The sequence below is a fragment of the Pseudomonas sp. TWR3-1-1 genome (genome assembly GCF_049896545.1).
Classification (GTDB): domain Bacteria; phylum Pseudomonadota; class Gammaproteobacteria; order Pseudomonadales; family Pseudomonadaceae; genus Aquipseudomonas; species Aquipseudomonas weihenstephanensis.
Genome location: NZ_JAFCUO010000001.1, coordinates 792,714 through 847,261 on the forward strand (window position 1 = coordinate 792,714; position 54,548 = coordinate 847,261).

Sequence of the window (54,548 nt, forward strand, 5' to 3'; positions counted from 1 at the left end):
AAATTGCGTTTAAGCGAGGGCGGTGAGGCCGTATTCAAGCGCTGTTGCGAGGTGGTGGGGGCGGCCCAATCGGTGATGGAGCTCAGTGGCCAGTTTACGCAGGAGCCTGAAGGCTTGATCCGGGTCAGCGTGCCCAAGGCCATCGGGCGCTATGTGATTCACCCGCACATGGCAGATTTTTTGCGCCGTTATCCAAAAGTCGATGTGCAGATGATGTTGGAAGATCGCTACGTCGACCTGATTGATGACAACGTTGACCTGAGTATCCGCATCACTGACCAACCCGCGCCGGGGTTGGTGGGCCGTGAGCTGTTTGCGCTGGAGCACGTACTGTGTGCCACGCCCGCTTACCTGGCTGAACACGGCATACCGGCCCGCCCCGAAGACTTGCGTACGCACAGTTGCATTTACCTGGGGGAAACCCCGGCGGATGCGCGCTGGAAGTTCAAGCAGGGCAGCAAGTCAGTGACCGTCGGGGTGCACGGGCGGTATGCGGCGAATCACACCGGGGTACGGCTGGAGGCGATCTTGCAGCACATCGGGATTGGCAGCGTGCCGTATTTCACGGCGCGCCACGCATTGGATCAAGGGCTGATCGTGCAAGTGCTGCCGGAGTGGAGTTTTATTGCGTCCTACCATGGTGGCGTGTGGCTATTGCATGCGCCATCGCGTTATCTGCCGCCCAAGCTGCGGGTGTTTATTGATTTTCTAGTAGAGCGAATGGCGCAGGAGCCGACACTTGGCATGCCGCATAAGCAGGTGTAGCCACAGGTGCAGCATTGGGTGCTGTGTGCCAAAAAAAGGCCCGCCAGGTTAAACCGGGCGGGCCTTTGAATGTTCAGACACGCACTCAGTGCTGGGTGCTGTCTTCAGTCACGGGCATGACCATGAACTGCTTTTCCTGATTCCAGTCGAACGGTTCGCCGTTCAGTTCAGCTTCATGACGGCGCTCTTCCAGTGCCTGGTACATGTCCAGTTCTTCATCCGAGAGGAAATTGAAGCACGCGCCGCCGAAGTACCACAGCAGGTCACGGGGAACCAGATGGGCGATCTGCGGGTAGCGTTCGATCACCTGGCACATGATGTCCTGGCCCAAGTACTGGCTGTTGATCGGGTCAACCGGCAGCGAACTGCGCATGTCGTCAAAGCGTTCCAGGAATAACGCGTGGCTTTCCTCAGGGATCTGCTCAGCGTCACCGACAGCAACCAGGATGCTGCGCAGAATATCGAGCAACACGAGGTTGTGGTTCAGATCGTTGGTGGCCATTGCGGTGTCCTCTAAAGCAAAACGGGCGCGGGAGTATAAAGCCCCGCGCGCCCGCTGTCGTGCTATCGAATCTTTCCTTCGCTGTGAGTCAGCTCCTCTTTGGAGAAATCATCCACGTCAATCACCTTGCGACGTGCGGCTTCGGCCTCGCGCAAGGTCTGTGCCTCATCGGGTTGCAGCACGCCAGCTTTCACGCCTGCCTCAATCGCCGGTTCGCCGGCGGCGGGGTTGACCTGACCGCTTTTAAGGCCCTCATGCAATTTTTTGAACAGTGGATGGGCGGCGCTGAGCAGTTCGCTGGCGTGTTGCAGGGCGCCGACAGGATCGTCAGCCGATTGTGGGCGATAGCAACCTGCCAACACCGCTTCAAGGGTCGGGTCGCCCTTGGCGCGGCCCAATACAGCGGCGACTTCCGCGTCCAGCGCATCGGACGGCCCGGTGTGGCGACGTCCAAACGGGAACACGATGGCGCGCAACAAGAAGCCCATTGTGCGACTCGGGAAGTTTTGCAGCAGCTCATCCAGCGCGCGCTCGGCATGGCCCAGGCTTTCTTGCATGGCCCAGTTGAACAGCGGGTTGAGGTACTCGGGCGAGTCCATGTCGTGGTAGCGCTTGAGTGCGGCCGAAGCCAGATACAGGTTGCTGAGCACATCGCCCAGACGTGCGGACAAGCGCTCACGGCGTTTTAACTCACCGCCCAGCAGCATCATGCTCAAATCGGCCAGCATCGCAAAGGCTGCGGCCTGGCGATTAAGCGCGCGGAAGTAACCTTGGCTCAATGCATTGCCGGGGGCTTTTTCAAAGCGGCCAAAGCCCAGGTTCAACACGAAGGTGCTAGCGGCATTGCTCACCGCAAATCCGATGTGGTTGAGCAGCAGTCCATCAAATTCGTGCAACGCTTGCGCGTGATCTTCGCGCCCGGCCAGTGCCATTTCCTTCAGTACAAACGGATGGCAGCGGATTGCACCCTGGCCGAAGATCATCAGGTTGCGCGACAGAATGTTTGCGCCTTCGACAGTGATGAAGATCGGCGCTCCTTGCCAGCTGCGGCCCAAATAGTTATTGGGCCCCATGATGATGCCCTTGCCACCGTGAACGTCCATCGCATGGCTGATGCATTCGCGGCCGCGCTCGGTGAGGTGGTACTTGAGAATGGCCGACAGGACCGAGGGCTTTTCGCCCAGGTCCACTGCGTTGGCGGTCAGCATACGGGCGCTGTCCATCAGCCAGGCATTACCGCCAATCCGGGCCAGGGCTTCTTGAATGCCTTCGAAGGCGGCCAGGGGCACGTTGAATTGCTCACGCACTTGCGCATATTGCCCGGTCACCAGACTGGTGAACTTGGCGGCGCCAGTGCCGACCGCCGGGAGCGAAATCGAACGCCCGACCGACAGGCAGTTCATCAGCATCATCCAGCCCTTGCCAAGCATCTCCTGGCCGCCGATCAGGTAGTCCAACGGGATGAACACGTCTTTGCCGCTGTTCGGGCCATTCATGAAGGCTGCCCCCAGTGGCAAGTGACGGCGGCCTATGTCGACGCCCGGTGTGTCGGTGGGGATCAACGCCAGGCTGATGCCCAGGTCTTGTTCCTCGCCCAGCAGGTGGTCCGGGTCGTGGGCCTTGAACGCCAGCCCCAGCAGCGTGGCGACCGGGCCGAGCGTGATGTAGCGTTTTTCCCAATTCAGACGCAGGCCGATCACTTCTTCGCCTTGCCACTGACCTTTGCAAATGATCCCGGTGTCGGGCATGGCGCCCGCGTCAGAACCCGCGAGTGGGCCGGTGAGCGCAAAACAAGGGATGTCATCCCCCCGGGCCAGACGTGGCAGGTAATGGTTGCGTTGCGCGTCGGTGCCGTAATGCAACAACAGTTCAGCCGGGCCGAGTGAGTTGGGCACCATCACCGTGGAGGCCAGATCGCCGCTGCGGGTGGCAAGTTTCATCGCCACTTGCGAGTGTGCATAGGCCGAGAAACCTTTGCCGCCGAATTCTTTGGGGATGATCAGCGCAAAAAAACCGTGCTCTTTGATGTGTGCCCACGCCTGGGGGGGTAAGTCCATGCGCTGGCCGATGTCCCAATCACTGACCATTGCACACAGTGCTTCGGTCGGGCCGTCGATGAAGGCTTGTTCTTCTTCTGTGAGTTGGGCCTTGGGGTAGGCCAGCAACTGGTTCCAGTCGGGGCGGCCACTGAACAATTCGCCGTCCCACCACACGGTGCCCGCGTCGATGGCGTCGCGTTCGGTTTGCGACATGGGCGGCAGTGTTTTTTGAAACCAGTTAAAAAGCGGCGCGGTGAATACTTTGCGCCGCATATCAGGCAGCAGCAACAGGGCGGCGGGGACCGCCAGCAGGATCCAGAAAATACCCAACAGCCAGCCCGGAGCATGACTGAACAGGCCCATGGCGAGTAGATAGACCGCGACCAGGCCCATAGCGGGCAGCGGGGCAACGCGACGATGCGCCAGCCAGGCGACGCCAACGATTAAAACCACAATCCACAACAACAGCATATTCAATCCTCCGTGAAGCCAGGGGCGGGCACCTTTGTGAGCTTAGTCGCAAGTCGTGATCAAGGCGTTATGGATAGTGACCTCGCGTGGGAGGCGGAGTTCGTCTGGCAAGGTTAGACTCCCCCGGCGTCTATCAATCAGGAGTTGAGTCATGCTCAAAGTGTGGGGTCGCAAGAATTCGTCAAATGTCAGAAAAGTGCTGTGGTGTGCCGAGGAGTTGGCGCTGCCTTACAACCGGGAAGAGGCCGGAGGTGCTTTTGGTGTGGTCGATAGCCCTGAATATCGGGCGTTGAACCCGAATGGCCGGGTGCCAATGATCGAGGACGATGGCTTCGTGTTGTGGGAATCCAACACCATCGTGCGTTATTTGGCGGCCAGATATGGGTCAGACACCTCTTGGTATCAACGTGATGTTTGCGTGCGGGCGCAGGCCGACAAGTGGATGGACTGGACGACATCCTCATTCGCCGGGCCGTTTCGTGATCTGTTTTGGGGCATCTTACGAACCCCGGCCGAACAGCAGGATTGGGTGCTGATTAACGCCGCGAGTAAACACTGCGCCGAATTGTTATCGCTGGTCGACCAGGCGTTGTCACAAAAGCCTTACCTGTCCGGTGATGAAATCGGCATGGGGGATATACCGCTGGGATCGTTTATTTACGCCTGGTTTGAAATGCCCATCGAACGCCCGGGCATGCAGCACCTGGAGGCGTGGTACGAGCGTCTGAAGCTGCGCCCGGCCTATCGCAACGCGGTCATGACTGCGTTGACTTAATACCCACTATTAATACGGGCGACTGTACTTGTGCGTCGAGGCCAAGCACCATGCACCTTGCGTGTCGGACTTGTATGACAGACGGCTCGCCCTTATCTACACCTCCCATTCCCCCATCTTGGTGCGTAATCAGATATGAGTTCCGCTCTGTCCATACGGCAGCTAACCAAAACCTACGGCAACGGTTTCCAGGCCCTGAGTGGTATCGATCTGGATGTATCCGAAGGTGACTTTTTCGCGTTGCTCGGCCCGAACGGGGCAGGCAAATCCACCACCATTGGCATTCTCTCGACGCTGGTCAACAAGACGGGCGGCACGGTGAATGTGTTTGGTCATGATCTTGACCGTGAACCTGCTGCACTCAAGCGCTGTATTGGCGTGGTGCCGCAGGAGTTCAACTTTAACCAGTTTGAAAAAACCTTCGACATCGTCGTGACTCAGGCGGGGTATTACGGCATTCCGGCGAAAATCGCCAAGGAACGTGCCGAAAAGTACCTCACCCAGCTGGGGTTGTGGGACAAGCGCGACACACCTTCGCGTTCGTTGTCCGGCGGCATGAAGCGCCGTCTGATGATTGCCCGCGCCCTGGTGCATGAGCCGCGGCTGTTGATTCTCGATGAGCCGACAGCAGGCGTGGACATTGAACTGCGTCGCTCGATGTGGAGCTTTCTCACCGAGCTGAATGAGCAGGGCACCACCATCATCCTCACCACTCACTACCTGGAAGAGGCTGAGCAGTTGTGCCGCAACATCGGGATCATTGATCACGGCACCATCGTTGAAAACACCAGCATGCGCCAGTTGCTTGGCCAGTTACATGTCGAAACCTTCCTGCTGGATTTGAAAACCCCGTTGCAGGCTGCACCGCAGTTGATCGGCTACCCAAGTGCGTTGCTCGACAGCGCCACGCTGGAAGTCCAGGTGGACAAGGCGGTCGGCATCACGGGTTTGTTCACGCAATTGGCGGCACAGCACATTGAAGTGGTGAGCCTGCGCAATAAAACCAATCGCCTTGAGGAGTTGTTCGTGTCGCTGGTCGAAAAAAATCTGGCAAAGGTGGCGATATGAGCTCGGAGCTGCGCCCCAATCTGATTGCGTTAAACACCATTGTTTACCGTGAAGTGCGACGTTTCATGCGCATCTGGCCGCAAACCCTGCTGCCGCCAGCGATCACCATGGTTTTGTACTTCGTGATCTTCGGTAACCTGATTGGCCGACAAATCGGTGATATGGGTGGTTTCACCTACATGGAGTACATCGTGCCGGGCCTGATCATGATGTCGGTGATCACCAACGCCTACGGCAACGTGGTATCGAGCTTCTTTGGCGCCAAGTTCCAGCGCTCGATTGAAGAACTGATGGTGTCGCCGGTGTCGCCGCACATCATCCTCATCGGTTTTACCGTGGGCGGGATTTTGCGCGGGCTGATGGTGGGTGTGATTGTGACCTTGCTGTCGCTGTTCTTTACCGACCTGCAAGTGCACCACTTGGGACTGACGGTGGCCGTGGTGGTGCTGACGGCGACTATCTTTTCGCTGCTGGGGTTCGTCAACGCGGTATTTGCCCGTAACTTCGATGATATTTCGATCATCCCGACCTTCGTGCTGACGCCCTTGACCTACCTGGGCGGGGTGTTCTACTCCATCAGCTTGTTGCCGCCGTTCTGGCAGACGGTCTCGATGGCCAACCCGGTGCTGCACATGGTCAACGCCTTCCGCTACGGCATCCTGGGTGTCTCGGACATTAAAATCAGCGTGGCACTGACTTTCATGGTCATTGCGACCGTGGTGCTTTACCTGCTGTGCGCACGGTTGCTGGTCAGCGGTCGCGGCATGCGTCAGTAGCAAACACGACGGTAGGTGTTTTTTGCGCGAAACGACGCCCCTTCAGGGGCGTTTTTTTTGTCGGCGTTTCCATTGGCGGTTCACCCACCAGCGCCAATACAGCTGGGTCAGGCAATAAGCCAGCGCACCCAACACCACGCCACACACCACCGAACCCAGTAGAAAAGGCTGCCACACCGTAGACAGTTGCCCGCTGATCCACTCCCACGTCAGGTTCTCGGGCAGGGTGCGTGCAGGCACATTCATCAACCACGCCCCCAGTTTGTAGGTGCAATAAAAAACCGGCGGCATGGTAATCGGATTGGTCAGCCATACCAGGCCAACCGAAATGGGCATGTTGCTGCGCACGGTAATGGCCAGGAAGGCGGCCAGTAGCATCTGGAAAGGCATGGGGATAAACGCCGCAAAAATGCCCACTGCCATGGCGCGGGACACCGAGTGCCGATTCAGGTGCCACAGATTGGGGTCATGTAGCAGGGTGCCCATAAAGCGTAAGGATTTGTGTTCCCTGATGCTGGCTGGGTCTGGCATGTAACGTTTAAACAAACGCCGTGGCATGGGCCTCTCCCGGGAATGAATGGGGCAGTATGCCCAAATTCACTCTTCTGCCTATTCAGACTTTGTGACAATTATTTAAGCGCGTATTACCCGCATCGACTAATCCGAGGTAAAGGATCTCGGTGGGCTGGCTATGTATACAGGGATGTTAGGGCTGGCGTCGGGCTTGATGGCTTTGCGTTATTTACCGGTGTTGCCGCCGGCGGGGTGTCTGTTTCTTCTTTCGGCAGTGGGACTGGCGCTGTTATTTTTTCGTACCTATCCATTTGGATTGTTTTTGTTCGGGCTGGTATGGGCGTGCGTACAGGGGCAATCGGCGCTGAACGACCGTTTGTCGCCATCGCTCGATGGTCGCACCCTATGGGTTGAGGGGCGGGTGATTGGCCTGCCGCAACGCACAGGTACAGCGCAGCGGTTTGAATTACGGGACGCGACCTCACGTCATGCCGAGCTGCCACGCACCCTGCGTTTAAGCTGGCATGGCGGCCCGCCGCTCAACAGTGGTGAGCGTTGGCGTCTGGCGGTCAAGCTCAAAAAGCCCCACGGGTTGCTCAATCCGCAGGGCTTTGATTACGAGGCCTGGTTGCTGGCGCAGCGTATCGGGGGAACCGGTTCGGTCAAGGAGGGCCAGCGTTTGGCGCTCGCGGCCTATGCCTGGCGAGACGGTTTGCGCCAACGCTTGTTGCAGGTTGATGCCCACGGCCGAGCACCGTGGCTGGCAGCCCTGGTGATGGGGGACGGGTCCGGGTTAAGCCGTGATGACTGGGCGCTGCTGCAAGCCACGGGGACCGTGCATTTATTGGTGATTTCGGGTCAGCACATCGGGCTGTTTGGCGGGTTGCTCTATGGGCTTGTCGCGCTGCTGGCACGTTATGGCCTATGGCCGCGTACCTGGCCGTGGCTGCCGTGGGCATGCGGTCTGGCCTTTGCGGGTGCGCTCGGTTATGGCTTGCTAGCAGGGTTTGAAGTGCCGGTGCAGCGGGCCTGCGTCATGCTCGGGCTGGTTCTGCTATGGCGTTTGCGGTTTCGTCATGTGGGCATGTGGTTGCCGTTTTTGCTGGCCCTCAATGCGGTGTTGATAGCACAGCCTCTGGCGAGCCTGATGCCGGGGTTTTGGTTGTCATTCATGGCAGTGGCCGTGCTGATATTCACGTTCAGCGGGCGCTTGGGTGCGTGGCGGTGGTGGGCGGCCTGGACCCGGCCCCAAGGTTTGATCGCGCTGGGGCTGTTTCCCGTGATCTGGGCACTGGGTTTGCCGGTCAGCGTGACCGGGCCAGTGGCGAACCTGGTGGCGGTGCCGTGGATCAGCTTGCTGGTGCTGCCCTCGGCGTTATTGGGCACGTTGCTGTTACCTGTGCCTTGGCTCGGGGAAGCACTTTTGTGGCTGTCGGGCGGCTTATTGGATGCCCTGATTCGCGGGTTAGCGTTGTTGGCCGGTACTTTTTTGCCGTGGATGCCCGCACAAGTCACAACCGGTGTGTGGTGCTTGAGTGCTGTCGGGGTGCTGATTTTATTGCTCCCCGCAGGGCTTTTGCCCAGACCGTTGGGCTGGCCGCTGGTGCTGCTGGCGGTATTCGCACCCCAAGAGCGGATTCCCCATGGTCAGGTCGAGGTCTGGCAACTGGACGTCGGGCAGGGGTTGGCGATGGTGCTGCGTACACGCCATCACACCTTGCTCTATGACGCAGGGGCCAAGGTCAGGGAGGTGGATCAGGGTGAGCGCGTGGTGGTGCCGGTGCTGCGCGCGTTGGGTGTCAGTGAATTGGACGTGATGCTCATCAGTCACGCCGATTCGGATCATGCCGGTGGCGCGTTGGCCGTGCAGCGCGCCATGGCCATCAAAAAAGTGATCAGTGGTGACGTGCCCGGGCTGGCACTACAGTTACAGGCGCAGCCGTGTGTCAGTGGCGAATGGTGGGAGTGGGACGGTGTGAGTTTTTCACTCTGGCAATGGGCGGATGCGCAGACGGGTAATCAAAAATCCTGTGTGCTGCTTGTACAGGCCAGCGATGAGCGTCTGTTGCTGACGGGTGATATTGACGCGTTGGCCGAACGCGCCTTTTTGAAATCCCCTCTGGCGATGCCGGTGCACTGGCTGCAATCGCCGCATCATGGCAGTCGTTCATCGTCATCCAAGGTGTTTCTGAATGCGTTAAAACCTGAACATGTGCTCATATCGCGAGGTCACGGCAACAGCTTTGGTCATCCGCACCCGCAGGTACTGGCACGTTACAACGCCTTGGGCATGAACGTGCTGGACAGCGCAGAACAAGGGGCGGTGCGGTTCAGGTTGGGGACGAGGGGGATGGCCCGCAGCCTGCGTCAACCCAGCAGGTTTTGGCGTCAGGGCGGGTAACCGGGGTTTTGCCTGCGTCTGAGCGGGCGCCCAATCCTATGGTAGAGTGGCGCACTTTTTCGAGGGGATTGTTACTGTGTGGGAACTGGTCAAATCCGGCGGCTGGATGATGCTGCCGATCATTCTGAGCTCTGTTGCCGCGCTGGGCATAATTGTCGAGCGTCTTTGGACTTTACGCGCCAGCCGCGTAACCCCGCCCCACCTGCTGGGGCAGGTTTGGGTCTGGATCAAGGACAAGCAACTGGACAAAGAAAAACTCAAGCAATTGCGCGCCGATTCTCCGCTCGGTGAAATCCTTGCCGCAGGGCTTGCCAACTCAAAACATGGTCGCGAGATCATGAAAGAGTGCATCGAAGAGGCCGCGGCCCGCGTCATTCATGAGCTTGAACGCTACCTCAATGCACTGGGTACGATTGCCGCGATGGCCCCATTGCTCGGTTTGCTGGGCACGGTGCTGGGCATGATCGACATTTTCAGCTCGTTCATGGGGGCAGGCATGAGCACCAATGCAGCGATCCTCGCGGGCGGTATTTCCAAGGCGTTGATCACGACGGCCGCGGGCTTGATGGTGGGTATCCCGGCGGTGTTCTTCCATCGTTTTCTGCAACGACGCGTTGATGAGTTGGTGGTGGGCATGGAGCAAGAAGCCATCAAGCTGGTTGAAGTCGTTCAAGGCGACCGCGAAGTCGACATGGCCGGGAGCAAAGCGTGAAATTTCGCCGCAAGCCACGAGAAACAGTGGATATCAACCTCGCGTCATTGATTGATGTGGTGTTTATCCTGTTGCTGTTTTTTGTCGTGACCACCACTTTCACCCGCGAAACTCAACTGCGTGTTGATCTGCCGCAAGCGGTGAGCGGTGCCCCGAGTGACGATCAAAACGCCAAGCAGTTAGATGTCGCCATCAGCGCAGACGGTGTGTTTTCGGTGAACAACCAGATACTGCCGAAAAATGACCTGGCCACTCTGATGGAGGCCTTGCAGAAAGAGTCCGAGGGTGACACCACGCTGGCGCTGTCGATCAGTGCTGACGGCAAGGCCCGGCATCAAGATGTCATCACCGCGATGGATGCGGCGGGTAAATTGGGTTTCAGCCATTTACGCATGACCACCGTCGAGGCACAGGCAGCTCCCTGATGGCTATGTCCGATCGTTTGTTACGCGCCTGGTATGCCGGGCACCCGCTGCTGTCGCTGCTGCGGCCGCTTGAGTGTCTCTACCGTCGCGTGGTGGCGGGTAAGCGCGCGCGTTTTGTTGCAGGGCAGGGCGATATTTACCGAGCGCCGGTGCCGATTGTAGTGGTGGGCAATATCACGGTGGGCGGCACTGGCAAGACGCCGCTGATCCTGTGGCTGATTGAACACTGTCAGCGCCACGGGCTGCGGGTTGGAGTGGTCAGTCGCGGCTATGGGGCCAGGCCTGCGCATTTTCCCTGGCGTGTGACGGCTGAACAAAGTGCCGCGCAGGCCGGTGATGAACCTTTGCTGATCGTGCAGCGCAGCGGTGTTCCCTTGATGATCGATCCTGATCGTAGCCGTGCAGTCAAAGCCTTGCTGGCCAGTGAGTCGCTGGACTTGATCCTGTCGGATGATGGCTTGCAGCATTACCGCCTGGCGCGTGATCTTGAGCTGGTATTGATCGACAACGCCCGCGGTTTGGGTAACGGCCGTTGTTTGCCCGCAGGCCCCCTGCGCGAGCCGGCCGAGCGGCTGAACAGTGTCGATGCGGTGCTGTACAACGGTGCAATGACGGACCCGGCATCGGGATTTGCCTTTGCTTTGCAGCCCACCGCGCTGATCAACCTGCGCAGTGGCGAACGTCAGTCACTGGACTATTTCGCGCCGCAGCAAGCGTTGCATGCGGTTGCCGGTATCGGTAACCCGCAGCGTTTCTTCACTACCCTCGAAACGTTACACTGGCGGCCAATTGCCCACGCGTTTGCCGACCATGCGCCGTATAGCGCCGAGGTGCTGAATTTTACGCCGTCGTTGCCGTTGGTCATGACGGAAAAGGATGCGGTGAAATGCCGCGACTTTGCCGCGTCTGACTGGTGGTATCTGGCGGTAGACGCTGTACCTTCACAAGCCTTTGTGCGCTGGTTTGATCAGCAGCTACTGCGTCTTTTACCTGATCGTCTTTTGCCCTAACTCCTCTTATTCAGGGAAACCCTTATGGACACCAAACTGCTCGATATCCTTGCTTGCCCTGTTTGCAAAGGCCCGCTCAAGCTCAGTGCCGACAAGAGCGAACTGATCAGCAAGGGCGCTGGCCTGGCGTACCCGATTCGTGATGGCATCCCGGTCATGCTCGAAACAGAAGCCCGTACGCTGACTGACGAAGAGCGTCTGGATAAATGATCCCGGTGTTTACGGTCGTTATCCCCTCGCGGTTTGCTTCCACACGCTTGCCCGGCAAGCCCCTGCAAATGATTGCGGGCAAGCCGATGGTTCAGCACGTGTGGGAACAAGCGTGCAAAAGCAGTGCACAGCGCGTCGTGGTGGCTACGGACGATGCGCGGATTGTCGAGGCCTGTCAGGCGTTTGGGGCCGAGGTGTTGTTGACCCGCGTCGATCACGAATCAGGCACCGACCGCCTGGCCGAAGTGGCGACGCTTCTGGGGTTGGCTGACGATGCCATTGTGGTCAATGTCCAGGGCGATGAGCCTTTGATTCCGCCTCGGGTAATTGATCAGGTGGCGGTTAACCTGGCTGCCCACAGCGAAGCGAGCATGGCGACGCTGGCCGAGCCCATCGAAGACGTGGCCGCGTTGTTCAATCCCAATGTGGTCAAAGTGGTCAGCGACCTCAATGGGCTGGCGCTGACGTTCAGTCGAGCCTGCCTGCCGTGGGCGCGTGATGATTTTGCGCATGCCAGCGACCGCCTGCCAGAGGCCGTGCCTTATCGTCGGCACATCGGCATCTACGCCTACCGTGCGGGTTTCCTGCATGACTTTGTGAGTTGGGGCCCTTGCTGGCTTGAAAATACCGAGCGTCTTGAGCAGTTGCGCGCGCTGTGGCATGGCGTGCGTATTCATGTCGCCGACGTGCTCGAAGCACCGCCTGGCGGGGTAGACACCCCTGAAGACCTTGAGCGCGTTCGGCGTTTGTTGGAGGTTTGATGCGCGTCCTGTTTGTGTGCCTGGGCAATATTTGCCGCTCGCCGACGGCTGAGGGTGTCCTGCGCCATAAATTGCAGTTAGCCGGCCTTACATCGCAGGTTGATGTCGCTTCGGCAGGGACTGGCAACTGGCACGTAGGGCAGCCTCCTGACAAACGCACTCAGCGGGCGGCAAAGCTGCGCGGCTATGACTTGTCGGCGCAGCGCGCGCAGCACGTCAGCGCCGCTGACTTCAGCCGCTATGAGCTGATCTTTGCGATGGATAACAGCAACCTGCGTGATCTCCAGGCATTGCAGCCGGTCAGTGGCAAGGCTGAGCTGGATCTGTTCTTGCGACGTTATAAGGGTGTGAAACACGAAGTTCCCGACCCTTATTACGATGGCGAACAGGGCTTTGAAGAAGTGCTGGATCTGATTGAACGCGCGTGCGACTTGCTAGTGATCGAATTGAAAGGACGTTTATGAGTTTGCAGTTGCAGGTTGAAGCGTCACTCAAGCCGTTCAACAGCTTTGGTGTCGATGTGCGTGCCCGATTGTTTGCTCAGGCGCATAACGACGATGACGTGCGTGAAGCGTTGCGCTATTCGGCTGAGCACCAGTTGCCTTTACTGGTGATTGGTGGTGGCAGCAACCTGCTGTTGACCGGCGATGTGCAAGCGTTGGTATTGCGCATGGCCAGCCGTGGCCTTCGTGTGCTGGTAGATGACGGCGAGCGCGTGGTGGTTGAGGCCGAGGCGGGTGAGGTGTGGCATGACTTTGTGTTGTGGACGCTTGCGCAGGGCTTTGCCGGGCTTGAAAACCTGAGCCTGATCCCGGGCACCGTCGGCGCTGCGCCGATGCAGAACATTGGTGCCTACGGGGTTGAGATCAAAGATGTGTTTGCCGGGCTGACCGCGCTCGACCGTCAAAGCGGGGAGTTGCGTGATTTCACCCTGGCTGAGTGCGATTTTGGTTACCGCGACAGCCTGTTCAAACAACATCCGGGTCGATGGTTGATTCTGCGGGTCAGATTTGCCCTGAGTCGTGCTGCCAGTCTGCACTTGGAGTACGGCCCGGTACGCCAGCGCCTGATCGAACAAGGCGTTGATCTGCCGAGCGCCAGTGATGTCAGTCGAGCCATCAGCAGCATTCGCAGTGAAAAACTCCCCGACCCTGCGGTCTTGGGCAATGCGGGCAGCTTCTTCAAGAATCCGGTGGTTTCATCGGTGTTGGCGGCTGAACTCAAGCTGGCGCACCCCAACCTGATCGGCTATCCGCAAGCGGACGGTCAGGTGAAACTGGCGGCGGGTTGGCTGATCGAGGCGGCTGGCTGGAAAGGTTTTCGTGACGCGGATGCGGGCGTACACCGTTTGCAGTCGCTGGTGCTGGTCAACTACGGCGCGGCGACCGGTCTGCAATTGTTGGCACTGGCGCAGCGTATCCAGGCCGATATTGCGCAGCGCTTTGCCGTGCAGTTGGAGATGGAACCCAACGTGTATTAATCGGGCACTCGCGTTGCTCCATCATCCGTGGCCGTAAGGAATACCAATGAAGCATAAGCCTGCTTGGGCCTTGGCGTTGACCTGGGTGGCGCTGACGGGTTGCACCACCGCGCCGCCCAGGGATCAAGGCAATCTGTGCAATATCTATCGTCAGTACCCGCGCTGGTATGAAGACTCGTTAAGCATGCAGAGCCAGTTCGGCACGCCGCCGCAGGTGGCGATGGCAATCATGAAGCAGGAAAGCAGCTTTGTGGCGGATGCATTGCCGCCGCGCGCCTATTTGTTGTGGGTCATTCCGTGGGGGCGGGTCAGTCAGTCTTATGGCTATGCCCAGGCTCAGCCGCCAGCGTGGAGTGACTTCACAAAAAGCACGGGCAAGGGGGGTTCGCGTGACAACTTTGCGGATGCCATTCGATTTATTGGTTGGTATGCGGCGGGTACTCAGCAGCAGCTAGGTATCTCCAAGTGGGACGCCTATAACCAATATTTGGCCTATCACGAGGGGCGGGGCGGCTACAGCCGTGGTACCTATCGTGCCAAGCCTTGGCTGGTGCAGGTCGCACGCAAGGTTGAGCAGCAATCAAAGACGTACGGCGCGCAGCTTAATCAGTGCCGGGGTGAGTTGGAGAGCAATCGTCGTTCGTTCTGGTTCTTCTGATCGCAACGCCTTCAACGCATAAAAAAAGCCCCGCCAGTGCAAACTGGCGGGGCTTTTTAGTGGCCTTTGGAATTAGGCGAGGGGTTTAGGCTCGTGCTCTTCTTCCAGGGCTTTAGGGTTTTGCTCGACCACTTCCTCAACAGAACGCAAGTTCTCGTCGATGGCAGGTGTCGTGTGCTCTGCGACGGCTTCGGTGGCTTGCGCTTGAGCGGCAGCGGCGGCAGCGGCGGCCTCTTCACGCTTGCGACGACGCACTTCACGCGGATCGTTCGGGGCGCGACCATTGCTGGACGGGCCGCTGGCGACAGGTGCGGCGACGATGGCCACTTCAACCACTTCGGCTTTTACCAGCACTTCCACAGGCTCTGGTTGTGCGATCACAACCGGTTCTGCTGGCGTGGCGGGGGCCGGTGCGGCTTCAGCGGCGGCAGGCTCTGCAACGGGCTCGCGTACAGTGCGGGCTTCCTTGACAGGCTCAGGGCGCTTTTCGAAGGCAGGCTTCTCAACAACCGGGGTTTCTACCACTGGCGCTTCAACTACAGGCTCAGGTGCAGCAACAATCGGTGTTTCGATGGCTGGAGCAGGTTCTGCGGCTGCCTTGGGTTCAGGCTGGGCTTCTTGAACCGGAGCCACTTCAACTTCAGGCGCTTTAACGGCTTCGATTGGCGTGATGGCTTCAACCACAGGGGCTTGAACCACTGGCGTTTCGATCACTGGCGTCTCAACGACCGGTGCTGGCGCTTGCGGTGCTTCAACGACAGTCACAGCCTTGGTTTGAGCTTCTACGCCAACCACGGTTTCGGCCGGGGCTGCTTGCTCGGTGGCGGCGCTGGCCCGTTCAGCTTGCTGATGGGCTTGAGCTTCGGCCGGAGCGCTGATCACGGTGCTGGCAACAGCTTCTGTGACGGCCAGTCCGGCAGCCAGCTGCTCGGTGTTGGCAGGCACGTTTTGCGTGTTGGTCTCTTCGCTGCCTTCTTCGGTGCCGTCTTCGCTGCCTTCAATCACGTTGCCATTGGCATCGCGTTGACGCTCGCGACGGTTGCTGCGACGACGCTGACCGCGGGAGCGGCGACGTGGACGATCGCCTTCGGCGTTGTCCTGAGTCTCGTCCTGCAATTGCTCTTCGTTGTTCAGAGCGGTTTCGTCTTCAGCGGCGACGGCGGCTTGCTCGGCGCGTGGTGCGCGCTCTTCGCGAGGTGCGCGTGGTTGGCGTTCTTCACGAGGTGCACGGGCCGGGCGCTCTTGCTCGGTGGTTGCAGCGGGTGCGGCATCCAGCGGTTCACGCAGTTCGCGTACGCGTTCTTCACGCTCACCGCGAGGTTTGCGATCTTCGCGAGGTGCGCGTGGAGCACGCTCTTCGCGCGGTGGGCGCGGGGCACGTTCTTCGCGGGCAACGACTACCGGGGTTTCTTCGCGCGGTTCACGCACTTCGCGGGCTTCACGCGGGGCGCGCTCTTCACGAGGTGCACGTTCTTCGCGCGGCTTGCGTTCTTCGTCACGACGACCGTTGCGGTTACGGCTTTGCTGGCGACCGTTGCGACGTTCTTCGTTACGTTGCGGACGCTCGGTGGTGGCCGGTTTCTCGGTCACGGTTGGCGCGGCAGCCGCAGGCTCATCCTTGGAGGCGAACAGGCTGACCAGTGATTTCACCAGACCTTTGAACAGGCTGGGTTCGGCAATGGTAGCGGCGGGTGCAGGGGCGGCAGTCGCGGTGGCTGCGGCTTCGGTCGGAACCGGTGCCGAGGTGCGCGCCGGGGCTGTTTTGACCGCCGCTTCCTGGCGAACCAGGGTGCGGGTGGCAGCGGCCGGTTGCACTTCTTCCACTTCAGCAGCAGCGGCAGCAATTTCATAGCTGGACTGATTGGTGTGGGCTTCCGGGCTGTCATCGCGCAAACGCTGAACTTCGAAGTGCGGCGTTTCGAGGTGGTCGTTCGGCAGGATGATGATGCGGGCGCGAGTGCGCAGTTCGATCTTGGTGATCGAGTTGCGTTTTTCGTTGAGCAAGAAGGCGGCGACCGGGATTGGCACCTGAGCGCGCACTTCGGCAGTGCGGTCTTTCAGGGCTTCTTCTTCGATCAGGCGCAGGATGGCCAGCGACAGCGATTCAACGTCACGGATGATGCCGGTGCCGTTGCAGCGTGGGCAGACGATACCGCTGCTTTCACCCAGCGATGGACGCAGGCGCTGACGGGACATTTCCAGCAGGCCAAAGCGCGAGATACGGCCCACTTGAACGCGGGCGCGGTCTGCTTCCAGGCATTCGCGGACTTTTTCTTCCACGGCGCGCTGGTTTTTGGCAGGGGTCATGTCGATGAAGTCGATGACGATCAGGCCGCCGATGTCGCGCAGGCGCAACTGGCGGGCGATTTCTTCAGCCGCTTCAAGGTTGGTTTGCAGGGCGGTTTCTTCGATATCGCTGCCTTTAGTGGCGCGCGCCGAGTTGATGTCGATGGACACCAGGGCTTCGGTCGGGTCGATAACGATAGAGCCACCGGAAGGCAGTTCAACGACGCGCTGGAAAGCGGTCTCGATCTGGCTTTCGATCTGGAAGCGGTTGAACAGCGGAACGCTGTCTTCGTAGAGTTTGATTTTGCTGGCGTACTGCGGCATCACCTGGCGGATGAAGGTCAGGGCTTCGTCCTGGGCTTCAACGCTGTCGATCAGCACTTCGCCGATGTCCTGGCGCAGGTAATCGCGAATGGCGCGGATGATCACGTTGCTTTCCTGATAGATCAGGAACGGCGCAGCGCGGTCCAGCGACGCTTCTTTAATAGCGGTCCACAGTTGCAGCAGGTAGTCGAGGTCCCACTGCATTTCTTCGCTGCTGCGGCCCAGGCCTGCAGTGCGCACGATCAGGCCCATGTCGGCAGGTGCGATCAAGCCATTGAGCGCTTCACGCAGTTCGTTGCGCTCTTCACCTTCGATGCGGCGCGAGATGCCACCGGCACGCGGGTTGTTAGGCATGAGCACCAGGTAACGGCCAGCGAGGCTGATGAAGGTGGTCAGGGCTGCGCCCTTGTTGCCACGTTCTTCTTTCTCGACTTGCACGATGACTTCCTGGCCTTCGCTCAGGACGTCCTTGATGTTGACGCGGCCTTCTGGGGCTTTTTTGAAGTATTCGCGGGAGATTTCTTTGAGGGGCAGAAAACCGTGGCGCTCAGAGCCGAAATCGACAAAGGCAGCCTCAAGGCTTGGTTCGATGCGAGTAATACGGCCTTTGTAGATGTTGGCTTTCTTCTGCTCGCGTGCACCTGACTCAATGTCCAGGTCGTAGAGGCGTTGGCCATCTACCAGTGCAACACGCAACTCTTCGGGTTGAGTCGCGTTAATCAGCATTCTTTTCATGTTGTACCGTCGGTTTCCGGGCTGCCGGAAACGGCGTTCGGCACACACGACTTCTCACGGTCGGTGTCAGGTGCGTCAGGAGTAGTTGGCCACTCCATTGTCCAGCGAGGTTCGGCCCTGGGGGCCGAGTCGCGACTAACGCTTCCTGCTTGCTGTGGTGCTAAAGCACCGCTTAAGCAAAAGTCTGGTCAGGAGGAGGAATCAACCGGCGGCTGTGGACGAGATGAAGCGTCTTGATAAAGCCTATTGCTACACAGTCCGGCGGTTGTGCATCTCCACCCCACACGTATCCCTGATAATTCGGGTGCTGCCGCGCGCAGAATCCGCAGCGGGTTGGCATTTACCGTGAACTCCAAAAGGGGAGGTCACGCATCATGGCTAATAAAGGCGAAGTTTCCGAAACATTCGCTCGAAATTCCCGAGGCTGACTGCACTTTGTGAACTGGCCGTGAATATCGGCGTAAAAGGCGAGTTTTCACTCTGCTTTCCAGGCTCGCTTCAGGCCTCATGTCACCTGCGCTTGTTACAACTCCAGGCGTTCCGTATGCAGCAAAAGTCCCGTAGGACGGCCTCGCGTCCTCGTGAAGAGCGTAGGGCAGGGCCGGTGACTCACCGTTAATCCGCTGTCCAGGCCGCTTTTGGCGGCGTTCGCGACTATAGCAGCAATGATTAAGTGCTTCAATTCCATAAAAAATTGTTATCATCCGCGGCATGACGACGACTACCCCCCCGACCCCCAGCGTCCAGCTGCTTGAGGTCTCGCCGGAATATGCCGGCCAACGCATTGACAACTTTCTTCTTGCCCGGCTCAAGGGCGTACCCAAGACCTTGATTTACCGCATTTTGCGTAAAGGCGAAGTGCGTGTGAACAAGGGGCGGATCAAGCCTGAGTACAAGCTGCAAGCGGGCGATATTGTGCGCGTGCCGCCTGTGCGCGTGCCTGAGCGCGACGAGCCGGTGCCCCTGGCTCAGGGTTTGTTGCAGCGCCTGGAAGCGGCAATTGTCTATGAAGACAAAGCCCTGATTGTGCTCAACAAGCCTGCGGGTATTGCGGTTCACGGTGGCAGTGGCCTCAATTACGGTGTGATCGAAGCCTTTCGTCAGTTGCGTCCCGATACCAAAGAGCTGGAGTTGGTGCATCGGCTTGACCGCGATACGTCCGGTCTTTTGATGATCGCCAAAAAGCGCAGCATGTTGCGCCACTTGCATGAAGCGTTGCGCGGTGACGGAATCGACAAGCGCTACATGGCGTTGGTGCGTGGCAATTGGGCCAGCTCGATCAAGCAGGTGCGTGCGCCATTGATGAAGAGCAATCTGCGCTCGGGTGAGCGCATGGTTGAGGTGAACGAAGAGGGTAAAGAATCGGTCACGGTGTTCAAGGTGCTGCGTCGTTTTGGCGATTTCGCCACCATGATTGAAGCCCGGCCGATTACCGGGCGGACCCATCAGATCCGCGTGCACACCCTGCATGCGGGCCACTGCATTGCGGGCGACACCAAATACGGCGAAGAAGGCTTTTCTAAAGAAATTCGCGAATTGGGCGGCAAGCGTCTGTTTTTGCATGCCTACATGCTGACCGTGCCCATGCCTGATGGCGGTGAAATGAAGTTTCAGGCACCCGTCGATGAGATGTGGGCTAAAACCGTGGAGCGATTGAGTGCCGTCTGAGTACAAATTACTGATCTTTGATTGGGATGGCACGCTGGCGGACTCCATTGGCCGCATTGTCACTTCGATGCAGGGGGCTGCGCAGCGCGCAGGTCGCCCTGAGCGTGATGATGAGGCCGTCAAAGGCATTATTGGTCTGGGGCTGCCGGAAGCGATTTTGACGCTTTACCCTGATTTGACCGAGGCGCAAGTGATTGCCTTCCGTCAGCACTACGCGGATATCTATATCGCGTCGGATGCCGAGCCTTCACCACTATTTGCCGGTGTGGCCGAATCGCTTGAATCCTTCCGTGATCAGGGTTACCGCTTGGCCGTTGCGACGGGCAAGGCGCGTCGCGGTCTGGATCGGGTGCTCAAGGCGCAGGGTTGGGAAGGCTTCTTTGATATCACCCGTGCAGCCGACGAAACCGCCAGCAAGCCGGATCCGCTCATGCTCAATCAGATTCTGGCTCACTGCGATGTGCCCGCGCAGCAGGCATTGATGGTGGGTGATGCGTCGTTTGATTTGCTCATGGCGCGTAATGCAGGCATCGACTCGGTGGCGGTGAGTTACGGGGCTCAGTCAATTGAACGTCTGCGCACGTTTGGGCCTACGCTGGAAATCAATCATTTTTCTGAGTTGCGTGCCTGGCTGCATGGGCGCGCTCACTAATAACGTCTTAGCTGGGGTAGTGCATGGTCGATCAATGGAAAGCGCCCGCTGAATCTGAGCCTGCTGCGGGTGATGACAAAAGCTGGAAGTTGCTGGAAAGAACCTTGTTGGCAGGTATTCAGGAGCAGCGCCGTGCGCGTCGCTGGGGTATTTTTTTCAAGTTGCTGACCTTTCTGTTGCTGGTGGCGGTGCTGCTCACCTTCACGCCGTTGATGGATATGGAGCGCAACGCTACGACGGGTTCTGGTTACAGCGCGCTGATCGAAGTGCGCGGGGTGATTGCCGATAAAGAGCAGGCCAGTGCCGATAACCTGGTGACCAGCTTGCAAGCGGCGTTTGATGATCCCAAAGTCAAAGGCGTGGTGCTGCGTATCAACAGTCCGGGCGGCAGTCCTGTGCAATCGGGTTATGTCTACGACGAGATCCGTCGTTTGCGTGGCTTGCACCCTGAGACCAAGGTATACGCGGTGATTTCGGACCTCGGTGCCTCGGGTGCCTATTACATCGCCAGTGCGGCTGATGAGATTTATGCCGACAAAGCCAGTCTGGTGGGTTCGATTGGCGTGACAGCGGCAGGTTTCGGTTTTGTCGGGGCTATGGAAAAGCTGGGTGTTGAGCGTCGCGCCTACACCTCGGGCGAGCACAAAGCGTTCCTTGATCCCTTTGAGCCTCAAAAGCCGGACGAGACCAAGTTCTGGCAAGGCGTGCTAAATGTGACGCATGAGCAGTTCATTGCCAGCGTTAAGCAGGGTCGTGGCGATCGCTTGAAGGATAAAGAGCATCCTGAGTTGTTCTCGGGGTTGGTGTGGACGGGTCAGCAAGCGCTGCCGCTGGGTCTGATTGACGGCTTGGGCAATGCCAGTTCGGTTGCCCGTGATGTGATTGGTGAAAAAGAGTTGGTTGATTTCACCGTGCAAGAGTCGGCATTCGATCGCTTCTCGAAAAAACTCGGTGCCAGCGTTGCAGAGCACATTGCCTTGTGGATGGGTTTTCAGGGACCAACCTTGCGCTAACTTGCGACTGCACCAAAAAAACGGCCTGTGAAGGCCGTTGTTGTTTGGGTGGGGTCGGGTTTGCTGTGTTAAGGGATGCTGATGCCTTCATGGGTCAGCATGTCCACCAGTCGGATTAATGGCAGGCCAATCAAGCTGGTCGCGTCGTCCCCTTCGGTGCGCTGAAACAGGCTCACGCCCAAGCCTTCGGCTTTAAAGCTGCCTGCGCAATCGTAGGGCTGCTCGGCGTGCAGGTAGCGTTCAATCTGTTCAGCGCTGAGCGTGCGCATGTGCACCGTGAAGGGCACACAGTCAGTCTGGTGCTGCCCGGTGCGACTGTTGAGCAGGGTTAGGCCGGTGAGGAAGCTGACGCTGGCGCCACTGGCGTCCAGGAGTTGTTGGCGTGCCTTGTCGAAGGTGTGAGGTTTGCCGATGATTCGGCCATTAAGCACGGCCACCTGGTCTGAGCCGATGATCAAGTGGTCGGGATGGCTGTGCGCCAGTGCGCGGGCCTTCTCCAGTGACAGGCGCTTGACCAGGTCGGCTGCGCTTTCATCTGTTTGGTGGCTTTCGTCGATGTCAGGTGAGCTGCAACTGAAGGGTAGGCGCAGGCGAGCCAGTAATTCCCGGCGATAAACCGAGCTTGAGGCGAGTAATAAAGGCAGCATTCGCGGCTCCTGTAGATGAATGTCGATTCTAACGGGCGCACGGGATGTCGCACAGGCACAATTTCCTTTGACAGGTGAGGGGGTCGTCCCTAGAATGCTGCGCCTATGTTGAATGACCCGATTCCACCTCACGTTGACCCGCGCAAATTAGCTGATCGTGGCACTACCCTTCAAGGTGAAGTGCTGCTGGCTGATTTGGAGAGACTCTGCGACCCGCTTTCCGACAATGTCGGTACGGTCCAGGCTAAATTTGTTTTTGAGCGCGACGAGCGAAGATCTGTGGTAATACACAGCTCCATCGACGTCGAGGTCAAGATGGTTTGCCAGCGTTGTCTTGAGCTGGTCACCCTGCCGATCCATAGCGAATGCAGTTACGCTGTGGTGAAAGAGGGTGCGAATACCCAGTCGTTACCGAAAGGTTATGACGTGCTGGAACTGGGCGAAGATCCATTGGATCTGCATGCACTGATCGAGGAGGAGCTTTTGCTCGCCTTGCCCATTGTGCCTGCTCATCATCCGGAAGAATGCCAGCAGCCGGCGGGTCTCGATGAGCCCGATCCAGGCGAGGACGAGGTAACGCGGTCCAACCCGTTCAGTGTATTGGCGCAGTTAAAGCGTGACCCAAACGTTTAGGAGTTAATCAATTATGGCTGTTCAGCAGAACAAAAAATCCCGCTCTGCCCGTGACATGCGTCGTTCGCACGATGCTCTTTCGGCTAGCACGCTGTCTGTAGAAAAAACCACCGGTGAAATTCACCTGCGTCACCACGTATCGCCAGAAGGCGTATACCGTGGTCGTAAAGTGATCGACAAGGGCGCTGACGAGTAATCACTTGTCCGTTCAGGTCATCGCGATCGACGCAATGGGCGGGGACTTCGGTCCCCGCAGCATTGTTCAGGCTTGCATCGCTTGCCTGTCTGCTACACCCTCGCTGCATCTGACCCTCGTTGGTCAACCCTCCGTACTTGAAGACTTGATCGCCAGCCATTCGGTTGTGGATCGCTCGCGCCTGACCATTACTCCAGCCTCAGAAGTTATCGCCATGAGCGAGCGGCCTTCCCATGCGTTGCGTGGCAAGCCGGACTCCTCCATGCGGGTGGCGCTTGAGCTGCTGCGTGATGGCAAAGTGCAGGCTTGTGTCAGTTCGGGGAATACGGGGGCTTTGATGGCGCTCTCGCGGTTCGTCCTCAAAACGCTGCCCGGTATAGATCGTCCTGCAATGGTGGCGGCGGTTCCGACGCAGGCGGGCTATTGTCAGTTGCTGGATCTGGGCGCCAACGTCGATTGCACGGCTGAGCAGTTGTTTCAGTTCGCGGTGATGGGGTCGGTGGCCGCGCAGGCCCTCGGCACGCTTCGCCCGCGCGTAGCCCTGTTGAATATTGGTACCGAAGACATCAAGGGTAACCAGCAGGTCAAGGAGGCCGCCGCCTTGTTGCAAGCGGCGAGCGGTTTGCATTACATCGGCTTTGTCGAAGGTGATGGGTTGTACCGCGGCGAGGCCGATGTGGTGGTGTGTGACGGTTTTGTAGGTAATATCCTGCTCAAATCCAGTGAGGGCCTGGCGACCATGATCTCAGGCCGGATTGAGGCGTTGTTCAAGCGCACGCTCTTTGGGCGATGTGTCGGTGCGTTGGCGATGCCGTTACTGCGTCGCTTGCAGGCTGATTTGGCCCCCGCACGGCACAATGGCGCGAGTTTTCTGGGGTTGCAGGGGATTGTCATTAAAAGTCACGGTTCGGCAGGTGCTCAGGGCTTTCAAAGTGCGATAGAACGGGCGCTGATTGAAATCCATGAAGACCTGCCAAAGCGTTTGCATGGGCGCCTTGAAGGGTTGTTACCGTAGGCGCATTGCGGGTCGAGCGTGTAAATGTGACCGCACGGTCTAAATCGCCATCCAACTGTCAGTTTCTTGCGTCCGCCACGGCAGGACGTCAATTCACCGACGACAAGATCATTAGGGGCTTGTTACATGTCTACATCCCTCGCATTCGTCTTTCCAGGGCAGGGTTCGCAGTCCCTCGGCATGTTGGCCGAGCTGGGCGCGGAACACCCGCTGGTTCTGGAAACATTTAAAGAAGCTTCTGAGGCTCTGGGTTACGACCTGTGGGCGTTGACCCAGGACGGCCCTGCCGAGAAGCTGAATCAAACTGATATCACCCAGCCCGCCATTTTGACCGCTTCGATTGCCCTGTGGCGTCTGTGGCTGGCCGAAGGCGGCAAGCAGCCAGATTTCGTTGCTGGCCATAGCTTGGGCGAGTACAGCGCGCTGGTCGCTGCCGGTTGCCTGAGCCTGGCTGATGCCGTGAAGCTGGTTGAGCGTCGCGGTCGCTTGATGCAAGAAGCTGTTCCTGCCGGTCAAGGCGCCATGGCGGCGATCCTGGGGCTGGACGATGCCGTTGTATTGGCTGCGTGCGCTGAGGCGGCGCAAGGTGAAGTGGTTAGCGCGGTTAACTTCAACTCGCCGGGCCAGGTGGTTATTGCCGGAGCCAAGGCGGCTGTTGAGCGCGCCATGGAGCTGTGCAAGGCCAAGGGCGCCAAGCGTGCGCTGCCGCTGCCGGTGAGTGTGCCTTCGCACTGTGAGTTGATGCGACCCGCGGCGGAGCGTTTTGCCGAGTCGATCCAGGCCATTGACTGGAAAATGCCACAGATCCCGCTGGTGCAGAATGTCAGTGCAGCCGTGGCGAACGATTTGGATACCCTTAAGTGCGATTTGCTTGAGCAGCTGTACAAGCCTGTGCGCTGGGTTGAATCAGTTCAATGTCTGGCGGCCAATGGCCCGGTCGAGCTGGTTGAATGTGGACCGGGCAAAGTTCTGGTGGGCATCAGCAAGCGTTGCGCTGAGGGCATCACCACTCACAACTTGAATACCCCAGACGCCTTCGCTGCCGCTCGTGCGGCACTGGCCTGAATTAGGAGAAGCCTGCATGAGCTTGCAAGGTAAAGTTGCACTGGTAACGGGCGCTAGCCGTGGCATTGGCCAGGCGATCGCATTGGAGTTGGGTCGTCAGGGCGCCATTGTCATTGGCACTGCCACCACTGCTTCGGGTGCTGAGCGCATTGCTGCCACGCTGAAAGAAAACGGCGTTCAAGGCACGGGCATGGAACTCAATGTCACGGATGCAGATTCCGTGGCCGCGGTGCTGAACAGCATTCAGGAGCAGTTCGGCGCGCCGGCGATCCTGGTCAATAATGCTGGCATCACCCGCGATAACCTGATGATGCGCATGAAAGACGACGAATGGCATGATGTCATCGATACCAACTTGAACAGTCTGTTTCGCCTGTCCAAGGGTGTTTTGCGCGGCATGACCAAGGCGCGCTGGGGACGAATTATCAACATTGGCTCTGTTGTGGGTGCCATGGGCAACGCAGGCCAAGTAAACTATGCCGCCGCCAAGGCCGGCCTCGAAGGTTTCAGCCGTGCTCTGGCGCGTGAAGTGGGTTCGCGCTCAATCACTGTCAACTCGGTGGCTCCTGGGTTTATCGATACCGACATGACCCGCGAATTGCCGCAAGCACAGCGTGAAGCCTTGCAGACGCAGATTCCGCTGGGTCGTTTGGGTCAGGCTCAAGAGATCGCGAACGTGGTCGCTTTCCTGGCTTCGGACGGTGCAGCTTACGTGACTGGGGCTACAATTCCGGTCAACGGCGGGATGTACATGAGTTAAATGTGACGGATTGCTTCAAAAAAATGTCATACGAGCTGTCTAAAATCCGTTATAAAGCTGCAATCTTTTTATAGGCAGCCGGTTGTAGCGGGGTAGGTGCAAAGCTTTCAGTTGAAAAACTGAAAAGTCTTTCGATACACTTGCCCACTGGCCAGCTGCCTGAATTTGTCCATTAGGAGTGAAAACAAGGTATGAGCACCATCGAAGAACGCGTCAAGAAAATCGTTGCCGAGCAACTGGGCGTTAAAGAAGAAGAAGTGACCAACGCTGCTTCCTTCGTTGAAGACCTGGGTGCCGACTCCCTTGACACTGTTGAGCTTGTGATGGCTCTGGAAGAGGAATTCGAGACCGAAATTCCTGACGAAGAAGCTGAAAAGATCACTACTGTACAAGCTGCTATCGATTACGTTACTGCCCACCAGGCGTAATAGTTTGTAATCGTTACATGCTGTCATGGAAAAACCGCACTGCCACTATGGCGTGCGGTTTTTTCTTTAGGCTTGATGCAAAGTGTCGTCAATAGAATAAAGGAGAGTGCTGTGTCGCGTAGACGCGTCGTAGTCACCGGTATGGGGATGTTGTCGCCACTGGGTGCGGATGTTCCGAGCACCTGGCAAGGCATTCTGGCAGGCCGAAGTGGCATTGGTCTGATCGAACACACGGATCTTTCTGCCTATTCCACCCGTTTTGGCGGCTCGGTACAGGGCTTTAACGTTGAGGATTACCTCTCCGTCAAAGAAGCCCGAAAACTTGACCTGTTTATTCAATACGGTTTGGCAGCTGGTTTTCAGGCAATACGAAATGCTGGCCTGGAAGTCACGGATGCCAATCGTGAGCGTATTGGTGTGGCCATGGGGTCGGGTATTGGGGGGTTGACCAATATCGAAGAAACCAGCCGTACCTTGCACGAACAAGGCCCGCGACGGATTTCTCCGTTTTTTGTGCCTGGCTCGATCATCAATATGATTTCCGGTTTTCTGTCTATCCACTTGGGTACACAGGGACCTAACTACGCCATTTCGACAGCGTGTACCACGGGTACGCATTGCATCGGTATGGCGGCGCGCAACATTGCCTACGGCGAAGCCGATGTGATGATTGCCGGCGGTGCTGAAATGGCCGCATGCGGTTTGGGCATGGGCGGCTTTGGTGCCTCGCGTGCGCTATCGACGCGCAACGATGATCCGACGCGTGCCAGCCGTCCCTGGGACAAAGGCCGTGATGGCTTCGTGCTTTCTGATGGCGCCGGTGCACTGGTGCTTGAAGAGCTTGAACACGCCAAGGCGCGTGGCGCGAAGATCTATGCCGAGCTGATTGGCTTCGGGATGAGCGGCGACGCTTATCACATGACCTCGCCCCCGGCGGATGGCGCAGGCGCTGCACGCTGCATCACCAATGCCTTGCGTGATGCCAGGGTGAACATCGATCAAGTGCAGTACATCAATGCCCACGGTACGTCGACGCCTGCCGGTGACCTGGCGGAAGTCTCGGCGATCAAGTCGGTGTTCGGTGATCACGCCTACAACTTGGCGGTCAGTTCGACCAAATCGATGACCGGGCACTTGTTGGGTGCTGCGGGCGCGGTTGAGGCAATTTTCAGCGTGCTGGCGATTAACAGCCAGATTGCCCCGCCGACCATCAACCTGGACGAGCCTGATGAAGGCTGCGATCTGGACTTCGTGCCGCACACGCCGCGTGAAATGCCGATCGATGTCGTACTGTCCAACTCGTTCGGGTTTGGCGGCACCAACGGCTCACTGGTTTTCCGCCGGTTCGCCGAGTGATGCACAGCTGGGTCGACGGTCTGCCAGCGCACGGTTTAGCGTCGCTCAAGGACCGTGGGCTGGCCTACGGCGACGGTCTGTTTGAGACCGTCGCCGTCAAGGCCGGGCGGCCGGTGCTGCTGGAGCTGCACATGCAGCGTCTGGTGCTGGGCTGCTCACGACTGGCGATTACTGCGGATCAGTCACTGATTCGCAGTGAAGTGCTGGCGTATGCACAGGCGATGGGCGAGGGCGTTCTCAAGCTCATCCTGACCCGCGGCGACAGCCTGCGCGGTTATGCCGCGTGCCCCGAAGCTGCGCCTCGAAGAATTCTGCAAGCCAGCCCTGCGCCGGCTTATCCCCTGGCGCACGCCCTTGAAGGTGTTCAGTTGTTTGACTGCGCCACGCGATTGGCTGAGCAACCGCTGTTGGCGGGGCTTAAGCATCTCAATCGGTTGGAGCAAGTCATTGCCCGTTCCGAATGGCAAGACCCGGCTTACGCCGAAGGCTTGATGCGTGACACCTCGGGACGCGTGATCGAGGGCGTGTTCAGTAACCTGTTTTTAGTGCGTGACGGGGTGTTGATCACCGCCGACCTGCAACGCTGTGGGGTGGCGGGTGTGATGCGTGCAGCATTACTGAGCGAGGCCGAGCGCCTGGCGATCCCGTGTCATGTCACTGATATCAGCGTTGAGCAGCTTCAACAGGCTGATGAACTCTTTGTCTGCAACAGCGTGTACGGCATTTGGCCTGTACGGGGTGTTGCTGGCCTGAGCTGGCCGGTGGGGCCGCTCACCCGTAAACTGCAAAGCATTGCCCGCACCCTATTGGATGTTTGATTCGTGAAACGTAAATTCTTGTTGCTGCTGGAGACCGGTCTGGTGTTGGCGGGCCTGGTGTTGGGCGCCAGTGCCTGGAAACTCAACTCGGCGCTCGAGCAGCCGCTGAGCCTCACGCAAGAACAACTGCTTGATGTACCAGCGGGCGCGACCCCAACCGGTATGTTCAATCGCCTTGAGGCAGACGACACGTTGCAAGACGCCTTTTGGTTGCGCGTGTATTGGCGCTTCAATCTGGCGGAGCAACCGCTGCACAGCGGTGAATACCGCATGACGCCCGGCATGACAGCCCAGGACCTGATCGGTCTTTGGCAGCGTGGAGAGGTGGTGCAATACAGCCTGACGCTGGTCGAAGGCTGGAATTTTCGACAAGTGCGCAGCGCGTTGGCCAAGCACGAGAAAATCGAGCAGACCCTCGACGGCCTGAGTGACAGTGAGGTGATGGCCAAGCTCGGTCATCCGGGTGAGTTCCCGGAAGGGCGGTTCTTTCCCGACACCTATCGCTTTGTGCGTGGCATGAGCGATGCGCAGTTGCTTGAAAAGGCCTATGACCGTTTGCATAAGGTGTTGGCTGAAGAGTGGGAGCAGCGCGCCCCGGACCTGCCCTACGCAGACCCTTATCAAGCGCTGATCATGGCATCGCTGGTAGAAAAAGAAACCGGTGTGCCGCATGAGCGTGGGCAGATTGCCGGGGTGTTTGTGCGACGTATGAAGATCGGCATGCCATTACAGACCGATCCCACCGTGATTTACGGTTTGGGCGAGCGGTACAACGGCAAGCTGACCCGCGCGCATTTGCGCGAACCGACGCCTTACAACACCTACACGATTCCCGGTTTGCCACCGACACCGATTGCCATGGTAGGCCGTGAAGCCATTCATGCCGCTTTGCATCCGGTCAGCGGCAGCAGTTTGTATTTTGTGGCCAAGGGTGATGGCAGCCACACGTTCTCTGATGATCTGGACGCGCATAACAGCGCCGTCCGTGAATTCCAGATCAAACGCCGTGCCGATTACCGTTCAAGCCCTGCGCCGGATGCCGTCGCCCCTGTTTCCCCGGCGCCCGGCGAAGCCCAACCGCAAAGCGCGCAATGACACTGATAAAGGACTGCTGCCTGTGACTGGCTTGTTTATTACGTTGGAAGGCCCCGAAGGCGCGGGCAAAACCACCAACCGCGAATACCTGGCCGCGCGCTTGCGGGCTGAAGGTATTGATGTGGTGCTGACCCGTGAACCGGGCGGCACGCCGCTGGCTGAGCGCATTCGTGAGCTGTTGTTGGCACCGAGCGACGATGCCATGTGCGCAGACACCGAGTTGTTGTTGGTGTTTGCCGCCCGCGCGCAGCACTTGGCCGAGGTGATCCGCCCGGCGCTGGAGCGTGGCGCCGTGGTGCTGTGTGATCGTTTTACCGACGCCACCTACGCGTACCAAGGCGGTGGCCGCGGCTTATCGAAAGAGCGCATCGCGACCCTTGAGTCATTTGTTCAGGGGCACCTGCGTCCCGACTTGACGCTGGTATTCGATTTGCCTATCGAGATTGGCATGGCGCGCGCCAGTGCGCGGGGCCGCCTGGATCGCTTCGAGCAAGAAGGCCGGACCTTTTTTGATGCCGTGCGCAGTACCTATCTGCAGCGCGCTGAAGCCGCCCCGCAGCGTTACCGCTTGGTTGATGCGGCGCAAAGCCTTGAGCACGTTCAGGCGCAGCTGGACGCGTTGATGCCGCAATTGCTGGGTCTGTACCGTGGCTGAAGCCTATCCGTGGCAAGACGGCCTCTGGCAGCAAATGGCCGGGCGCGCACACCATGCGCACGCCTATCTGCTGCACGGGCCTGCCGGGATCGGCAAGCGCGCCCTGGCCGAGCGCCTGATGGCCCGCCTGCTGTGCAGACAACCTGCCGGGCTTGAGGCCTGCGGTACCTGCAAGTCTTGCCTGCTGTTGGCGGCGGGCAGTCATCCGGACAACTACATTCTGGAGCCCGAAGAAGCGGACAAGGCGATCAAGGTCGACCAGGTGCGTGATCTGGTGAGTTTCGTGGTGCAAACCGCTCAGTTGGGCGGGCGCAAGGTGGTGCTGGTCGAGCCGGTGGAGGCGATGAATATCAACGCCGCCAACGCATTGCTCAAAAGCCTGGAAGAGCCGTCGGGCGATACGGTGTTGCTGTTGGTCAGTCACCAGTCCAGCCGTTTGTTGCCGACCATCCGCAGTCGTTGTGTGCAGCAGGCGTGCCCGCTGCCGAACGAAACGCTGAGCCTGGCGTGGCTGGATAAAACCTTGCCCGATTGCAGTGCTGATGAGCGGGTGGAGTTATTGACCCTGGCGGCCGGTTCGCCGTTGGCCGCCGTCAAGTTGCACGCACAGGGTGTGCGAGAGCAGCGGGCTGGCGTGGTGGAAGGGGTTAAAAAGCTGCTCAAGCAGCAGATATCGGCCACTCAATTGGCAGAAAGCTGGAACGCGATTCCCCTTTTATTGCTGTTTGATTGGTTCTGTGACTGGTCGAGTCTGATCTTGCGCTATCAACTGACTCAGGACGAAGCCGGCCTGGGCCTTGAAGACATGCGCAAAGTCGTGCAGTACCTGGCGCAAAAAACGCCGCAGGAAAAAGTCCTGAACATTCAGGACTGGATTCTGGCCCAGCGGCAAAAGGTGTTGAGCAAGGCCAACCTCAACCGAGTGCTGTTGCTTGAAGCGTTATTGGTGCAATGGGCAAGCCTGCCCGGCCAGCGCTGAGTTGATTCACATTTTTAAGCAGGTGATTTTCTATGCTCGTTGACTCCCACTGCCATCTTGATCGCCTTGATCTGAGTGCCCACGACGGTTCGCTGGACGCCGCCCTGCAAGCGGCGCGTGATCGCGGGGTGGGGCATTTTCTGTGCATTGGCGTCAGCGCTGACAACGCGGCCGATGTCAAAGCCCTGACCGAGCGTTATACCGATGTGGACTGTTCGGTGGGCGTGCACCCGCTGGACGTGCAACCGGGCGCCGCTCCGGCATTGGACTGGCTGCTGAGCGAGCTGAATCACCCGCAGGTGGTGGCGATTGGCGAAACCGGCCTGGATTATCACTACGAACCTGAAGCGGCCGAGTTGCAGCAGTTGTCGTTTCGCGTTCACTTGCAAGCCGCGCAGCAAACCGGCAAGCCGGTCGTGGTGCATACCCGTGGCGCACGTGCAGACACCCTGGCGCTGCTGCGCGAAGCCGCATTGCCGCAGGCCGGTGTGTTGCATTGTTTTACCGAAGACTGGGATATGGCCAAGGCGGCGCTGGACCTGGGTTTTTACATTTCGCTTTCTGGCATCGTCACGTTCCGCAACGCCGATGCCCTGCGCGACGTGGCGCGCCAAGTGCCTGCCGATCGTTTGCTGGTGGAGACTGACTCGCCGTACCTGGCGCCGATTCCTTACCGGGGCAAGCCCAACCTGCCGCAGTACGTACGTGAAGTGGCAGAGTTTCTGGCCATGTTGCGCGGTGAGTCCTACGAGCGTTTTGCCGAGCAGACCACCGAAAACTTCCAGCGCCTGTTCCCGCTGGCGCGAGTCCAACACTGACCCGTCGGCAAAAAAGGCAAAAAAAACCCGGGCTCTGGGGGAATCCGGGTTAAGACCATTAGGAGTAAAACAAAGGCGCACACTCCGTTGTGACCCTTATCGGCGAAGCATTTGGGGGGTATGTCACGCCGACTCCCTAAGTATTGGTCAGCTTTGTAGGGCGTCCAGTCGGCATTGATCATTTTTTAAACAGATTTGGAATACCCGTGATTCGTTTGAGTACGCATTGTGCTGGGCGTTATTCATCCGCAGACATCGATATGCAGGATGATCCGTGCAATTTAGCGTGACTTAGGCATAATACCGGGCTTCGATTTTGACCCCTACAGACCTTTTCTTATGCACAAAGAACCCCGTAAGGTCCGTGAGTTTCGTCGCCGCGAGCAAGAAATTCTCGATACCGCGCTCAAACTGTTCCTCGAACAGGGTGAAGACAGCGTCACCGTCGAGATGATTGCGGATGCCGTCGGCATCGGTAAAGGCACGATCTACAAGCATTTCAAGTCCAAGGCCGAGATCTATCTGCGCCTGATGCTCGACTACGAGCGTGATTTGAACGAGCTGCTGCATTCCGCCGATGTGGATAAAGACAAAGAAGCGCTGTCGCGCGCCTACTTTGAATTTCGCATGCGTGACCCTCAGCGTTATCGGTTGTTTGATCGCCTTGAAGAGAAGGTGGTCAAAGGCAATCAGGTGCCTGAGTTGATCGAAGAGCTGCATAAAATCCGTGCGTCGAATTTCGAGCGCCTCACGCTGCTGATCAAAGGTCGGATCAGCGAAGGCAAGCTCGAAGACGTGCCGCCTTATTTCCACTACTGCGCTGCCTGGGCGCTGGTTCACGGCGCGGTGGCGCTGTACCACTCGCCGTTCTGGAGCAATGTCCTGGAAGATCAGGAAGGTTTTTTCCAGTTCCTGATGGACATCGGTGTGCGCATGGGTAACAAGCGCAAGCGCGATACAGACACCCCGGCTGTCGAGTAACGCCGTCGGTTCACCGCGCACGGCGCTTTGCCGTGCCGCCTATACTCAGGTGTGGGTCTTGCCAAAACCTGATACATGAGTCAGGTTTTGGGGCGTCCTACTTCCCTCGTGCCGGAGTCATCCATGATTGTTGACCGCCAAGGCAGACAATTTCGCAACTTGCGCATTAGTCTGACCTCCGCTTGCAACTATGCCTGCACCTACTGCGTGCCGAACGGCAAGCGATTAGTGGCGGCGCAGGATGAGTTGTCAGCTCAAGCAATGGCGCGTGGCGTGGCGTATCTGATTGAAGCGGCCGGAATTGAGCGTTTACGGATTACCGGCGGCGAGCCGTTGGTCAGTCCCAAGCTGGAGACCTTCATGCGCGAAGTCGGGCAGTTGGGCTTGAGTGATATCAGCCTGACCACCAATGGCCAATTGCTCACGCGCAAATTACCGTTGCTGCTGGACGCCGGCATTCGCCGCCTCAATGTGTCCCTCGACACCCTCAACCCCGACGCGTTTCGCAGCATTGCCCGCGGCGGCGATTTGGCGACCGTGCTCAATGGCCTGCAACACGCCAGTGAGGCGGGGATGAAGATCAAGGTCAATATGGTGCCCTTGCGCGGCCAAAATCTGGATCAGGTCATGCCGCTGTTGGAGTACTGCCTTGAGCGGGGGTTCGAACTGCGCTTTATCGAACTGATGCGCATGGGCCATCTGGCCAGCGATGGCAATGCGTTTCTGCATCAGTTTGTGAGCTTGCAGCAATTGCTTGAGCTGATTGGCGAGCGGCACGACTACCTGCAAGCCGATGCGCCGATTGATGCCACGGCCGTGCGCTATCAGATCCCGGGCCGGGGGTATTTTGGTGTGATTGCCAACGAGAGCGTCCCGTTTTGTCGGACGTGTTCGCGGTTGCGCCTTTCATCGACCGGCTGGTTGCACGGGTGTTTATCGTCGAGTAATCGTCATTACGTCGGGGATTTGCTCAACAAGCCCCGGCACGAAGCCTTGCCGGCGTTGCAAGGTTTGTTGATGAAAGCCTTGGGTGACAAGCAGGACGTCGCCTTTTCGGGGGGTGCCACGGTGATGAAAATCATTGGTGGTTGATGCGTGTGCCCTGCGATGTGCGGCTTCGGCTCAAACTGGCGCGCAAACTGCATTACGCGGCTATTCGCCGGTTTTTTGTCACCGGCCATCGGGAGATCGTGATGCGTAGTCTGTTTGTGTTGCTGGCTTTTTTGGCGCTGGGTGGTTGCATGAAGGTCAGCGACCTGGGCGAAGGCGCGCGTTATCAAATGAGTGACGCCGGTTTGCTCGACCACAGCAACACGCGTCGCAGCAATTCGCTGCGCATCCAGCCCGACTCCTTCATTTACATTGCTCAAGGCCCGTTTAAGCCCATCGGCGACCCTTACGTGCGGCCCAACGTTGTGGCAGAAGAAGCCTACAGTGGTTTTATCGAATACTTCCCGATGGTGCGTCGTGCCAAGGCACCGCTGGGGTTGGACGACGCGATGTCTGAAGCCCGGGGCTTTGGCGCGCATTATTTGCTCTACACCCGATTTGCCCGTGCCGATGACCGCATTGGCAACAGTGACGAGTGGCTGGACCAGGAAGAAATCAGCCGTTTGGGTATCGACAGCGGTGTGATTCAGGTGATGTTGATCGAGACCAGCACCCAATACTTGATCGACACGGCCACCATTCGCAGCCGTGGCGGTTTGCTGACGTTTCATGACAACAAGCCTGCCGACCTGATTGGCCCGCCGCTGGCCAAGTACGCGCGCAGCTTGATAGGCTTGAGCGATCAATAAATTCAGGAGGGCAGTATGAGCAAGCCGGTGGACGTCAGTGGCCTGTTGGCGCAAATCCCCAAGCCCGGTAAAGGTTTGCCGCCGGTTCACTTGTGGGACACCGCTTTTTGCGGCGACATCGACATGCGCATCGCCCGAGATGGTACTTGGTATTACATGGGAACACCGATTGGGCGCAAGCCAATGGTCAAGCTGTTCTCAACCATCATTCGCCGTGATGGAGACGATTATTTTCTGATAACACCGGTGGAAAAGGTCGGGATCAAAGTCGATGACGCGCCCTTCGTGGCGGTTACCCTTGAGGTCGAAGGGGAGGGTGAGCAGCAGGTGTTGCGCTTCACCACCAACGTGGATGAGCAGTTTGAATTGGATCGTGAACACCCGTTGCGGGTGGTGATTGATCCTGTCACTCAAGAGCCTTCGCCTTACGTGCGGGTACGACGCAACCTTGAGGCGTTGATCCATCGCAATGTGTATTACCAGTTGGTCGAGATGGCGCAGACGCTGGTCATTGATGGTCAGCCTTGGGTGGGCGTGTGGAGCAACGGGGAGTTCTTCCCCATTGCTCCGGCCCCGGCGGGCTAAACGCTTAGGCTTTCAGCGTTTTCATATCAATCACGAAGCGGTATTTCACATCACCTTTCTGCACGCGTTCAAACGCTTGGTTGATGTTTTTGATGTCGAGCATTTCGATGTCACAGGTGATGCCATTCGCGGCGCTGAAATCCAGCATTTCTTGCGTTTCAGCAATCCCGCCGATGAGCGAGCCTGCCAGCACGCGACGCTTGAACACCAGGTTGAACGCATCCACAGCCGGCTCAACCGGTTCGATCAAGCCAACCAGAATGTGCACGCCGTCAAAACGCAGGGTTTCGAGGTAGGGGTTCAGATCGTGTTGCACCGGAATGGTGTCGAGCAAGAAATCGAAGCTGCCAGCGGCGGCTTTCATTTGCTCGGCGTCGGTGGACACGATCACGTGATCGGCACCTTGACGGCGCGCCTCTTCAGCTTTGGCGGCGGAGCGTGTGAACAAAGTCACTTCTGCGCCCATGGCCTTGGCAAACTTGATCCCCATGTGGCCCAGGCCACCCATGCCCAGCACGCCCACTTTGTCGCCCGGCTCAACACCGTAGTGTTGCAGCGGCGAGTAAGTGGTGATGCCGGCGCACAGCAGCGGGGCTGCACTGGCCGGGTCGAGGTTTTCCGGGATGCGCACTACGAAGTCTTCGCGCACCACGATGCTGTCCGAGTAGCCGCCCATCGTGGTGGTGCCGTCGATACGGTCCGGTGAACCGTAGGTCTGGGTGAAGCCTTCCAGGCAGTATTGTTCCAGGTCTTCTTTACAGGCCGAGCATTCGCGGCACGAATCGACCATGCAGCCTACACCGACCACATCGCCCACTTTGTATTTAGTGACATCGCTACCGACGGCGGTGACTTTGCCCACGATTTCGTGGCCTGGCATGACCGGGTAAACCGCAAAGCCCCAATCGTTGTGCACTTGGTGGATGTCGGAATGGCACACGCCGCAGTACAACACCTCAATGGCGACGTCGTCCGGGCGCGGTGCGCGGCGGTTGAACTGCATGGGGGCCAAGGGGGCCGAGGTGGTTTGAGCGGCATAGCCGATGGCGTTGTAAGTGACGTTGGACATGGAAAGCCTCGCGAAACGTTGACGGTGAACAAGGAGGTGATTTTGCGCTCGCCTGTCTTGCAGGACTATGACAATTCCTCCGCCTGTTATGCCTATTCCTCCGGCGTGTCGGGCTGGAGGTGGTTTTGGTGGTCAATTCTGCGAAGATGCGCCTGTCTATTCCTCCTGTGAAGTTGTCTGCATGTTTTTGACTCGCCATCGCGATGAGAACGCCACGCTGGTCTCGTTGATCGAGCCGCTGGCCTCGCAAACCGGTTTTGTATCGACGTTATTGCCTGAAGTGCGCGTGGTGTCGGCGTGTCGGGCTGTGGCGCGCATGCCGCAGATTTATGAGCCTAGCCTAATGGTCATCGCGCAAGGCAGTAAGTTGGCCTATCTCGGTCAGCGCACCCTGGAATACGGCGCAGGCCATTACCTTGTGCAGGCGCTGTCGGTGCCGTTTGAGTGTGAAACCTTTGCTTCTGAAACGGTGCCGCTGCTGGGAGTGGCGATCAGTATTGATCGGGCTGTGCTGGGGGAGTTGGTGCTGGCGATGGGGCTGGCCCCGGACCGTAGCGCCGTGGCGCAAACACCGGAATCCATGACCTCTGCGGTGTTGGATGACGAAATGCGCCAGGCGGTTGAGCGTTTGCTACGTTGCCTGCATGACCCGCTGGAGTGCCGGATCATGGGTAAAGCGCGCTTGCGCGAAGTTCTTTTCGCGGCACTGCGTGGGCCGCAAGCCGGGGTGTTGCGGGCACTGGTTGAGCAGCAGGGCCAGTTCGCCCGGGTTGCCGCCTCGCTCAGTCATTTGCATGAGCACTTTGCCGAGCCTTTGAATGTCGACACGCTGGCGCGGTGCGCCAACATGAGCACGTCCACCTTCCATGAGCATTTCAAACGCAGCACTTTGCTGTCGCCGGTGCAATATCTCAAGCGTTTGCGTTTGTTGCGGGCGCAGCAGTTGTTGTTGAGTGAAGGGCTGGGTGTGGCGCAGGTGGCCGAGCGCGTGGGCTATCAGAGCGCCTCGCAATTCAGTCGTGAGTACAAGCGCTACTTTGAACGCAGTCCCGGGCATGAGGGGGCAGGGTGCTGAGGACCTTACAACCGTTGTGTAGTCGCTGACGAGGCACGAGGCTGCGATAAGAACTGCAGCCCCTGCCTTGTCGGCGACTAAACGAGTCGGGCTTACATGTTCGGGTACGTCGGGCCGCCAGCGCCTTCCGGGGTGACCCAGGTGATGTTTTGTGACGGGTCTTTGATGTCGCACGTTTTGCAGTGCACGCAGTTTTGCGCATTGATCTGGAAGCGCTTTTCACCGCTTTCCTGCGTGATCACTTCATACACACCCGCCGGGCAGTAACGTTGCGCCGGCTCGTCGTAGAGCGGCAGGTTCACGCTGATCGGAATGCTTGCGTCGCGCAGCTTGAGGTGGCAAGGCTGCTCTTCTTCGTGGTTGGTGCTGGAGAGGAACACCGAGCTGAGTTTGTCGAAGCTCAACTTGCCATCGGGTTTCGGGTAGTCGATCTTCTTGCAGTCTTTGGCCAGTTTCAGGCAGGCGTAATCTGGCTTCGTGTCGTGCAGGGTGAACGGCAGTTTGCCGCCGAAGATGTTTTGATCCATCCAGTTGAAGCCTGCGCCCATGATCGGGCCAAACTTGTGCATCGCCGGGCCGAAATTTCGGCTTGCAAACAGCTCGTCGAACAACCAGCTGGCTTTGAAGGCTTCAACGTAAGTGTTGAGTGCATCGCCGCCTTCGCAGTCTGCGAGCAGCGAGTCTGCCACCGCCTCGGCGGCAAGCATGCCGGACTTCATCGCCGTGTGACTGCCTTTGATCTTGGCCACGTTCATGGTGCCCAGGTCGCAACCGATCAGGGCGCCACCGTTGAACACCATTTTTGGCAGCGAGTTCAGGCCGCCTTTGGCCAGGGCGCGCGCGCCGTAACTGATGCGTTTGCCGCCTTCAAGGTATTGCTTGAGCACCGGGTGGTGTTTGAGGCGCTGGAATTCATCGAACGGCGACAGGAAGGTATTGCTATAGGACAAGTCAACGATCAGGCCCACCACCACTTGGTTGTTTTCCAGGTGATACAGGAAAGAACCGCCCGTGTTTTCGCTGCTGATGATGTCCAGTGGCCAACCAGCGGTGTGAACCACCAGGCCGGGTTGGTGTTTGGCCGGGTCGATTTCCCAGATTTCCTTCAGGCCAATGCCGTAGTGCTGGCTGTCGGCCTCGCTGTCGAGGTTGAAGCGCTCGATCAGCTGTTTGCCCAGGTGACCGCGGCAGCCTTCGGCGAACAGGGTGTATTTGCCGCGCAACTCCATGCCAGGGGTGTACAGGCCTTCTTTAGGATTGCCTTCGCGGTCAACGCCCAGATCACCGGTGATGATCCCGCGAACCACGTTGTTTTCATCAAACAGAACTTCTTGAGCTGCGAAACCCGGGTAGATTTCCACGCCCAAGTTCTCGGCCTGCTGCGCCAGCCAGCGGCACAGGTTGCCGAGCGAGATGATGTAATTGCCTTCGTTGTGCATGGTTTTAGGCACAAACAGGTCAGGCACCTTGGTCGCGGTGGCTTCGCTGCGCAGTACATAGATGTCGTCGCGGGTGACTGGGGTATTGAGCGGAGCGCCCAGTGCTTTCCAGTCCGGGAACAATTCGTTCAGGGCGCGTGGTTCAAATACGGCACCGGACAGAATGTGAGCACCGACTTCGGAGCCTTTTTCAACCACGCAGACGCTGATTTCTTTACCGGCTTCGGCGGCCTTCTGCTTTAAACGGCAGGCGGCGGACAAACCGGCAGGGCCGGCGCCGACGATGACCACGTCGAATTCCATGTATTCGCGTTCCACAGGCTATCTCCTACTCAAGGCTCAACGGTATTTTTCTAATTGGAGGTTTGGCGTTCCATCCATTATTTCCTCGCCTGCTGGCTGAAGATGCAATGGATGAGGCGCCGCTCTCTCTATGGCCGGGCATTATATCTACACCACTGTCAGGGTCCAATACAAACGTTTGTTTGAATCTGCTGGAACCCAGACAAATCAAAGTCGAGAGGCTCAAAAGTGACCGATTTGCTGTATTGACCGCAAAAGGCGTTCCGGTCAAGATACGGGCGGTTTTGCGCTCGCCGTAGGCTGATTGTCGGTTTCAAGAGCACCTCTAAAGACAGGGCACAGGCATGAGCCTGTAGGAGCCTGCTATTTTTTGAGCGAAGTTTACACGTCCTTTTGGTGGATGACTCGTGAGTCACACCTGACAGACGGTCGCACGGGAAGTATTTGGCATTCGTCATTCTTTATATAAGAAGGGCACAGCAACGATCTTTGGAGGTGCCCTTGTGCTGATGAGCTTCAACCGCCAGGTTCGCCTAGGCGACTTTCTTTTCACCGGAGAGTAACGAGGAATCCATGAAGGTTCTTGTAGCTGTCAAACGAGTGGTCGATTACAACGTTAAAGTACGCGTCAAAGCGGACAACTCCGGCGTTGACCTCGCCAACGTCAAGATGTCGATGAATCCTTTCTGCGAAATCGCAGTGGAAGAAGCCGTACGCCTGAAAGAGAAAGGCGTGGCGACTGAAATCATCGTCGTCTCCATCGGCCCGACCACGGCTCAGGAACAGCTGCGTACCGCGCTGGCACTGGGTGCAGATCGCGCCATCCTCGTCGAATCCGCCGAAGACCTGACTTCGCTGGCCGTGGCCAAGCTGCTCAAGGCAGTCGTGGACAAGGAGCAGCCGCAGTTGGTGATCCTGGGCAAACAGGCCATCGACAGCGACAACAACCAGACGGGCCAGATGCTGGCTGCGCTGACCGGCTATGGTCAGGGCACATTCGCGTCCAAGGTTGAAGTGGCGGGTGACAAGGTTGCCGTGACCCGTGAAGTTGACGGCGGCGCGCAAACAGTTTCGCTGAGCTTGCCGGCCATCATCACCACCGACCTGCGTTTGAACGAGCCGCGTTATGCGTCCCTGCCAAACATCATGAAGGCCAAGAAGAAGCCGCTTGAAGTGCTGACGCCTGAAGCGTTGGGCGTTTCGACCGCTTCGACCAACAAAACCTTGAAAGTTGAAGCGCCGGCTGCTCGCAGCGCGGGTATCAAGGTCAAGTCGGTGGCTGAACTGGTCGAGAAACTGAAAAACGAAGCGAAGGTGATCTGATCATGACTATCCTCGTAATCGCCGAACACGACGGCAAAGTACTGGCTCCGGCCACGCTGAACACCGTTGCCGCCGCTGCCAAAATCGGCGGTGACATTCATGTTCTGGTTGCAGGCCAGGGCATTGGCGCAATCGCTGAAGCCGCTGCCAAAATTGCTGGCGTGGCCAAAGTGCTGGTCGCTGATAACGCGGCTTACGCGCACCAGTTGCCAGAAAACGTTGCCCCGCTGGTTGCTGAGCTAGGCGCTGGCTATAGCCACATCCTGGCGGCTGCTACCTCTAACGGCAAAAACATCCTGCCGCGTGTGGCTGCGCAGCTGGACGTTGATCAGATCTCCGAGATCGTGTCGGTCGAAAGCGCTGATACGTTCAAGCGTCCGATCTATGCCGGTAACGCCATTGCCACCGTGCAGTCCACTGCACCGGTCAAAGTGATCACCGTGCGTGCTACCGGTTTCGATCCGGTTGCTGCTGACGGTGGTTCGGCTTCGGTTGAAGCAGTTGGCGCTGTTCATGATGCAGGCACCTCCTCGTTTGTTGGCGAAGAGCTGGCCAAGTCGGACCGCCCTGAGCTGACCGCTGCCAAAATCGTCGTGTCGGGCGGTCGTGGCATGCAGAACGGTGACAACTTCAAACACCTGTACGCACTGGCTGACAAGTTGGGTGCTGCTGTTGGCGCTTCGCGTGCCGCAGTCGATGCAGGTTTTGTACCCAACGACATGCAGGTCGGTCAGACCGGTAAAATCGTTGCGCCACAGCTGTACATCGCGGTGGGTATTTCTGGCGCGATCCAGCACTTGGCCGGTATGAAAGACTCCAAAGTGATCGTTGCGATCAACAAGGATGAAGAAGCGCCGATCTTCCAGGTGGCTGATTACGGCCTGGTCGCGGACTTGTTCGAAGCTGTGCCGGAGTTGGAGAAGCTGGTTTAATCCAGCCGCTTCACTTATAAAGAGCCCGGCCATTCGGGCCGTGGAGAAGGGCGAAACACTGAGTGTTTCAGCTGATTCTTCATGGTCGGATGGTCGGGCTTTTTTGTGTGTCTGAATTGGATTTTCGGGGTGTGAGGTATGGGTGTGCGGCGAGTAAGCAGGTGGTTGCTGGGTTTGGTGTTTTTGCCAGTGTTGTCGCAGGCGGCCGGCAAATGCGAGCGCCTGATCGTGACCGGCAGCCCGGATGCTCCTCCCTATCTGTGGCGCGATCCTGCTGATCCTGCACATTTGATTGGCGCCAGTGCTGACCTGCTGCAACACGTGGCGCAAGACCTCGGCATCAACATTGAAGTGGTGTATGGCGGCAAGCGTGCGGAAGCACAAAACGAAGTGCGCACCGGGCGCATGGACATGCTGCTGGATGCGCCGCTGACGTTGGCCGGCCTGACGGCGCAAGATTACATTCATCCCCCGCTGGTGCGTAACGACTACTTGGTGTGGACGCTCAAGGGGTCAGCCCTCGCTTATGACACGCCTGCCGATCTGCATGGGCATAAAGGCGCACTCTCCGATAAAGCTCGCCTCACAGAGGCGTTTGATGCCTTTGCGCAACGTCAGCTCACACTGGAGCGTCGCTCGAGCTTGGCGCAAGCGTTCCAGGCGTTGTTGCTGGGTGACGTCGAATATGTGCTGGCGGGGCGTTATGCGGGCCTGGCTACGTCTCAAACGTTGGGCATCACCGATGACGTGCGGGCACACGATCAGCCAGTCGATCAGCCGGGACTGTTTGTGGCGATTTCCCATGACTCCGCTTGCAATGAACCGTGGTTGCGCGGACAGCTCGCGCAAAAGATGACAGAATTGCCCGCCTCTGGCCTGACCGAGGCCGCTGTGCAACGCAACCTGGAACGGTGGAAAGCCCAGCTCAAACAGCCGGTCAGTGCCCCAAAACAGTAGGAATACCCAGTGACAATTCGACCTCTTTTCGCTGCCCTGGCCGTTCTGGCTTTGGCGGGCTGTGCAGCTGATCCTGCGCCGAATGAACAAATCCGTTTGACTGAGCAAGCCTTGGAACAAGCCAAAGCCGTGGGTGCCAGTGCCGATGATGTGAGCGAGCTCAAACAAGCCGAAGACAAGCTGGCCGAGGCATTGGCCGAAATGGCTGAAGCGTCTTACAAAGATGCGCGCATGCAGGCTGAACAAGCCGAGCTGGATGCGCGATTGGCCGAAGCGCGCGTGCTGACCCAAAAGAGCCAGGAGCAATTGAACGTGTTGAACACCCGAATTACACGCTTGCGCAAGCAACTGGCGGAGGACCAATGAGCCTTAAGTCCGTCATGATCAGCGCGAGCGTGTTGCTCGCCAGCGTCAGCCTGGCCGGTTGCGCCGGGCACCACAACAGTGACCAGGCGTTGCAACAGGCCGCCAGCGATTTTCAGGTGGTCAAAGAAGACACCAATGTGTTGCGCATTGCTCCCAAGGATGTCATCCGTGCTGGTGAATCGTTAGCCCGCGCTGAGCGCTTGTCCAGTTACTGGGGCAGTGGCGAAGATGTGGCCCATTACGCGTATTTGAGTCAGCGCTATAGCGAGATCGCGCGCGAACACACGCAGCAAGTGCTCAACGAAGAGCGTGCGGCCAAGCTCGAACTGGAGCGTCAGCGCCTGCAATTGGCCCTGCGCGAAGCCAAGTTGTTAAGCGTTCAGCAGCAAGGACAATGGCTGGAAGAGCAAATCCTGAGCCTGACGACCAACGAGACAGATCGGGGGTTGGTCATGACCCTGGGTGATGTGTTGTTCGATACGGGTGAGGCTGACTTGAAAAACTCCGCCAACCGTACGGTCCTCAAGCTGGTGCAATTTCTACAGTTGAACCCCAAGCGTGTGGTGCGTATTGAGGGCTATACCGATAGCACGGGCGGCAAGGATGACAACCTCAAACTGGCGCGTGATCGGGCACAAGCGGTAGCCGATGTGTTGATTGACCTGGGCATCGACGAAAAACGGATTCAGGTTGAAGGTTATGGCGATGAATACCCGGTGGATGTGAATGCCACTGAGCGTGGTCGGGCGCAGAATCGTCGCGTTGAGATTGTGTTTTCTGACGAAAAAGGTCAGTTGGGCGCTGCCCGCTAACACCCTGAGGTCTGCGGAACCTGCTGGCGATAGCGACGTTCGATTGCGAAGCGAGCACCGTGTTGAATTGCTGTGCGAGCGCTGCGCGCCCGGACGCAGCCTCGCATTACTCGTCAGCGACTACAGGTTTAGGTCTGCATAGCCTGCTGGCGAATGCGACGTTCGATTGTGAAGCGAGCACTGTGTTGAATCACTCTGCGAGCGCTGCGCGCCCGGACGCAGCCTCGCATTACTCGTCAGCGACTATAGGTTTAGGTCTGCGTAACCTGCTGGCGAAAGCGACGTTCGATTGTGAAGCGAGCACTGCGTTGAATTGCTGCGCGCCCGGACGCAGCCTCGCATTACTCGTCAGCGACTACAGGTTTAGGTCTGCGTAGCCTGCTGGCGAATGCGACGTTCGATTGCGAAGCGAGCACCGTGTTGAATGGGTCTGCGAGCGCTGCGCGCCCGGACGCAGCCTCGCATTACTCGTCAGCGACTACAGGTTTAGGTCTGCGTAAGTCTGTTGCCACTCTGTACCCATACAGTTTCACCCCGTTGAGCACTGTACGGCTTAGATGGATGACAACTGTGCCCGTACACTTCTAAACTGTTCCGGTATTGTTCTACACAACAAAAAAAACGCCTGAACATTGAGTGCTGCGCCATGACCAACCTTTTGCTTTATCAACGTATCGCTCAGCAGTTGGCTGAGGATATTCGGCGTGGCGTTTATCAGCCCGGCGAGCGTGTGCCTTCGGTACGTAAGATGAGTTCGCAGCTCAATGTCAGCCATGCCACGGTCTTGCAAGCCTACGCCAACCTTGAAGATCAAGGGCTGATTCGCGCCCGGCCACAGTCGGGGTATTACGTCCACCAAACCCCGGCACTGACCGCGCCAACCCCCGATATCGCCCGCGTTGAGCGCCCAGGCCTGGTGACACGCAGCAGTATCATTCAACAGGTGTTGGTCGAATCGCGCCGCGAAGGGGTGTTTCCTCTGGGGGCTGCGGTGCCCAGTGTCGACTATTTACCCGTGCGCGCCCTGCACCAGCAGTTGGCCAAAGTCACGCGCTTCCATAGCCCTCGCGCGTTCAGTTACATGTTCAGCCCGGGCTTTGAGCCGTTGCGTCGGCAAGTGGCAATTCGCATGCGCGATGCCGGAGTGGTGGTCGATCCTTCAGAAGTGATCATCACTCATGGCTGTGTCGATGCACTGCAAATGTCCCTGCGCACCCTCACGCGCCCCGGTGACCTGATTGCAGCCGAGTCGCCTACCTATTACGGGTTGTTGCAATTGGCGGATTTATTGGGCTTGAAGGTGATCGAGATTCCCAGTGATCCTGCCACCGGTATGAGCCTGGAAGCCCTGCAATTGGCGGCCAATCAATGGTCGATCAAAGCGTTGGTGTTGACTACGCGCCTGAGTAATCCGCTGGGCGGCACCATGCCCGAGGAGCGACAGAAGCAGTTACTGCGCCTGGCTTCCGATTTCGATATCCAGATCGTTGAAGACGATATTTATGGCGAGTTGATGTTCGAAGTCGGCCGTACCAAGGCGCTCAAGGCCTATGACCGGCTGGATCGAGTGATTTACTGCTCAAGTTTTTCCAAGACGCTTTCGCCCGGTGTACGGATTGGCTGGATGATCGCGGGTAAGTTTCAGCAAGAGATTCAGCGCTTGCAGACGTTTACTACCCATTCAGCGTGCAGCGTGACGCAGATGGGTGTTGCGGCCTACCTTGAAAATGGCGGTTATGACCGTCACTTAAGGCACATCCGGCAGGAATACCGGAAAAACCTCAGCGCATTTCAGTTGGCAGTTCAGCAGTATTTTCCCGAGGGCACGCAGATGTCGCGCCCCAGTGGCGGGTTCATTCTGTGGGTCAGTTTGCCAGGCCGGGTTAATACCCAAGAGCTACATGTGCGGGCGTTGCAGCAAGGGATCAGCATCGCGCCGGGGTTGATTTTCAGTAATACCGAGCAATTTAATCACTGCATACGGCTCAATTGCGGTACGCCCTGGAACCGTGAAGCGGAGCGCGCCCTGATGACCTTGGGGATGCTTGCCAGCCAGCTCTGTCAGGAGGCGACAAGCCTCTATTGAGCCCGCATGCGGCAATCGGACATGGCGATGTGCCCACATGTGACTTGTCACACGAGGTCTAAAGCGCCAGCATATGCACTTGAACCGTTAACGCTGTGGGAGTTATGAAAGCGACATTTAGCGTGGGGATACTGTTGGTGGGCGTGTTAACTGCCTTTGCGGCTGTCGATGTGGCAGCGGTGCAGTCACAGGCCCGGACAACCAACACCAAGACCGTCGAGTCGCCTGAAAAGCCAGCTGCCAGTGCTCAAAAGGCACCCGCAAAAAAGCGTGCACCTGTTGCGAGCAAATCAAAGTCGGCGCGTGAGATCGCAAAAAAACGCTTGCCCAGCGCCAAGCTTGACCTGAGCCTGCCTCCTGAAATGGTCAAGCAACTTCAGCCGATTGGCACTATGCCGATGCCCAAGCATAAACCCTTGTTGCCCAATCTGTTCGGTGAAAAACCCGCAGAAGACAGCCCGTTTCAATTAAACGGTCGTCTGTTGAGCAATGAGATGGAGCTGCAACTGCGCAACGAAGCCCGTGACCGCCAAATTGAAGGCGCGGCCCTGGATTTCGAGTTCAAGCAATAAGTGCCTCATGCGCCAAAGCAGGCTTCTAAACTGACTGTTCAGTCACTTGCCTCTATGCGCACTTTCTGCTGAACGGACAATTTCAAACGCCTGTTCCAGCGAGTACTATCCCTTGTCATCAACACACTTTGCCCCGAATGAGGAGCTAACGTCATGAATTGCCGCGAAGGCTGTGGCGCTTGCTGTATAGCCCCCTCCATCAGTACCCCGATCCCTGGCATGCCTAATGGCAAACCTGCCGGGGAACGCTGTCTGCACCTTTCTGTCGAAAATCTGTGTGGGTTGTTTGGGCGCCCTGAACGTCCCGCCGTGTGTGGTTCGTTCAAAGCAGACATCGAGGTGTGCGGCAGTAACCGGGAAGAAGCCATCAACCTCATCGGGTGGTGGGAACAGATGACCGCGGCATAGTGTGTTCATGTCCAGTGAACAAACCTTCAACAATAAGGAATAAGACAATGGGTTCGTTGCATCGAGTAGCAATTGCGTGTGGTCTGAGCGTGTTGATGGTGAGCGCTGCTCACGCTGAAGACTGGAAAGTGGCGAAGAATGAAGACGGCATCAAGGTGTCGTTGAGCGAGGTGCCTGGCTCAGCCTACAAGGCGTATCAGGGCGTGACCACAATCAAGGCGCCGATTGCCAAGGTGCGTGGCTTGCAGGAAGACGTGGCGGGTGCGTGCAAATGGATTCACGAGTGCAAATCCCAAAAGCTGCTTAAAACCGAAGGGGACAAGAGCTGGACTTACACCCAGTTCAATACGCCTTGGCCGGTAACACCGCGTGATTCGATTTTGCTGGTGACTACCTCGATCGGCAGTGATGGCGCTGTAATGCGTAAGCTTGAAGGGGTCTCGACGTACCTCCCTGAAGAAAAAGGCTTTGTGCGGGTAACTCAAGTAGAGGGCTTCTGGAAGTTGGTGCCAAAAGGTGCTGATGAAACTGAAGTGACCTATCAGGTTCACACCGAGCCGGGCGGCAGCGTGCCATCCTGGTTGGCCAACAAGTTTGTAATCGATGCACCGTTTAATACGCTGAAGGCGCTCAAAGAGCGCGCAGAGAAGCAGTAAGCCCTCTGTCAAGGCTGGTCTGGCCCTGGGTAGCGCATCTATTCAGGGTCAGGCGGTTATTTGCCCGGCGCTCGTAAGTTAATCCGAAATAAATCATTAATTTAATATTCCTCCACTTGGCAGATATTGCGCGTCAGGGCTAATCTGCACCCAGACCGGCGAAGTGTTCGACTGGCTCTAATCTTGTTCGCTACATGCTTGCAGCCCCGCAACGGCCTGACTGTTGCACCACGGGGAACGTTGAATGTCTATCCATTGCGAGGAGGACGTTTCATGAGCACAGCCCATCAAGAAGACCTCAGCAGCTATGTGCTGCGCCGCATGAAAGAAGGCGGTTTTGATTTTTCACGTATCCATCCTATTGAGTTTTACGCCATCTTCCCGGACGAAGAGCGGGCGCGCCGGGCAGCAGGAAAATTTTGTGGCGAATCCCTGAATGCGCAAATCAATGCGCGCGAAGATGGCGCCTGGAATCTGGAGCTGAGCAAAGTGATGTATGCCACCTATGGCGGCATTGGTGACTTTGAACAAGACTTCGAGGCGGTGGTAGTACCGCTGGGTGGGATCATAGAAGGCTGGGGCGTTAAGCAGGAGGTGCGTGCCCTGTTGAATTAATCGTCAATCCAACGAATCACGGTCGGCCCTTGGGCTGGCCGTTTTACGTTATGACAGCCAAAAAAAAGCCACCGCAAGGGGGTGGCTAAAGGGAAGTTCGACAATGGCGGCAAGTATCTGACGGTTCGTGCGCTCCGTGAAATTAGCTATTCCTATGTCGTTGATAGTTAAAACCTTGGGCGGATTATTCATGGCAACGTCACTTTGCGCGTGGCCATGTGCTGTAAGTAACTGACCAACTGATCCAGCTCGTTTTCGGACAACACGCGGGTAGAAAATCCGGGCATGCGCGCTTGTGGCCAATGACGCAGGCTTTGTGGGTCGCGCACGTAGCGCTTGAGAAAGTCAGCGCCAAAATACTCGGTAGGGTTGTACGGAATGTTCAGGTCAGGGCCAAACTGTGAATCCCCTGCACCGTTCAGGCGATGGCAGGCCAGGCAATTCTTTTGAAATAAGTTAAAGCCTTGAGTGATCGGTGAGTCGACCGGGAGTGCCGGGTCAGGGCGCATCACCGGGAAACGTTCGGCGACTGCTCGCTGACGGGTAATGCGAGCGACCTGAAAAGGCCATTGTTCAGGGCTGATGTGGCTGGCTTGAGGGTGGGTCCACACCAGGTAAAAAGGCCCGGCACTGGGTTTGCCTTTGCCCAGTGCGGGCCACGGATGCTCAGGGTCTTCAATGGCCAGCCAGGCCTTGGCGCCGTTTTGACTCAGTAGCGGAGCGGCGCTGAGTTCAGCCGCAAAGCCATCCAGCGCCACCGCTTGCAGGTGGTCTTCAGGTTTGATGCCTTCCAGCAAGCTGGCCATAGGTATTGCGCGATAGGTCATGGCGCGCTTGTAAGACACATCGTCATCTATGCGCACTTCCTGCGCGGCCGGATGTTTCAGCAGCTCGACGGTTTGCCAGGTGCGGCGGGTATCACCCAGCTCCAGGGTGAGTTGGGCGGCGTAAGCGGGCAGGCTGAGCAGGGCGGTAATAAAAATCGTCAGGCGTTTCAATTGATGGCTGTAATGTCGTCGTCAGCGGGATCGTCGCCGAATGGTGCGAACCAGGAAGAATAGTCAGAATAGAAAAGCGCGTCGCGCAGCTCTTCATAGTTGCCCCCGTTCACAATGCCGAAAAAACCATGTTTGATCAGCGTGTCTTCGGCCTCATTGGCGTCTTGATCGTTATCGCTATAAATCACCACGGTTGCGTTGGGGTCTAGAACAACCTGACGGAGTTGATAGGCAAGCCCTTCAGCACTGATGCCCGTGCCGTCTTCAAGTGTCAGATCGACCTGCAATGAGTTATGCACATTACCAGCGGCGAAATCACTGTTGTTGCGCAGATCGAGTATCAGCGCACCATCATTGACTTCATCCACGGCTCTATTTACCTCGATGATCCCTGCTTGGGTGACCCCGCAGCTAAGAAGCAGAGCAACTGCCAGCCAATGACGCATAAGGTTCCCTCCCTGCAAATGTGCTTGAAGATTGGCACACAAGTGCCAATCCCGAAAGCCGCGGGTCGTAAATATGAGTGGGGCCCCATGTCAGGGATGCTAGCCGATGACCTTGGTCAGGTTAGGCACAATCAGCAGCAGGGCGGTGGCAAAAAGGATGAGTCCTGCTTGGCGAAGTTTGGTGTGTTTGAACATGGCTATCTGCCTTTTTTGTTATTAAAAAGCAACGATCCTTAGCCGCATGTGTGCTAGTTGGTCAGCAACGCAGCGGTTCACAGGTTTACCTTAGAGCCCGCGTATCGAAGGGCTTAGAACCCTTTCACATCATCTGAGTGCTCAATCTTTCTAAAACGCTATTACGCAGTGAAGGCGCTGCCTGACAGGCCGTTGCTAGACGCAACGGGCATTCAAAGGGTTGGAGTACTTAGCGACCTACCGTTCGTCAGCGCGTGGGTTGTGCAGCGTTTTCATTCAGTTCTGTGTTCACAAAGCGTAAGGCTTACATGAAACCCGGTGTTCAGTGCTTGCCTTGAATTACGCTTTCAAGGCAGGCTCTAGCCCATTGCTGTGATCATTTCGTCTTCATCGTGCCAGGTACTTTTATGTCGCTACACATTTGCATTCTGGAAACCGACGTTCTGCGCCCTGAGTTTGTTGATCAATACCAGGGCTATGGGCAGATGTTCAAACAACTGTTCACCCAGCAGCCTATCGCCGCGCAATTCAGCGTCTTTAACGTGATGAACGGTCAATACCCGTCTGATGACCAGACCTACGATGCTTATCTGGTAACGGGGAGCAAGGCGGACTCGTTTGGCACAGACCCGTGGATTGAAACCCTCAAAAGCTACCTGCTCACACGGTATGAGCGTGGCGACAAGTTGATTGGTGTGTGTTTTGGTCACCAGTTGCTGGCGCTGTTACTGGGCGGCAAAAGTGAGCGCGCGACCCAGGGCTGGGGGGTTGGTACTCACCAATACAAATTGGCCGCCAAGGCGCCGTGGATGAGCCCGGCAGTCGAAGACCTGACGCTGCTGATCAGTCATCAGGATCAGGTGACGGCCCTGCCTGAAAACGCCACGGTTATTGCTTCAAGCGACTTTTGTCCGTTTGCGGCCTATCACATCAATGATCAAGTGCTGTGCTTTCAGGGGCATCCGGAGTTCATTCACGATTACTCGCGTGCATTGTTAGACCTGCGCCAGGAACATTTGGGTGCGCAAATCTACGGCACAGGCATCGCCAGTCTTGAAAAGGCCCATCACGGTCAAACGGTGGCAGAGTGGATGATGCGTTTCGTTGCGCACAAGCCTGAAACGCAAACCGTTTAAGCGTCAAGAATTTGCGGGCAGGCGCAGACTGCCCGCATGCTTACAGCCAGCCAGAGCGCTTGAAACTGGCCCACAACCCTGTGACGCCAATGCCGATAAAGCCCAGAACGCCGAAGTAGCCGTAATGCCAACTCAGCTCCGGCATGTTTTGGAAGTTCATCCCGTAGATCCCTGCAACAGCCGTAGGAAAGGCCAGAATGGCCGCCCAGGCGGCGAACTTGCGCTGCACAGTACTTTGGCGCGACGACTCCAGCAGCACCACCACTTCAATGGTCTGACTCGCGATGTCGCGCAGTGTCGAGAGGTCTTCCATCTGGCGCGTGACATGAATCTGCACATCTCGAAAGTAGGGGCGCATGTTCTTGTCGATAAAGGGAAAGGCCAGGCGTTGCAGTTCTTCGCTGATCTCAACCATTGGGGCTACATAGCGGCGCAAGCGCAGTACATCGCGGCGCAAGCTGTGCAAGTGCACGATGTCGGCTTCTTTGAGCGAGTTGCCCATGATGCTTTTTTCCAGCGCATCGATTTCGGCGTGAATGGCTTCGCTCACCGGTTGATAGCTTTCGGTGACGAAGTCGAGCAAGGCATACAAGACAAAGTCTTCGCCATGATCGAGTAGCAAGGGCCGGGCTTCGCAACGCTGGCGCACGGCTTTGTAAGAGGCTGAGTGCCCATTGCGGCTGGTAATGATGTAGCCATTGCCGGCAAAAATATGGGTTTCGACAAACTCCAGCGTGCCCTCGTGACGAATCGGCGAATAGATCACGATAAACAGCGCGTCGCCAAAGGTCTCCAGTTTGGGCCGGCTGTGTTGCTCAAGGGCATCTTCAATGGCCAGTTCATGCAGGTTGAACTGACGTTGCAGGTTGCTGATCTCTTGCGCGTCGGGCTGTTCCAGACCAATCCAGACGAAGTGGCCGGGCTTTTTCGCCCAGTCGCTGCCTTCGTCCAGTGTGATGTTGGTGATTTTTTTGCCGGCGCAATAGACCGCCGCAGCAACAACTCTCCCCATAGTTCTAATCGCTTCTTCTTCAAAGGGTTAGGGCACGAAGATGCAGCTTAGCGTGCAATGCCATCCTTTGAGTCAACAAACCTTCAGACGTTCGGGTTGGAAGCGGCGCCCTTGCTGTCGGTCAAGGTTGGCGTGGCGTGCTTTTGCCCGGCCAGCACTTCACGGTCCATTGCCTCAATGCAGGCGCGCATCTGCTCGCGGCATTGCTCCATCAACGCAGGCATGTCGTCCAGCGTTAAGCCCGCTGTCGGGATGGCAGGCAAGGAGCGAATAAGGATGTCGGCACTGTGCCAGCGATTGAGCTTCAGGTGCTGGCTATAAGTGCTGGCGCAGACCGGCACGATAGGCACGCCCGCAGTAATGGCCATTTGGAATGCGCCTTTTTTAAACGCCAGTAATTCTTTGCCTAAATTGCGTGTGCCCTCGGGGAATACCCAGATCGAGGTGTCCTTTTGTTGCAAGGTACGGGTCGTGGTCAGCATTGACTTGCGGGCTTTATCAGCATTGCCGCGATCGATCAGCACGTTGCCGGCCAGCCAGAACAATTGACCGAATAGCGGGACCCACTTCAGGCTTTTTTTGCCGATGCACACCGTGCGACGCGGCACGACGTTGCCGAATACGAATAAATCGTAATTGGACTGATGGTTGGCAATGATTACGCAGCTTTGCGGTTTATCCATCAATGGGCCGACTTCAGTCTTCAGTTTATAGCCCAGGATCCATCTGGACGGCAGCGCATAGAGGCGCGCGCAAAGACGACTGTTATCAGGGTTGAAAGGTCGGCACAGGCCCAGCAGCACTCCCAGTACTCCGGCGGTCATAAAATGCAGACTCATCAACAGCATACGAAACGAAAGTAGCATTTACAGGCTCGTCAACACAAAAGGTGGCGCAGTGTACGGACGTGCACTGTATTCGGCAATTACTCCGATACACACAGGAGATGACTGATGTTTAAGCGCATGTTTCAGCGGGGCGATAAGGGGCGCGACAGAGCGGCTTTGCTGGAATCAACAGGCCAGGCAGGGGAGGTGAGCGACAGAGCTTGCGACCCGACTGCACAGGCAGTCGGGTCGCAAGAGGTTCAACCCATATGGTCGTGATCAAGGGTGATGGCAGCTTCCAGAGTATCCAGCAATGCCTTGCGCACTTTGAGCTTGGTGTTCTTGTGCGCTTTCATATTGATCTTCTTCAATTGGCGTGCAGCCTCAAGCGCTGCGCCGTGCAGCTCTTGCGGCTGAACCACTTTGTCGAGGAAGCCTGCGTCCACTGCGCTTTGCGGGTTAAACATCTCGCCGTTGATCACCGAACGATGGAAGGCCGACTTGCGCAGGCGATCGCGGGCCAGCTCAATACCGGCGTGGTGCATGGTCATGCCGATCTGCACTTCGTTGAGGCCGATGCTGAAGGGGCCATCGACACCGATCCTGTAATCGACCGACAACAGCAAAAAGGCACCCTTGGCGACCGCATGCCCGGAGCAAGCCACGATCACCGGGAAAGGATGTGCCAACAGGCGACGTGCCAGCGTCGAGCCTTGAGTCACCAGATCAACCGCCTGCTGAGGGCCAGCCGTCATCACCTTCAAGTCATAACCGCCGGAGAGAATGCCCGGTTGCCCGGTAATAATCACCACGGCGCGATCTTGTTCCGCTTGATCCAGCGCGGCATTAAAGGCGGTGATTACATCCGGCGAAATCGCATTCACCTTGCCATTGCACAAAGTCAGCGTGGCGATACCGTCTTCCAGGTGGTAGGCAATCAAGTCACTCATGGCGTCAATCCTTGTATTGAAGTGGAGCAGACGTTACCCAGCCCCACGGCACAGGTAAAGCGCTGTGACTGACTGGTGAGTCAGCTGATCGCGGCGCATCTTCTATATAGACGCTGGCGCAGCGGCGTATGGCGCCAACCAAGGCGTGGTGCAGGGGCCGACAATTGGCCGATTTGCCCCCCTGCTAGAGGCCAGTCATCAGCAAATCGCGTAAGCACATGAAAATTCTGAAAAAAAGATTTGTCATATCGAAAGGTTTCGACTACATTAGCGCGCCTCGACAGACAGAACATGTTTGAAGAGATACGGTGAAGTGTCCGAGTGGCTTAAGGAGCACGCCTGGAAAGTGTGTATACAAGAAATTGTATCGAGAGTTCGAATCTCTCCTTCACCGCCACATTAAGTAAACACAAACCCCTGATTTTCCTAGAGAAAGTCGGGGGTTTGTGGTTTTTGGCGTCTGGAAAATGCCCCCCATGGGACTGGCGCGCTATTTTGGTGCGAGAGGCGGGGGGTTTACCAACAATTGGCAGAGGCAGCTAAAATGCGCTCAATCTGGCAAAAGGCTGATGCATTGCCGCGTTGCAAAGTGGACGCTATCCACTCTCTTCGGTGCGCCTCTGCGTCTGGGATGGGGCGTAGTGCTGAAAAATCGACCCGTCTCTTAGCCTAATTACCAAAGGCAGTATTTCAGCTCACGTTACAAGTGAGTTGGAATATGTGTTTTTCGTCGTTGAAACGTTTACCCGCCAATACCTCAATGTTCGATAGTTGGGTTTCGTTCAGGTCGTAGCCCTCGTCGCCTCGCTGTGGAGATGACCCGTTCATGATTTCGGCTAACTGGGCTTCGCAATCGTCAGGGAGGACTACTTCAAAATCTGGAAATTCGTTCTCTTTATCAAATGCTTCAACGATGAATTTCATGGCTTTCAGCTGAGCCTGCGAAAGATGACGGTGGGAGGTGGCGAATAGACGTTCGTACCCGCCTCTGATATTTAGCTGCAAAGCCCCATGCAGTACATCAGGTCACTGTTGATCGGGTCGCCCAGTATCGTCATAACCGCTATGGATTGATCTTGAGTTAGATCATTTTCACCCATCGGTACATCTCCTAGGCTATTCCAGCCCATTGCAGCGAGAATTGCTGGCTGTAACTCTTGCGATACGACTTTCTCATACTGTATTGAATTATCCGGGTTTGGCTCTGGGTAAAAGCCACTGATTACAATGAAGGCCATTGGTAACACTCCTGATTTATTTTGTTGTGGTTTGTCTTTCGGACTTGGCTTTTCCAGTT

The 54,548-nt window shown here is 57.5% G+C and carries 59 protein-coding genes and 1 tRNA gene (2 of these 60 cut by a window edge); 45 read left to right on the top strand and 15 right to left on the bottom strand.

The window, feature by feature from the left end:
* Positions 1–765: the 3' portion of a LysR family transcriptional regulator gene (locus ACP7A4_RS03780; protein WP_059762790.1), read on the top strand. 180 nt of this gene lie to the left of the window's left edge; the window shows 765 of its 945 coding nt (coding positions 181–945); its start codon lies off the left edge, out of view; the stop codon is at positions 763–765.
* Between the two features lie 85 nt (positions 766–850).
* Here the strand turns inward: ACP7A4_RS03780 and ACP7A4_RS03785 are convergent, their stop codons facing one another.
* Together ACP7A4_RS03785 and ACP7A4_RS03790 are read right to left on the bottom strand one after the other, a co-directional pair.
* Complete coding sequence (locus ACP7A4_RS03785) at positions 851–1,267, bottom strand: PA2817 family protein (RefSeq protein WP_048362921.1); 417 nt, start codon at positions 1,265–1,267, stop codon at positions 851–853.
* 62 nt (positions 1,268–1,329) lie between these two features.
* On the bottom strand, positions 1,330–3,777 hold the full coding sequence (locus ACP7A4_RS03790) for an acyl-CoA dehydrogenase (RefSeq protein ID WP_426245590.1): 2,448 nt from the start codon (positions 3,775–3,777) through the stop codon (positions 1,330–1,332).
* A gap of 151 nt (positions 3,778–3,928) precedes the next feature.
* Here ACP7A4_RS03790 and ACP7A4_RS03795 point away from each other — a divergent pair, with 151 nt between their 5' ends.
* The 3 genes from ACP7A4_RS03795 to ACP7A4_RS03805 all read left to right on the top strand — a co-directional run bounded on the left by ACP7A4_RS03795 (position 3,929) and on the right by ACP7A4_RS03805 (position 6,396).
* Positions 3,929–4,552 (top strand): glutathione S-transferase, encoded by a 624-nt coding sequence (locus ACP7A4_RS03795; protein WP_059762787.1) that lies wholly within the window; start codon positions 3,929–3,931, stop codon positions 4,550–4,552.
* A gap of 135 nt (positions 4,553–4,687) precedes the next feature.
* Entirely contained in the window at positions 4,688–5,620 is a 933-nt protein-coding gene (locus ACP7A4_RS03800; protein WP_048362924.1) for an ABC transporter ATP-binding protein, read from the top strand.
* Complete coding sequence (locus ACP7A4_RS03805; protein WP_048362925.1) at positions 5,617–6,396, top strand: ABC transporter permease; 780 nt, start codon at positions 5,617–5,619, stop codon at positions 6,394–6,396. The genes ACP7A4_RS03800 and ACP7A4_RS03805 overlap by 4 nt, the downstream gene beginning before the upstream one ends.
* 42 nt (positions 6,397–6,438) lie before the next feature.
* On the opposite strand, the gene ACP7A4_RS03810 is transcribed toward ACP7A4_RS03805, so the two are convergent.
* Entirely contained in the window at positions 6,439–6,954 is a 516-nt protein-coding gene (locus tag ACP7A4_RS03810) for a DUF2062 domain-containing protein (protein ID WP_048400890.1), read from the bottom strand.
* 133 nt (positions 6,955–7,087) lie between these two features.
* On the opposite strand from ACP7A4_RS03810, the gene ACP7A4_RS03815 reads away from it, so the two are divergent.
* From ACP7A4_RS03815 to ACP7A4_RS03855, 9 genes are all read left to right on the top strand, one after another.
* On the top strand, positions 7,088–9,310 hold the full coding sequence (locus tag ACP7A4_RS03815; protein ID WP_426245593.1) for a DNA internalization-related competence protein ComEC/Rec2: 2,223 nt from the start codon (positions 7,088–7,090) through the stop codon (positions 9,308–9,310).
* A gap of 76 nt (positions 9,311–9,386) precedes the next feature.
* Entirely contained in the window at positions 9,387–10,022 is a 636-nt protein-coding gene (locus ACP7A4_RS03820) for a MotA/TolQ/ExbB proton channel family protein (protein WP_048363040.1), read from the top strand.
* The gene (locus ACP7A4_RS03825) at positions 10,019–10,447 is read left to right on the top strand and encodes an ExbD/TolR family protein (RefSeq protein ID WP_059762785.1); all 429 of its coding nucleotides are present in this window, start codon (positions 10,019–10,021) and stop codon (positions 10,445–10,447) included. The genes ACP7A4_RS03820 and ACP7A4_RS03825 overlap by 4 nt, the downstream gene beginning before the upstream one ends.
* Positions 10,447–11,457 (top strand): tetraacyldisaccharide 4'-kinase, encoded by a 1,011-nt coding sequence (gene lpxK / locus ACP7A4_RS03830; RefSeq protein WP_059762784.1) that lies wholly within the window; start codon positions 10,447–10,449, stop codon positions 11,455–11,457. The genes ACP7A4_RS03825 and lpxK overlap by 1 nt, the downstream gene beginning before the upstream one ends.
* A gap of 24 nt (positions 11,458–11,481) precedes the next feature.
* Positions 11,482–11,667, top strand: a complete 186-nt coding sequence (locus ACP7A4_RS03835; protein WP_048362930.1) for a Trm112 family protein — start codon at positions 11,482–11,484, stop codon at positions 11,665–11,667.
* Complete coding sequence (gene kdsB, locus ACP7A4_RS03840; protein ID WP_426245596.1) at positions 11,664–12,428, top strand: 3-deoxy-manno-octulosonate cytidylyltransferase; 765 nt, start codon at positions 11,664–11,666, stop codon at positions 12,426–12,428. Before ACP7A4_RS03835 ends, kdsB begins: the two co-directional genes overlap by 4 nt.
* Positions 12,428–12,892, top strand: coding sequence for a low molecular weight protein-tyrosine-phosphatase (locus tag ACP7A4_RS03845; protein ID WP_426245598.1), 465 nt, complete (start codon positions 12,428–12,430; stop codon positions 12,890–12,892). The genes kdsB and ACP7A4_RS03845 overlap by 1 nt, the downstream gene beginning before the upstream one ends.
* Entirely contained in the window at positions 12,889–13,908 is a 1,020-nt protein-coding gene (gene murB / locus ACP7A4_RS03850) for a UDP-N-acetylmuramate dehydrogenase (RefSeq protein WP_426245600.1), read from the top strand. The genes ACP7A4_RS03845 and murB overlap by 4 nt, the downstream gene beginning before the upstream one ends.
* 46 nt (positions 13,909–13,954) lie before the next feature.
* On the top strand, positions 13,955–14,566 hold the full coding sequence (locus tag ACP7A4_RS03855; protein ID WP_059762780.1) for a hypothetical protein: 612 nt from the start codon (positions 13,955–13,957) through the stop codon (positions 14,564–14,566).
* 72 nt (positions 14,567–14,638) lie between these two features.
* Here ACP7A4_RS03855 and rne read toward each other — a convergent pair whose 3' ends face one another.
* Positions 14,639–17,902 carry a ribonuclease E gene (rne, locus tag ACP7A4_RS03860; protein ID WP_059762779.1) on the bottom strand — a complete coding sequence of 1,088 codons (3,264 nt, stop codon included), beginning with the start codon at positions 17,900–17,902 and terminating at the stop codon, positions 14,639–14,641.
* 720 nt (positions 17,903–18,622) lie between these two features.
* Here rne and rluC point away from each other — a divergent pair.
* The 3 genes from rluC to sppA are packed head-to-tail and all read left to right on the top strand — an operon-like array spanning position 18,623 to position 21,244.
* On the top strand, positions 18,623–19,579 hold the full coding sequence (gene rluC / locus ACP7A4_RS03865; protein WP_048362936.1) for a 23S rRNA pseudouridine(955/2504/2580) synthase RluC: 957 nt from the start codon (positions 18,623–18,625) through the stop codon (positions 19,577–19,579).
* Positions 19,569–20,231 (top strand): HAD-IA family hydrolase, encoded by a 663-nt coding sequence (locus ACP7A4_RS03870; protein WP_048362937.1) that lies wholly within the window; start codon positions 19,569–19,571, stop codon positions 20,229–20,231. The genes rluC and ACP7A4_RS03870 overlap by 11 nt, the downstream gene beginning before the upstream one ends.
* Positions 20,232–20,254: 23 nt before the next feature.
* Positions 20,255–21,244, top strand: a complete 990-nt coding sequence (gene sppA / locus ACP7A4_RS03875; RefSeq protein ID WP_203302904.1) for a signal peptide peptidase SppA — start codon at positions 20,255–20,257, stop codon at positions 21,242–21,244.
* A 68-nt stretch (positions 21,245–21,312) separates the two neighbouring features.
* Here the strand turns inward: sppA and ACP7A4_RS03880 are convergent, their stop codons facing one another.
* On the bottom strand, positions 21,313–21,891 hold the full coding sequence (locus ACP7A4_RS03880; protein WP_059762777.1) for a Maf family protein: 579 nt from the start codon (positions 21,889–21,891) through the stop codon (positions 21,313–21,315).
* Between the two features lie 105 nt (positions 21,892–21,996).
* On the opposite strand from ACP7A4_RS03880, the gene ACP7A4_RS03885 reads away from it, so the two are divergent.
* The 16 genes from ACP7A4_RS03885 to ACP7A4_RS03960 all read left to right on the top strand — a co-directional run bounded on the left by ACP7A4_RS03885 (position 21,997) and on the right by ACP7A4_RS03960 (position 35,074).
* Positions 21,997–22,524: a YceD family protein gene (locus tag ACP7A4_RS03885; RefSeq protein ID WP_048362940.1), complete on the top strand. Its 528-nt coding sequence runs from the start codon at positions 21,997–21,999 to the stop codon at positions 22,522–22,524.
* 13 nt (positions 22,525–22,537) lie between these two features.
* Positions 22,538–22,720 carry a 50S ribosomal protein L32 gene (gene rpmF, locus ACP7A4_RS03890; protein WP_003442519.1) on the top strand — a complete coding sequence of 61 codons (183 nt, stop codon included), beginning with the start codon at positions 22,538–22,540 and terminating at the stop codon, positions 22,718–22,720.
* A gap of 4 nt (positions 22,721–22,724) precedes the next feature.
* Positions 22,725–23,735: a phosphate acyltransferase PlsX gene (gene plsX / locus ACP7A4_RS03895; protein ID WP_082706775.1), complete on the top strand. Its 1,011-nt coding sequence runs from the start codon at positions 22,725–22,727 to the stop codon at positions 23,733–23,735.
* A 126-nt stretch (positions 23,736–23,861) separates the two neighbouring features.
* Positions 23,862–24,800: an ACP S-malonyltransferase gene (gene fabD / locus ACP7A4_RS03900; RefSeq protein WP_426245605.1), complete on the top strand. Its 939-nt coding sequence runs from the start codon at positions 23,862–23,864 to the stop codon at positions 24,798–24,800.
* 16 nt (positions 24,801–24,816) lie between these two features.
* Positions 24,817–25,560: a 3-oxoacyl-ACP reductase FabG gene (fabG, locus tag ACP7A4_RS03905; protein ID WP_048362942.1), complete on the top strand. Its 744-nt coding sequence runs from the start codon at positions 24,817–24,819 to the stop codon at positions 25,558–25,560.
* Positions 25,561–25,751: 191 nt separating this feature from the next.
* Positions 25,752–25,988 carry an acyl carrier protein gene (acpP, locus tag ACP7A4_RS03910; RefSeq protein WP_048362943.1) on the top strand — a complete coding sequence of 79 codons (237 nt, stop codon included), beginning with the start codon at positions 25,752–25,754 and terminating at the stop codon, positions 25,986–25,988.
* A gap of 111 nt (positions 25,989–26,099) precedes the next feature.
* A complete protein-coding gene (fabF, locus tag ACP7A4_RS03915) occupies positions 26,100–27,344 on the top strand; it encodes a beta-ketoacyl-ACP synthase II (RefSeq protein WP_426245607.1) in 1,245 nt (414 codons plus the stop codon).
* Positions 27,344–28,162, top strand: coding sequence for an aminodeoxychorismate lyase (pabC, locus tag ACP7A4_RS03920; RefSeq protein ID WP_426245609.1), 819 nt, complete (start codon positions 27,344–27,346; stop codon positions 28,160–28,162). The genes fabF and pabC overlap by 1 nt, the downstream gene beginning before the upstream one ends.
* A 3-nt stretch (positions 28,163–28,165) precedes the next feature.
* The gene (gene mltG, locus ACP7A4_RS03925; RefSeq protein WP_048400866.1) at positions 28,166–29,257 is read left to right on the top strand and encodes an endolytic transglycosylase MltG; all 1,092 of its coding nucleotides are present in this window, start codon (positions 28,166–28,168) and stop codon (positions 29,255–29,257) included.
* A 22-nt stretch (positions 29,258–29,279) separates the two neighbouring features.
* The gene (gene tmk, locus ACP7A4_RS03930; protein WP_426245612.1) at positions 29,280–29,912 is read left to right on the top strand and encodes a dTMP kinase; all 633 of its coding nucleotides are present in this window, start codon (positions 29,280–29,282) and stop codon (positions 29,910–29,912) included.
* Positions 29,905–30,891, top strand: coding sequence for a DNA polymerase III subunit delta' (locus ACP7A4_RS03935; RefSeq protein ID WP_426245614.1), 987 nt, complete (start codon positions 29,905–29,907; stop codon positions 30,889–30,891). Before tmk ends, ACP7A4_RS03935 begins: the two co-directional genes overlap by 8 nt.
* A 32-nt stretch (positions 30,892–30,923) precedes the next feature.
* Entirely contained in the window at positions 30,924–31,709 is a 786-nt protein-coding gene (locus tag ACP7A4_RS03940) for a TatD family hydrolase (RefSeq protein WP_048400862.1), read from the top strand.
* 339 nt (positions 31,710–32,048) lie between these two features.
* On the top strand, positions 32,049–32,690 hold the full coding sequence (locus tag ACP7A4_RS03945; RefSeq protein WP_048362949.1) for a TetR/AcrR family transcriptional regulator: 642 nt from the start codon (positions 32,049–32,051) through the stop codon (positions 32,688–32,690).
* A gap of 123 nt (positions 32,691–32,813) precedes the next feature.
* On the top strand, positions 32,814–33,782 hold the full coding sequence (locus tag ACP7A4_RS03950; protein WP_059762773.1) for a GTP 3',8-cyclase MoaA: 969 nt from the start codon (positions 32,814–32,816) through the stop codon (positions 33,780–33,782).
* Positions 33,783–33,883: 101 nt separating this feature from the next.
* On the top strand, positions 33,884–34,489 hold the full coding sequence (locus ACP7A4_RS03955; RefSeq protein WP_203302973.1) for a DUF4823 domain-containing protein: 606 nt from the start codon (positions 33,884–33,886) through the stop codon (positions 34,487–34,489).
* A 15-nt stretch (positions 34,490–34,504) separates the two neighbouring features.
* Positions 34,505–35,074 (top strand): DUF1285 domain-containing protein, encoded by a 570-nt coding sequence (locus ACP7A4_RS03960; protein WP_059762772.1) that lies wholly within the window; start codon positions 34,505–34,507, stop codon positions 35,072–35,074.
* Between the two features lie 4 nt (positions 35,075–35,078).
* Here ACP7A4_RS03960 and ACP7A4_RS03965 read toward each other — a convergent pair whose 3' ends face one another.
* A complete protein-coding gene (locus ACP7A4_RS03965; protein WP_203302910.1) occupies positions 35,079–36,143 on the bottom strand; it encodes an NAD(P)-dependent alcohol dehydrogenase in 1,065 nt (354 codons plus the stop codon).
* 181 nt (positions 36,144–36,324) lie between these two features.
* Here ACP7A4_RS03965 and ACP7A4_RS03970 point away from each other — a divergent pair, with 181 nt between their 5' ends.
* A complete protein-coding gene (locus tag ACP7A4_RS03970; RefSeq protein ID WP_426245618.1) occupies positions 36,325–37,218 on the top strand; it encodes an AraC family transcriptional regulator N-terminal domain-containing protein in 894 nt (297 codons plus the stop codon).
* A 92-nt stretch (positions 37,219–37,310) separates the two neighbouring features.
* On the opposite strand, the gene ACP7A4_RS03975 is transcribed toward ACP7A4_RS03970, so the two are convergent.
* Complete coding sequence (locus ACP7A4_RS03975; RefSeq protein ID WP_059762769.1) at positions 37,311–38,975, bottom strand: electron transfer flavoprotein-ubiquinone oxidoreductase; 1,665 nt, start codon at positions 38,973–38,975, stop codon at positions 37,311–37,313.
* Positions 38,976–39,533: 558 nt separating this feature from the next.
* Here ACP7A4_RS03975 and ACP7A4_RS03980 point away from each other — a divergent pair.
* From ACP7A4_RS03980 to ACP7A4_RS04025, 10 genes are all read left to right on the top strand, one after another.
* A complete protein-coding gene (locus ACP7A4_RS03980; RefSeq protein ID WP_048362955.1) occupies positions 39,534–40,283 on the top strand; it encodes an electron transfer flavoprotein subunit beta/FixA family protein in 750 nt (249 codons plus the stop codon).
* 2 nt (positions 40,284–40,285) lie between these two features.
* Positions 40,286–41,215, top strand: coding sequence for an electron transfer flavoprotein subunit alpha/FixB family protein (locus tag ACP7A4_RS03985; protein ID WP_059762768.1), 930 nt, complete (start codon positions 40,286–40,288; stop codon positions 41,213–41,215).
* Between the two features lie 138 nt (positions 41,216–41,353).
* On the top strand, positions 41,354–42,172 hold the full coding sequence (locus ACP7A4_RS03990; RefSeq protein ID WP_426245621.1) for a substrate-binding periplasmic protein: 819 nt from the start codon (positions 41,354–41,356) through the stop codon (positions 42,170–42,172).
* 9 nt (positions 42,173–42,181) lie between these two features.
* Positions 42,182–42,538, top strand: coding sequence for a DUF4398 domain-containing protein (locus ACP7A4_RS03995; RefSeq protein WP_059762766.1), 357 nt, complete (start codon positions 42,182–42,184; stop codon positions 42,536–42,538).
* A complete protein-coding gene (locus ACP7A4_RS04000; RefSeq protein ID WP_048362959.1) occupies positions 42,535–43,350 on the top strand; it encodes an OmpA family protein in 816 nt (271 codons plus the stop codon). The genes ACP7A4_RS03995 and ACP7A4_RS04000 overlap by 4 nt, the downstream gene beginning before the upstream one ends.
* 646 nt (positions 43,351–43,996) lie before the next feature.
* Positions 43,997–45,436 carry a PLP-dependent aminotransferase family protein gene (locus ACP7A4_RS04005; RefSeq protein ID WP_048362960.1) on the top strand — a complete coding sequence of 480 codons (1,440 nt, stop codon included), beginning with the start codon at positions 43,997–43,999 and terminating at the stop codon, positions 45,434–45,436.
* A gap of 104 nt (positions 45,437–45,540) precedes the next feature.
* Positions 45,541–46,008, top strand: a complete 468-nt coding sequence (locus ACP7A4_RS04010; protein ID WP_165599922.1) for a translation initiation factor 2 — start codon at positions 45,541–45,543, stop codon at positions 46,006–46,008.
* 153 nt (positions 46,009–46,161) lie between these two features.
* Positions 46,162–46,416: a YkgJ family cysteine cluster protein gene (locus ACP7A4_RS04015; RefSeq protein WP_048362961.1), complete on the top strand. Its 255-nt coding sequence runs from the start codon at positions 46,162–46,164 to the stop codon at positions 46,414–46,416.
* A 47-nt stretch (positions 46,417–46,463) separates the two neighbouring features.
* Entirely contained in the window at positions 46,464–47,072 is a 609-nt protein-coding gene (locus tag ACP7A4_RS04020; RefSeq protein WP_426245624.1) for an START domain-containing protein, read from the top strand.
* Between the two features lie 273 nt (positions 47,073–47,345).
* Positions 47,346–47,687: a ribonuclease E inhibitor RraB gene (locus ACP7A4_RS04025; RefSeq protein ID WP_426245626.1), complete on the top strand. Its 342-nt coding sequence runs from the start codon at positions 47,346–47,348 to the stop codon at positions 47,685–47,687.
* A gap of 188 nt (positions 47,688–47,875) precedes the next feature.
* Here the strand turns inward: ACP7A4_RS04025 and ACP7A4_RS04030 are convergent, their stop codons facing one another.
* Both ACP7A4_RS04030 and ACP7A4_RS04035 read right to left on the bottom strand, forming a co-directional pair.
* Positions 47,876–48,685, bottom strand: a complete 810-nt coding sequence (locus ACP7A4_RS04030) for a c-type cytochrome (protein WP_203302912.1) — start codon at positions 48,683–48,685, stop codon at positions 47,876–47,878.
* Entirely contained in the window at positions 48,682–49,131 is a 450-nt protein-coding gene (locus tag ACP7A4_RS04035; RefSeq protein WP_426245628.1) for a rhodanese-like domain-containing protein, read from the bottom strand. Before ACP7A4_RS04035 ends, ACP7A4_RS04030 begins: the two co-directional genes overlap by 4 nt.
* Positions 49,132–49,733: 602 nt before the next feature.
* Here ACP7A4_RS04035 and ACP7A4_RS04040 point away from each other — a divergent pair.
* Entirely contained in the window at positions 49,734–50,462 is a 729-nt protein-coding gene (locus ACP7A4_RS04040) for an amidotransferase (RefSeq protein WP_059762760.1), read from the top strand.
* Between the two features lie 40 nt (positions 50,463–50,502).
* Here ACP7A4_RS04040 and ACP7A4_RS04045 read toward each other — a convergent pair whose 3' ends face one another.
* The 3 genes from ACP7A4_RS04045 to ACP7A4_RS04055 all read right to left on the bottom strand — a co-directional run bounded on the left by ACP7A4_RS04045 (position 50,503) and on the right by ACP7A4_RS04055 (position 53,251).
* The gene (locus ACP7A4_RS04045; protein WP_059762759.1) at positions 50,503–51,474 is read right to left on the bottom strand and encodes a magnesium and cobalt transport protein CorA; all 972 of its coding nucleotides are present in this window, start codon (positions 51,472–51,474) and stop codon (positions 50,503–50,505) included.
* 83 nt (positions 51,475–51,557) lie between these two features.
* The gene (locus tag ACP7A4_RS04050; protein ID WP_059762758.1) at positions 51,558–52,340 is read right to left on the bottom strand and encodes a lysophospholipid acyltransferase family protein; all 783 of its coding nucleotides are present in this window, start codon (positions 52,338–52,340) and stop codon (positions 51,558–51,560) included.
* A gap of 221 nt (positions 52,341–52,561) precedes the next feature.
* Positions 52,562–53,251 (bottom strand): crotonase/enoyl-CoA hydratase family protein, encoded by a 690-nt coding sequence (locus ACP7A4_RS04055; protein WP_426245631.1) that lies wholly within the window; start codon positions 53,249–53,251, stop codon positions 52,562–52,564.
* Between the two features lie 307 nt (positions 53,252–53,558).
* Here ACP7A4_RS04055 and ACP7A4_RS04060 point away from each other — a divergent pair.
* A tRNA-Ser gene (locus ACP7A4_RS04060) sits at positions 53,559–53,648 on the top strand.
* Between the two features lie 293 nt (positions 53,649–53,941).
* Here the strand turns inward: ACP7A4_RS04060 and ACP7A4_RS04065 are convergent.
* From ACP7A4_RS04065 to ACP7A4_RS04075, 3 genes are all read right to left on the bottom strand, one after another.
* Positions 53,942–54,175 carry a DUF7683 domain-containing protein gene (locus ACP7A4_RS04065; protein ID WP_426245633.1) on the bottom strand — a complete coding sequence of 78 codons (234 nt, stop codon included), beginning with the start codon at positions 54,173–54,175 and terminating at the stop codon, positions 53,942–53,944.
* Between the two features lie 71 nt (positions 54,176–54,246).
* Positions 54,247–54,489, bottom strand: coding sequence for a pyocin S6 family toxin immunity protein (locus ACP7A4_RS04070; protein WP_059762756.1), 243 nt, complete (start codon positions 54,487–54,489; stop codon positions 54,247–54,249).
* A 16-nt stretch (positions 54,490–54,505) separates the two neighbouring features.
* Positions 54,506–54,548, bottom strand: partial view of an S-type pyocin domain-containing protein gene (locus ACP7A4_RS04075; protein WP_426245635.1) — the end only. Its footprint extends 1,070 nt past the window's final position; 43 of the gene's 1,113 nt are visible here — the last part of the coding sequence; its start codon lies beyond the right edge, outside the window; the stop codon is at positions 54,506–54,508.

Bases quoted from the DNA above. Each gene is read 5' to 3' on its own strand.
- ACP7A4_RS04055 (WP_426245631.1), bottom strand. From the start codon at position 53,251: ATGAGTGACTTGATTGCCTACCACCTGGAAGACGGTATCGCCACGCTG.
- ACP7A4_RS03970 (WP_426245618.1), top strand. From the start codon at position 36,325: ATGTTTTTGACTCGCCATCGCGATGAGAACGCCACGCTGGTCTCGTTG.
- ACP7A4_RS04005 (WP_048362960.1), top strand. From the start codon at position 43,997: ATGACCAACCTTTTGCTTTATCAACGTATCGCTCAGCAGTTGGCTGAG.
- ACP7A4_RS03980 (WP_048362955.1), top strand. From the start codon at position 39,534: ATGAAGGTTCTTGTAGCTGTCAAACGAGTGGTCGATTACAACGTTAAA.
- ACP7A4_RS03955 (WP_203302973.1), top strand. From the start codon at position 33,884: ATGCGTAGTCTGTTTGTGTTGCTGGCTTTTTTGGCGCTGGGTGGTTGC.
- fabG (WP_048362942.1), top strand. From the start codon at position 24,817: ATGAGCTTGCAAGGTAAAGTTGCACTGGTAACGGGCGCTAGCCGTGGC.
- ACP7A4_RS04065 (WP_426245633.1), bottom strand. From the start codon at position 54,175: ATGAAATTCATCGTTGAAGCATTTGATAAAGAGAACGAATTTCCAGAT.
- pabC (WP_426245609.1), top strand. From the start codon at position 27,344: ATGCACAGCTGGGTCGACGGTCTGCCAGCGCACGGTTTAGCGTCGCTC.
- ACP7A4_RS03800 (WP_048362924.1), top strand. From the start codon at position 4,688: ATGAGTTCCGCTCTGTCCATACGGCAGCTAACCAAAACCTACGGCAAC.
- ACP7A4_RS03885 (WP_048362940.1), top strand. From the start codon at position 21,997: ATGTTGAATGACCCGATTCCACCTCACGTTGACCCGCGCAAATTAGCT.
- ACP7A4_RS03835 (WP_048362930.1), top strand. From the start codon at position 11,482: ATGGACACCAAACTGCTCGATATCCTTGCTTGCCCTGTTTGCAAAGGC.
- ACP7A4_RS04020 (WP_426245624.1), top strand. From the start codon at position 46,464: ATGGGTTCGTTGCATCGAGTAGCAATTGCGTGTGGTCTGAGCGTGTTG.
- ACP7A4_RS03810 (WP_048400890.1), bottom strand. From the start codon at position 6,954: ATGCCACGGCGTTTGTTTAAACGTTACATGCCAGACCCAGCCAGCATC.
- ACP7A4_RS04010 (WP_165599922.1), top strand. From the start codon at position 45,541: ATGAAAGCGACATTTAGCGTGGGGATACTGTTGGTGGGCGTGTTAACT.
- ACP7A4_RS03960 (WP_059762772.1), top strand. From the start codon at position 34,505: ATGAGCAAGCCGGTGGACGTCAGTGGCCTGTTGGCGCAAATCCCCAAG.
- ACP7A4_RS03790 (WP_426245590.1), bottom strand. From the start codon at position 3,777: ATGCTGTTGTTGTGGATTGTGGTTTTAATCGTTGGCGTCGCCTGGCTG.
- fabD (WP_426245605.1), top strand. From the start codon at position 23,862: ATGTCTACATCCCTCGCATTCGTCTTTCCAGGGCAGGGTTCGCAGTCC.
- ACP7A4_RS03795 (WP_059762787.1), top strand. From the start codon at position 3,929: ATGCTCAAAGTGTGGGGTCGCAAGAATTCGTCAAATGTCAGAAAAGTG.
- rluC (WP_048362936.1), top strand. From the start codon at position 18,623: ATGACGACGACTACCCCCCCGACCCCCAGCGTCCAGCTGCTTGAGGTC.
- ACP7A4_RS04025 (WP_426245626.1), top strand. From the start codon at position 47,346: ATGAGCACAGCCCATCAAGAAGACCTCAGCAGCTATGTGCTGCGCCGC.
- ACP7A4_RS03985 (WP_059762768.1), top strand. From the start codon at position 40,286: ATGACTATCCTCGTAATCGCCGAACACGACGGCAAAGTACTGGCTCCG.
- ACP7A4_RS04045 (WP_059762759.1), bottom strand. From the start codon at position 51,474: ATGGGGAGAGTTGTTGCTGCGGCGGTCTATTGCGCCGGCAAAAAAATC.
- murB (WP_426245600.1), top strand. From the start codon at position 12,889: ATGAGTTTGCAGTTGCAGGTTGAAGCGTCACTCAAGCCGTTCAACAGC.
- ACP7A4_RS04015 (WP_048362961.1), top strand. From the start codon at position 46,162: ATGAATTGCCGCGAAGGCTGTGGCGCTTGCTGTATAGCCCCCTCCATC.
- rne (WP_059762779.1), bottom strand. From the start codon at position 17,902: ATGCTGATTAACGCGACTCAACCCGAAGAGTTGCGTGTTGCACTGGTA.
- ACP7A4_RS03785 (WP_048362921.1), bottom strand. From the start codon at position 1,267: ATGGCCACCAACGATCTGAACCACAACCTCGTGTTGCTCGATATTCTG.
- ACP7A4_RS03940 (WP_048400862.1), top strand. From the start codon at position 30,924: ATGCTCGTTGACTCCCACTGCCATCTTGATCGCCTTGATCTGAGTGCC.
- ACP7A4_RS03815 (WP_426245593.1), top strand. From the start codon at position 7,088: ATGTATACAGGGATGTTAGGGCTGGCGTCGGGCTTGATGGCTTTGCGT.
- ACP7A4_RS04050 (WP_059762758.1), bottom strand. From the start codon at position 52,340: ATGCTACTTTCGTTTCGTATGCTGTTGATGAGTCTGCATTTTATGACC.
- ACP7A4_RS03880 (WP_059762777.1), bottom strand. From the start codon at position 21,891: ATGCTGCCTTTATTACTCGCCTCAAGCTCGGTTTATCGCCGGGAATTA.
- acpP (WP_048362943.1), top strand. From the start codon at position 25,752: ATGAGCACCATCGAAGAACGCGTCAAGAAAATCGTTGCCGAGCAACTG.
- ACP7A4_RS04040 (WP_059762760.1), top strand. From the start codon at position 49,734: ATGTCGCTACACATTTGCATTCTGGAAACCGACGTTCTGCGCCCTGAG.
- ACP7A4_RS03855 (WP_059762780.1), top strand. From the start codon at position 13,955: ATGAAGCATAAGCCTGCTTGGGCCTTGGCGTTGACCTGGGTGGCGCTG.
- ACP7A4_RS03945 (WP_048362949.1), top strand. From the start codon at position 32,049: ATGCACAAAGAACCCCGTAAGGTCCGTGAGTTTCGTCGCCGCGAGCAA.
- ACP7A4_RS03990 (WP_426245621.1), top strand. From the start codon at position 41,354: ATGGGTGTGCGGCGAGTAAGCAGGTGGTTGCTGGGTTTGGTGTTTTTG.
- sppA (WP_203302904.1), top strand. From the start codon at position 20,255: ATGGTCGATCAATGGAAAGCGCCCGCTGAATCTGAGCCTGCTGCGGGT.
- ACP7A4_RS03845 (WP_426245598.1), top strand. From the start codon at position 12,428: ATGCGCGTCCTGTTTGTGTGCCTGGGCAATATTTGCCGCTCGCCGACG.
- ACP7A4_RS03805 (WP_048362925.1), top strand. From the start codon at position 5,617: ATGAGCTCGGAGCTGCGCCCCAATCTGATTGCGTTAAACACCATTGTT.
- ACP7A4_RS04035 (WP_426245628.1), bottom strand. From the start codon at position 49,131: ATGCGTCATTGGCTGGCAGTTGCTCTGCTTCTTAGCTGCGGGGTCACC.
- ACP7A4_RS03950 (WP_059762773.1), top strand. From the start codon at position 32,814: ATGATTGTTGACCGCCAAGGCAGACAATTTCGCAACTTGCGCATTAGT.
- ACP7A4_RS04000 (WP_048362959.1), top strand. From the start codon at position 42,535: ATGAGCCTTAAGTCCGTCATGATCAGCGCGAGCGTGTTGCTCGCCAGC.
- ACP7A4_RS04070 (WP_059762756.1), bottom strand. From the start codon at position 54,489: ATGGCCTTCATTGTAATCAGTGGCTTTTACCCAGAGCCAAACCCGGAT.
- rpmF (WP_003442519.1), top strand. From the start codon at position 22,538: ATGGCTGTTCAGCAGAACAAAAAATCCCGCTCTGCCCGTGACATGCGT.
- kdsB (WP_426245596.1), top strand. From the start codon at position 11,664: ATGATCCCGGTGTTTACGGTCGTTATCCCCTCGCGGTTTGCTTCCACA.
- ACP7A4_RS03965 (WP_203302910.1), bottom strand. From the start codon at position 36,143: ATGTCCAACGTCACTTACAACGCCATCGGCTATGCCGCTCAAACCACC.
- lpxK (WP_059762784.1), top strand. From the start codon at position 10,447: ATGGCTATGTCCGATCGTTTGTTACGCGCCTGGTATGCCGGGCACCCG.